Annotated in this window: 42 protein-coding genes and 2 pseudogenes (1 of these 44 running past the window's edge); 27 read left to right on the top strand and 17 right to left on the bottom strand. The window is 77.6% G+C overall.

The annotated features are described in order from the left end of the window. Window positions 1–60 precede the first annotated feature (60 nt). The 4 genes and pseudogenes from RM780_RS27880 to RM780_RS19970 form a co-directional block, all read right to left on the bottom strand. Entirely contained in the window at window positions 61–555 is a 495-nt protein-coding gene (locus tag RM780_RS27880; protein ID WP_394813026.1) for an FAD-dependent monooxygenase, read from the bottom strand. 16 nt (window positions 556–571) lie between these two features. Then, window positions 572–712 carry a hypothetical protein gene (locus RM780_RS27885; protein ID WP_394813027.1) on the bottom strand — a complete coding sequence of 47 codons (141 nt, stop codon included), beginning with the start codon at window positions 710–712 and terminating at the stop codon, window positions 572–574. A gap of 309 nt (window positions 713–1021) precedes the next feature. Beyond that, window positions 1022–1243, bottom strand: a pseudogene (locus RM780_RS19965) (maleylpyruvate isomerase N-terminal domain-containing protein); the annotation flags it as partial. A gap of 122 nt (window positions 1244–1365) precedes the next feature. Next, window positions 1366–2178, bottom strand: a complete 813-nt coding sequence (locus RM780_RS19970; protein ID WP_311632177.1) for an SDR family NAD(P)-dependent oxidoreductase — start codon at window positions 2176–2178, stop codon at window positions 1366–1368. Window positions 2179–2266: 88 nt separating this feature from the next. On the opposite strand from RM780_RS19970, the gene RM780_RS19975 reads away from it, so the two are divergent. Beyond that, window positions 2267–3118, top strand: a complete 852-nt coding sequence (locus RM780_RS19975; protein ID WP_311632178.1) for a helix-turn-helix transcriptional regulator — start codon at window positions 2267–2269, stop codon at window positions 3116–3118. A gap of 135 nt (window positions 3119–3253) precedes the next feature. Then, window positions 3254–4054: an SGNH/GDSL hydrolase family protein gene (locus RM780_RS19980; protein WP_311632179.1), complete on the top strand. Its 801-nt coding sequence runs from the start codon at window positions 3254–3256 to the stop codon at window positions 4052–4054. Here the strand turns inward: RM780_RS19980 and RM780_RS19985 are convergent. Beyond that, window positions 4042–4683 carry a MerR family transcriptional regulator gene (locus RM780_RS19985; RefSeq protein ID WP_311632215.1) on the bottom strand — a complete coding sequence of 214 codons (642 nt, stop codon included), beginning with the start codon at window positions 4681–4683 and terminating at the stop codon, window positions 4042–4044. The two genes, RM780_RS19980 and RM780_RS19985, sit on opposite strands and share 13 nt — an antisense overlap. A 91-nt stretch (window positions 4684–4774) precedes the next feature. Between RM780_RS19985 and RM780_RS19990 the strand changes: the two genes are divergently transcribed. Then, on the top strand, window positions 4775–5353 hold the full coding sequence (locus RM780_RS19990; RefSeq protein ID WP_311632180.1) for a DUF4188 domain-containing protein: 579 nt from the start codon (window positions 4775–4777) through the stop codon (window positions 5351–5353). A 416-nt stretch (window positions 5354–5769) separates the two neighbouring features. On the opposite strand, the gene RM780_RS19995 is transcribed toward RM780_RS19990, so the two are convergent. From RM780_RS19995 to RM780_RS20005, 3 genes are all read right to left on the bottom strand, one after another. Beyond that, window positions 5770–6414 carry a hypothetical protein gene (locus RM780_RS19995; protein ID WP_311632181.1) on the bottom strand — a complete coding sequence of 215 codons (645 nt, stop codon included), beginning with the start codon at window positions 6412–6414 and terminating at the stop codon, window positions 5770–5772. Window positions 6415–6662: 248 nt separating this feature from the next. Then, window positions 6663–7097: a response regulator gene (locus RM780_RS20000; protein WP_394813029.1), complete on the bottom strand. Its 435-nt coding sequence runs from the start codon at window positions 7095–7097 to the stop codon at window positions 6663–6665. Beyond that, on the bottom strand, window positions 7094–7495 hold the full coding sequence (locus tag RM780_RS20005; RefSeq protein WP_311632183.1) for a hypothetical protein: 402 nt from the start codon (window positions 7493–7495) through the stop codon (window positions 7094–7096). Before RM780_RS20005 ends, RM780_RS20000 begins: the two co-directional genes overlap by 4 nt. A 168-nt stretch (window positions 7496–7663) precedes the next feature. Between RM780_RS20005 and RM780_RS20010 the strand changes: the two genes are divergently transcribed. The 9 genes from RM780_RS20010 to RM780_RS20050 all read left to right on the top strand — a co-directional run bounded on the left by RM780_RS20010 (window position 7664) and on the right by RM780_RS20050 (window position 19671). Beyond that, the gene (locus RM780_RS20010; RefSeq protein ID WP_311632184.1) at window positions 7664–9454 is read left to right on the top strand and encodes a sensor histidine kinase; all 1791 of its coding nucleotides are present in this window, start codon (window positions 7664–7666) and stop codon (window positions 9452–9454) included. Beyond that, window positions 9451–10698, top strand: a complete 1248-nt coding sequence (locus tag RM780_RS20015) for a PP2C family protein-serine/threonine phosphatase (protein WP_311632185.1) — start codon at window positions 9451–9453, stop codon at window positions 10696–10698. Before RM780_RS20010 ends, RM780_RS20015 begins: the two co-directional genes overlap by 4 nt. 176 nt (window positions 10699–10874) lie before the next feature. Beyond that, a complete protein-coding gene (locus RM780_RS20020) occupies window positions 10875–11888 on the top strand; it encodes a LacI family DNA-binding transcriptional regulator (protein ID WP_311632186.1) in 1014 nt (337 codons plus the stop codon). A gap of 104 nt (window positions 11889–11992) precedes the next feature. Continuing rightward, window positions 11993–13387 (top strand): glycoside hydrolase family 172 protein, encoded by a 1395-nt coding sequence (locus tag RM780_RS20025; RefSeq protein ID WP_311632187.1) that lies wholly within the window; start codon window positions 11993–11995, stop codon window positions 13385–13387. A 47-nt stretch (window positions 13388–13434) separates the two neighbouring features. Further along, the gene (locus tag RM780_RS20030; protein WP_311632188.1) at window positions 13435–15015 is read left to right on the top strand and encodes a glycoside hydrolase family 32 protein; all 1581 of its coding nucleotides are present in this window, start codon (window positions 13435–13437) and stop codon (window positions 15013–15015) included. Next, on the top strand, window positions 15012–16421 hold the full coding sequence (locus tag RM780_RS20035) for an ABC transporter substrate-binding protein (protein WP_311632189.1): 1410 nt from the start codon (window positions 15012–15014) through the stop codon (window positions 16419–16421). Before RM780_RS20030 ends, RM780_RS20035 begins: the two co-directional genes overlap by 4 nt. Continuing rightward, on the top strand, window positions 16418–17341 hold the full coding sequence (locus tag RM780_RS20040; RefSeq protein WP_311632190.1) for a carbohydrate ABC transporter permease: 924 nt from the start codon (window positions 16418–16420) through the stop codon (window positions 17339–17341). The genes RM780_RS20035 and RM780_RS20040 overlap by 4 nt, the downstream gene beginning before the upstream one ends. Beyond that, window positions 17325–18233: a carbohydrate ABC transporter permease gene (locus tag RM780_RS20045; RefSeq protein WP_311632191.1), complete on the top strand. Its 909-nt coding sequence runs from the start codon at window positions 17325–17327 to the stop codon at window positions 18231–18233. The genes RM780_RS20040 and RM780_RS20045 overlap by 17 nt, the downstream gene beginning before the upstream one ends. Before the next feature lie 4 nt (window positions 18234–18237). Continuing rightward, window positions 18238–19671: a glycoside hydrolase family 172 protein gene (locus RM780_RS20050; protein WP_311632192.1), complete on the top strand. Its 1434-nt coding sequence runs from the start codon at window positions 18238–18240 to the stop codon at window positions 19669–19671. Between the two features lie 68 nt (window positions 19672–19739). On the opposite strand, the gene RM780_RS20055 is transcribed toward RM780_RS20050, so the two are convergent. Next, window positions 19740–20645, bottom strand: a complete 906-nt coding sequence (locus tag RM780_RS20055) for a DUF72 domain-containing protein (RefSeq protein ID WP_311632193.1) — start codon at window positions 20643–20645, stop codon at window positions 19740–19742. A 62-nt stretch (window positions 20646–20707) separates the two neighbouring features. Between RM780_RS20055 and RM780_RS20060 the strand changes: the two genes are divergently transcribed. Together RM780_RS20060 and RM780_RS20065 are read left to right on the top strand one after the other, a co-directional pair. Then, window positions 20708–21448 (top strand): hypothetical protein, encoded by a 741-nt coding sequence (locus RM780_RS20060; protein WP_311632194.1) that lies wholly within the window; start codon window positions 20708–20710, stop codon window positions 21446–21448. A 100-nt stretch (window positions 21449–21548) separates the two neighbouring features. Next, a complete protein-coding gene (locus RM780_RS20065; RefSeq protein WP_311632195.1) occupies window positions 21549–22859 on the top strand; it encodes a cation diffusion facilitator family transporter in 1311 nt (436 codons plus the stop codon). A 21-nt stretch (window positions 22860–22880) separates the two neighbouring features. Here RM780_RS20065 and RM780_RS20070 read toward each other — a convergent pair whose 3' ends face one another. From RM780_RS20070 to crtI, 3 genes are all read right to left on the bottom strand, one after another. Then, window positions 22881–23885: a DUF5914 domain-containing protein gene (locus tag RM780_RS20070; protein ID WP_311632196.1), complete on the bottom strand. Its 1005-nt coding sequence runs from the start codon at window positions 23883–23885 to the stop codon at window positions 22881–22883. An 82-nt stretch (window positions 23886–23967) separates the two neighbouring features. Beyond that, window positions 23968–24966, bottom strand: a complete 999-nt coding sequence (locus tag RM780_RS20075; protein ID WP_311632197.1) for a phytoene/squalene synthase family protein — start codon at window positions 24964–24966, stop codon at window positions 23968–23970. Further along, complete coding sequence (gene crtI, locus RM780_RS20080; protein WP_311632198.1) at window positions 24963–26528, bottom strand: phytoene desaturase family protein; 1566 nt, start codon at window positions 26526–26528, stop codon at window positions 24963–24965. Before crtI ends, RM780_RS20075 begins: the two co-directional genes overlap by 4 nt. A 678-nt stretch (window positions 26529–27206) precedes the next feature. Here crtI and RM780_RS20085 point away from each other — a divergent pair. From RM780_RS20085 to RM780_RS20105, 5 genes and pseudogenes are all read left to right on the top strand, one after another. Continuing rightward, complete coding sequence (locus tag RM780_RS20085) at window positions 27207–28583, top strand: cryptochrome/photolyase family protein (RefSeq protein ID WP_311632199.1); 1377 nt, start codon at window positions 27207–27209, stop codon at window positions 28581–28583. Then, window positions 28580–29923, top strand: coding sequence for a lycopene cyclase family protein (locus RM780_RS20090; RefSeq protein WP_311632200.1), 1344 nt, complete (start codon window positions 28580–28582; stop codon window positions 29921–29923). Before RM780_RS20085 ends, RM780_RS20090 begins: the two co-directional genes overlap by 4 nt. Before the next feature lie 3 nt (window positions 29924–29926). Then, the gene (locus RM780_RS20095) at window positions 29927–30739 is read left to right on the top strand and encodes a class I SAM-dependent methyltransferase (RefSeq protein ID WP_311632201.1); all 813 of its coding nucleotides are present in this window, start codon (window positions 29927–29929) and stop codon (window positions 30737–30739) included. Beyond that, window positions 30736–32237 (top strand): annotated as a pseudogene (locus tag RM780_RS20100) (FAD-dependent oxidoreductase); the annotation flags it as partial. The gene RM780_RS20095 and the pseudogene RM780_RS20100, both read left to right, overlap by 4 nt. A 92-nt stretch (window positions 32238–32329) precedes the next feature. After that, entirely contained in the window at window positions 32330–32716 is a 387-nt protein-coding gene (locus RM780_RS20105) for a DUF3140 domain-containing protein (RefSeq protein ID WP_311632202.1), read from the top strand. 44 nt (window positions 32717–32760) lie between these two features. Here the strand turns inward: RM780_RS20105 and RM780_RS20110 are convergent, their stop codons facing one another. Beyond that, on the bottom strand, window positions 32761–33360 hold the full coding sequence (locus tag RM780_RS20110; protein ID WP_311632203.1) for a DUF1707 SHOCT-like domain-containing protein: 600 nt from the start codon (window positions 33358–33360) through the stop codon (window positions 32761–32763). Window positions 33361–33424: 64 nt separating this feature from the next. Beyond that, window positions 33425–33688 carry a methyltransferase gene (locus RM780_RS20115; RefSeq protein WP_311632216.1) on the bottom strand — a complete coding sequence of 88 codons (264 nt, stop codon included), beginning with the start codon at window positions 33686–33688 and terminating at the stop codon, window positions 33425–33427. A gap of 250 nt (window positions 33689–33938) precedes the next feature. On the opposite strand from RM780_RS20115, the gene RM780_RS20120 reads away from it, so the two are divergent. Genes RM780_RS20120 through RM780_RS20130 form a run of 3 tightly spaced genes read left to right on the top strand, consistent with a single transcriptional unit; the run spans window position 33939 to window position 39466 of the window. Further along, window positions 33939–34589 (top strand): hypothetical protein, encoded by a 651-nt coding sequence (locus RM780_RS20120; protein ID WP_311632204.1) that lies wholly within the window; start codon window positions 33939–33941, stop codon window positions 34587–34589. Window positions 34590–34596: 7 nt separating this feature from the next. Beyond that, a complete protein-coding gene (locus RM780_RS20125; protein WP_311632205.1) occupies window positions 34597–35256 on the top strand; it encodes an RES family NAD+ phosphorylase in 660 nt (219 codons plus the stop codon). A 40-nt stretch (window positions 35257–35296) separates the two neighbouring features. Continuing rightward, window positions 35297–39466: a CHAT domain-containing protein gene (locus tag RM780_RS20130; protein ID WP_311632206.1), complete on the top strand. Its 4170-nt coding sequence runs from the start codon at window positions 35297–35299 to the stop codon at window positions 39464–39466. Between the two features lie 26 nt (window positions 39467–39492). On the opposite strand, the gene RM780_RS20135 is transcribed toward RM780_RS20130, so the two are convergent. Then, window positions 39493–41496, bottom strand: coding sequence for a caspase family protein (locus tag RM780_RS20135; protein WP_311632207.1), 2004 nt, complete (start codon window positions 41494–41496; stop codon window positions 39493–39495). Between the two features lie 192 nt (window positions 41497–41688). On the opposite strand from RM780_RS20135, the gene RM780_RS20140 reads away from it, so the two are divergent. From RM780_RS20140 to RM780_RS20160, 5 genes are all read left to right on the top strand, one after another. After that, window positions 41689–42180 (top strand): hypothetical protein, encoded by a 492-nt coding sequence (locus RM780_RS20140; RefSeq protein ID WP_311632208.1) that lies wholly within the window; start codon window positions 41689–41691, stop codon window positions 42178–42180. A 67-nt stretch (window positions 42181–42247) separates the two neighbouring features. Continuing rightward, window positions 42248–44032: a hypothetical protein gene (locus RM780_RS20145; RefSeq protein ID WP_311632209.1), complete on the top strand. Its 1785-nt coding sequence runs from the start codon at window positions 42248–42250 to the stop codon at window positions 44030–44032. Between the two features lie 61 nt (window positions 44033–44093). Beyond that, window positions 44094–44333, top strand: coding sequence for a hypothetical protein (locus RM780_RS20150; protein WP_311632210.1), 240 nt, complete (start codon window positions 44094–44096; stop codon window positions 44331–44333). Beyond that, the gene (locus RM780_RS20155) at window positions 44330–44902 is read left to right on the top strand and encodes a hypothetical protein (RefSeq protein WP_311632211.1); all 573 of its coding nucleotides are present in this window, start codon (window positions 44330–44332) and stop codon (window positions 44900–44902) included. Before RM780_RS20150 ends, RM780_RS20155 begins: the two co-directional genes overlap by 4 nt. 138 nt (window positions 44903–45040) lie before the next feature. Further along, window positions 45041–46609 (top strand): AAA family ATPase, encoded by a 1569-nt coding sequence (locus RM780_RS20160; RefSeq protein ID WP_311632212.1) that lies wholly within the window; start codon window positions 45041–45043, stop codon window positions 46607–46609. Here the strand turns inward: RM780_RS20160 and RM780_RS20165 are convergent. Then, complete coding sequence (locus tag RM780_RS20165; RefSeq protein ID WP_311632213.1) at window positions 46596–53006, bottom strand: type I polyketide synthase; 6411 nt, start codon at window positions 53004–53006, stop codon at window positions 46596–46598. The genes RM780_RS20160 and RM780_RS20165 overlap by 14 nt on opposite strands. A 42-nt stretch (window positions 53007–53048) precedes the next feature. Then, window positions 53049–57671 carry the 3' portion of a type I polyketide synthase gene (locus RM780_RS20170; RefSeq protein ID WP_311632214.1) on the bottom strand. 2559 nt of this gene lie beyond the right edge of the window, so only the last 4623 of its 7182 coding nucleotides appear in the window; its start codon lies off the right edge, out of view; the stop codon is at window positions 53049–53051.

The following is a 57671-nucleotide window of genomic DNA, read 5'->3' on the forward strand; positions in this document are numbered from 1 at the left end:
CCCACCCCACCCCCCACCACCCCCCGCCGAAGGCTCCGGCACACAGCGTGACCACGATCGTTACCGTTGGCGAACGCCCATGTGCCTTCCGTCGAGACCCCGGCGCCCCTCAGCCCGCCGCTCGCGGCAGGTCCGGGGCCTGCCAGCCCGCGATGCGCTCCCCAGCAGGCCGGCGAGGGAGAAGAGGCCGGTGCGCAGGGCCACGGCCGGGCGCGAGGTCCAGGCGGAGAGGCGCCCGAGCTGCCAGGAGCGGCGCGCGATGGCGGTGGCGCGCGGGACGCGCATGCCGGAGTACGCCGCCAGCGCGGCGGGAACGTCCGCGCCCGGGGCCGTGAGGTGGGCCAGCACGACCGCGTCCTCGATGGCCTGGCAGCCGCCCTGGCCGAGGTTCGGCGTCATCGCGTGCGCCGCGTCCCCCAGCAGCGCCACGCGCCCCTGATGGAAGACGGGCAGGGGCGTGGCCAGCGCCCGGATGTCGTGCCGCAGCACCGCGCCGGGCGACGTGCCCGCCAGGAGCGCGGGCACCGGGTGGTGCCAGGAGCCGAAGCGGCGCACCTCGGCGTGTTCCCCGTCACGGGGCCTTCCCGCCCGGCGGCGCGACCGCCGTGGCGTAGCAGTAGACCCGGCCGTCGGCCAGCGGCACCGTGCCCCACAGCGCGCCCCGGCCCCAGGTCTCGTGCGGCCGGTAGGGCTCGGACGGCGGGGCGGTCACGAAGCGCCAGCTGGTGACCCCGGCGTAGCGGGGGCCGGGGTGCCCGGGAAAGAGGAGGGGGCGAACGGCCGAGCCGACGCCGTCGGCGGCGACCAGCAGGTCGGCGGTCAGCTCGCCCTCGGGCGTGCTCGCCCGCGCCGGGGCGCCGTCCCGGCTCGACGGCCGTCACGGGCGTTCCCAGGCGCACCGCGCCCTCCTGCAGGGCCCCGGCCAGCAGGCCGACCAGCGTGGCGCGGTGCGCGACGACGACGGGCCCGCCCAGGCGTTCGGCCACGGCCTCGCCGGTCGTCCGCGTCAGCCGGCGGCCCAGAGCCGGCCGTAGCAGTCGCCGAGGAGGTGGGCGGCGAGGTCGCGCACGGTCCAGCCGGGAACGGCCTCCCTGCGCCAGTCGGCGGGCGACAGGCCGCGCAGCGTGGCCATCAGCGCGGCGTGCTCGGGGGCGAAGAGGGGGCGAGCGTCGATCGGGTCGCCGAGCCAGGAGTGGCCGAGCCAGGAGTGGCGGCCCGGGACGTCGGTGGGCTGCGGCGTCATGGGCGCAGCCTGCCGAGACGGGGCGGCGGTCGCCACCGGGTATCCGGGGCGGGGCCCCGCGGCCGGTCCGGACCGGCCGCGGGGGGACCGGGTCCCGGCGGGGCCCCCGTCCCGCTTCCGGGTCAGGCCAGGAGGCCGCCGTCCACCCGCAGGACCGTGCCGGTCACGTAGGAGGCCCGGTCGCTGGCGAGCCAGGCGGCGGCCTCCGCGATCTCCTCTGGGGCGGCCGGGCGGCGCAGCGGGGCGCGCTCCGCGAGGCTGTCGATGACGCCGGGCGACTGCTCCTCCCAGGCGCTGACCATCTCGGTCAGCGTCAGGCCCGGGGCGATGGCGTTGACCCGGATGCCCTCCGGGCCGTACGTGAGGGCGGCCGACTCGGTGAGGCTGTTGACCGCCCGCTTCATCGCGCCGTAGGCGGGCAGTTCTGCGTTGCCGCCCAGGCTGCCGACGGAGGAGTTGTTGACGATGGAGCCCGACCCGGCCGTGGCCCGGATCGCGGCCACCTCGGCGGCCATCGACACCCAGACGCCCTTGAGGTTCACCGCGTAGAGGTGGTCGAACTCGGCCTCCGGCAGCTCGTCCATCGGGCCGGGCCGCTGCACCGTGGCGCCGTTGTTGAACGCCACGTCCAGGCGGCCGTACAGCTCCACGGCGCGGTCCACGGCGGCGCGCACGGCGGCCGGGTCGGCCAGGTCGCACACCGCGTAGGCGGCGGTGCCCCCCGCCGCCCGGATCTCCTCGGTCACGGCCTTCAGCTGGGACTCGGTGCGGGCGGCCAGGAGCACGCGGGCGCCCTCGCGGGCGAAGAGCCGGGCCGCGGCGGCGCCGATGCCGCGGCCGGCGCCGCTGATGAAGGCGACCTTGCCGGCCAGCAGGCCCGGGGCCGGGGTCGGGGTCGCGGGAACGGACGCGTTCGGGGTGGGTGCGTTGTCCATGGCATCGAGCCTGCGCCCTGGCGGCGGGAGCCAGCCAGGCACTGGCGGTACCTGGCTGGGGTGCCCGTTCCCCGGTCACACTGGGGTAGTGGACAGACGAGAACTCGCGGACTTCCTCCGCAGCAGGCGCGAGCGGATCGCCCCCGGCGACGTGGGGCTGCCGGCCGGGCCGCGCCGCCGCACCCCGGGCCTGCGCCGCGAGGAGGTGGCGCAGCTCGCCTTCATCTCCACCGAGTACTACGCGCGGCTGGAGCAGGCCCGCGCGCCGCGCCCCTCGCGCGAGGTGCTGGCCGGGGTGGCGCGGGCCCTGCGCCTGTCGGACGCCGAGCGCGACCACCTCCACCACCTCGCCGGAGCCCCGCCCGGCCCGCCCCCCGGGCCCCCGCGCGAGGTGCGGCAGAGCATCCTCGACCTCCTCGGCAGGCTGCCGCAGGCCGCCGCGATCGTCACCTCCGCGACCCTGGAGGTGCTGGCCTGGAACGACCTCGCGGCGGCGCTGATGGAGGACTTCTCCGCCCTGCCGCCCCGCGACCGCAACCTCGTGCGCCGGGCCTTCCTCGGCCCGCACGCCAGCGGGCGGCGGCTCTACGGGGTCTCGGACGCCGAGGAGTTCGCCCGCGTGGCGGCGCAGCGCCTGCGCGCGGCCTCGGCCCGCTACCCCGACGATCCGGGCGTGACCGGGCTGGTGGACGAACTCCTCGCCGGGAGCGAGGAGTTCAGGCGCCTGTGGGCCTCCCACGACGTGGTCGCGGAGCCCACGCTGCGCAAGACCTTCCGGCACCCGGTGGTCGGGCCGGTCACCGTCAACTGCGACGGCCTTCACATCGCCGACCGCGACCAGCAGGTGGTGATCTACACGGCCACCCCGGGCTCGCCCTCGGACGAGGCGCTGCGGCTGCTCGCGGTCATCGGGACCCAGCGCATGGAGGCGCCGCACTGAGCCGCGCGGCGCGGCGGGCCGCCGGGGCGGTCTGCCGCCCGGCCCCGGGCGTTGCATAGGCTCGCTCACCGGCTCGGGCGGTCCGCGCCGGGCGGGGTCCTCGCCGGGCGGCGCGGCGGACGGAAGGGGCGTGCGATGGGCGGGTTCGAGGCCGGGGAGCGGTACGTGGCGCTGGGCAGCTCGTTCGCCGCCGGGCCCGGCATCCGGCCCCGGCGCGCGGGCAGTCCGCGCCGGGCCGGGCGTTCCGCCGCCAACTACGCGAGCCTGGTGGCGCGTTCGCTGGGTCTGGACCTCACGGACGTCAGCTTCTCCGGGGCCACGGCCGAGGAGGTCCTGAACGGCCCGCGCCGCGGCGGCCCGGCCCAGCTCGCCGCGATCACGCCTCGGACCCGCCTGGTCACCGTCACCTGCGGCGGGAACGACGTCGGCTACGTGCCCCGGCTGACGCTGGCGAGCCTGCCCGGGCCGTTGCGCGCCCTGCCCCCGGTGCGGCGGCGCGTGGAGGAGCTGGGCGAGGGGGCCGATGAGCGGTTCGCCACCCTCGCGGAGACCTTCGACCGCCTGCTGGCGGCCGTGGCCCGCCGCGCCCCCGCCGCGACGGTGCTCCTGGTGGACTACCTGCCGCTGCTGCCGCCCGAGGAGGAGGCCGGGGCCGGGCCGCTCTCGCCCGGGCTGGCGCGCTGGGGCCGGGAGACCGCGCGGCGCCTGGTGGACGAGACGCGGGCGGCGGCCGAACGCGGCGGCTGCGGCTACGTGGCCGCCTCGGCGGCCGGGCGCGCCCATCACGCCTGGTCGGACGAGCCGTGGACCACCCGCTTCCGCCTCGGCCCCGGCTCGCCCGCGCCCTACCACCCCAACGCGGCCGGCATGCGGGCCGTCGCCGGCCTCGTGCTGGACGCCCTTGCGGCCGGATCCCGGGAACCTCAGAGGCCGTAGCGCCGGGCGGACTCCTCCTCCTGCGCCAGCCGGTGCAGCGCCTTGAGCACCGGCTCGAACAGCAGCGCCGCGGCCACCACCGTCTCCGCCTTCGCCGACTCCGAGGGCACCGTCTCCAGAAAGTCCAGGTCCCGGGAGGCGACCTGGCGCATCAGCCGCGCGTAGTGCGCCAAGTGGTCGGCGTCCCACGGGAATTCGAGCCGCACCAGCGTGGCCACCGCGGCGATCAGGGAGCGGTAGGAGGGCGAGAGCGGGCGTAGCTGCCGCGCCGCCGACCAGCCCTCGGCCTCCAGCAGCTTGTCCACCTCCCGCCGGGCCACCGCCACGGCCTCGTCCTCCGGGTCCGGCTCGGGCTCCTGCGCCAGCGCCCACAGTCCGGCCCCCAGGCGGATCGTGCGGCCCAGTGAGTCGTCGTCCATGTGCCGCAGCACCTCGCGGACGGTGGCCACCGGCACCTTGCCGACCTGGATCAACGCCCGGATCAGCCGCAGCCGGCGGACGTGGCCCTCGTCGTAGTCGGAGGTCGTGGTGCCCACGCGGCGGCCCGGGGGCAGCAGGCCCTCGCGCAGATAGTGCTTGATGGACGCGGCGGAGACCCCGCTGCGTTCGCTCAACTCCGCCAGCCGCACGCTCTTGTGTCCCTTCCCGATGAGTGCCACCATCTCATCACCGAAACTTGGATAACGCCATTATCCGACTGGACTGACGAGGGAGGAACCCATGCCCAAGCCGATACGCGGGCGCACGACCGCGGGCGCAGAGGGGGACGTGGTCGTGCTGCTCATCGGGGCGCGCATCAACCACTTCTGGGCCGTGCACCAGTGGCTGCCGGTCATGCGCGCGATGATGCGGATGCTGCGCGAGCTGGACAGGCACCCCGGCCGCGGCCTGCTGGGGCGCGTGCTGCTGACCGCCTCGCCGCGGACGTACTACGTGGTCCAGTACTGGGAGTCCAAGGAGAAGCTGTACGCCTACGCGCGCGACCCCGAGCTCTTCCACCACAGCATGTGGGGCCGCCTCAACCGCCTCGAACGCGCGGGGAAAACCCGCGGGCACGTCGGCCTGTGGCACGAGACGTACATCGCGGCGCCCGGCTCCTACGAGTCGATCTACTTCGACATGCCGCCCTTCGGCCTCGCCGCCGCCACCGAGCCCCTCCCCATCGACCGCCGCGGTCGCACCGGCGCCGACCGCCTCGCCCACGGCGCCCGCACCGCCGCCCGGCAGCCCCCCAAGGCCCACGACCTCCCGCCCCACGACGTCCCCCGCCAGGAGCCCGCGAACGCACCCCAGGGCTGACGCGCACAAGAACGGGGGCGCGCCGCCGTGGGGGCGGCGCGCCCCTGTCGCCGGGCCCGCTTCCAGAAGCCGTACGGGCCGTAGAAGGTTCCCGTGACGTCCCCGCGCTCGCTGATGGCGAGGGCATCCGGGGACGCGTTCTCCGGCGTCGGGAGGATGCGCACCCTCCCCGAGGACCACACGGCGGGCATCTGCGGCTGCGCCGGGCCCCCGCCGGGCCCCCGCCGGGGTGGGTCCTGCCGACGACCTGGCCCCGGTTGTTGAGTGCCTGACGGCCCCCGGCCGGCAGGAACGGGCCCTCGGCCGTGGTGCCCAACTCGGTCAGCTCGCCGTCCCGCCACAGCCACGCGCCCGACGTGCTGTGCAGCAGTACCACTCCTCGGTCGTTGAACGCGGACGCCCCTGTGCGCTCGCGGTCACTTCGCGCCGGGAGCACGGTGCGGAGCAGAGGCAGATGTCTCGTCCGGTCTCCCCGTTCGCCCCCTGCGTTGTGAAGAGAACCTGTCCGCGGTTGTTGAACCCGAGGGGGACCGTGCCCCCCCGCCAGCCGGTGTCGTTCCCCGGCACCGGCAGCAACGTGGCCCGGCCCGAGCGGAACAGGCCCACGCGCGACCGCTCCTGGTCCCGGACCTGACCGCCGTGCTGAACGCCACGTCGCCCTGGTTGTTGAGGTAGTGGCCGGTGACGCGCTCATGGGGGATGCCGAGAATCCGCCGCACCCCGCGCTTCCAGATCGCCGCGGCGGAGCCCGCCCCGGTGCGCAGGGTGCCCAGGACCTGGTTGCGGTCGCTGAGGTCCCGCACCTCGTCGTACCACCCCAGCTCGCCCTTGGAGTCGAGCGGGCGGAGGGGCTCGCCGGGGCGCCACAGGCCGTAGCGCAGGTCCGAGGCGTCGAGGTCACGGGCGAGGCTCACCAGCGCCACGCCCCGGCGGTTCGTGTCCAGGATCTCCGTCTCGTACGGGGATCCCCGCGGATCGTCGAGCTGGGTGCTGATCACCCGGTAGCCGGAAACGGCGGGCCCGGGCGCCGCCCGGGCGGCAGGGGCCGCCAGGGTGCTCATCCCCGGCCAGGCCGCCGCGACACCCACCCCCAGGGACAGTGCGTCTGCCGACTGTGCCGTCGTGTCCCATTGCCACTCCTCGTCTCGATGACGATGCCGGTGGCAGCGTGGCAAGCGAGGGGCGCGCGACGCACCGGCCCGGCGCCAAATGACACAGGACGCGCGCAGGTTGCTCGTACGCCTTGTCTCGGAGGAGATGACGCGGAGCGCCGTTGTGGACTCTCCGCGCGGGCGCGGCGGGCGGCCGGTCAGTCGCGGGGGACCGTGACCGCCGTGTCGAGGTAGAAGGCGTCGATGTCGTGGACGGCGCGGGTGAAGTCGTCCAGGTTGACCGGCTTGGTGACGTACGCGTTCGCGTGGCGCCGGTAGGCGGCCTCGACGTCGTCGGGAGCGGAGGAGGTGGTGAGGACCACCACCGGGATGACCTTCAGCTCGTCCTCCTGCTTGAGGACGGCCAGCAGCTCCCGGCCGTTCATCCGCGGCATGTTGAGGTCGAGCACGATCAGATCGGGGCGCGGCTTGAGCGGGTCCCGCAGGTAGTCGAGGGCGGCCACGCCGTCCTCGACCTGCACCAGGGAACGCTCGCCGCCGCGCTGCCGCAGGGCTTCCTCGATGAGCATGGCGTCCGCCGGGTCGTCCTCGACCAGGAGGATGTCGTAGGGACGCGTGGGGGTCATCATCAGGAGGAGCTCCGGTCGCTCGGGGGGCGGGACGGCGCCGGGGGGACGAGGCCGGGCCAGCGGCGCCTGGCACCCTGACGGGTGATGTTGCAGACCTTGCCCAGGTCGGGGTAGCCCGCGCCGGCCCGCGCCGCGTGCCGGGCCGCCTCGTCGGCCCGGCGCTGCACCGCGCTCTGGAGGTAGACCAGCGCGTGGAGGTAGGCCAGCGCGTCGGTCGACGAGGACTCGTGAGCCGTCTCACCGCCGAACGCGCTCCCGGGGGACGCGCCCTCCGGCGCGTCGTCGTGCAGCGGCGCGAAGGCGTGGTCCGCCAGCCGGCGCGCCAGGGCGTCGACCGCCGCGTCCGCCAGCGCCGCGATCTGCCGTTCGTCGATCCGGAGGGCGAAGTGAGTCCCGGGCATGCCCGTCACCCTAGGGGGTGGCGCCCCCGCCTGACAACTGGCGTTGTCGCCGGACCTGTATGGTGTGGCCCGCACACACGAGGGGTGGCGGCGGCGTGCGCCGGCCGTGCACGTGGTGCCCTCGTCAACGGGCGCCGCGCGCGCGGGTGCGTGGATCCAGGAGGCGTCATGACGGCCGTAACAGCCGCGCGGAAGCGGCAGTTGACCACCAGACGCTGGCTCTCCGCCGGGGCCTGCGCGTGGCTGGCGGCCCTGGCCCTGCTCGTCGCCCTCGGCGGCTGGGCCCAGGCGCGCACGGACGACGCCACGAACGACCTCGTCGCCGTCGGCTCCCCGGCGCTGATCTCCGCGATCCGCCTGGAGCGGGCGCTGATCGACCAGGAGACCGGCATCCGCGGCTACGCCCTCTCCGGCGACCCCGGCTCCCTGGCCCCCTACACCCAGGGGCTCGCCCAGGAGCGCGCCGAATCCGCCCGCCTGGCGGAGCTGATCGCCGGGGACGGCCAGGCCGAGGAGGACCTGCGGCGGGTGCTCGCCGAGGCCGAGACCTGGCGCGAGCGCGTGGCCGAGCCGGTCGCCTCCGCCGACCCGGACGCGCTCGCCGAGGACGGGCGCGCGGAGGGGCGCGCGGAGTTCGACGCGGTGCGGGAGGCCACCGCCGGCCAGCAGGCGCACATCGAGGAGACCCGCACCGAGGCCCGCGAGGAGCTGGACGCTGCCGAGCGGGTGCGCACGGGCGTCTTCGCGGTCGCCGCGGCCCTGGTCGTGGCGCTGATCCTGCTGGCGTTCACCGGTCTGCGGCGCGGCATCACCCTCCCGCTGGAGCGGCTGCGCGACGACGCCCGCACGGTGGCCGACGGCGCCTTCGGCCACCCCATCGAGGGCACGGGACCGGCCGACCTGCGCCAACTGGCCGAGGACGTCGAGCAGATGCGCCGCCGCCTCGCGGACGAGCTGGCGTTCACCCAGGAGGCCCGAGGACGGCTGGACGAGCAGGCCGAGGAGCTGCGGCGCTCCAACGAGGAGCTGGAGCAGTTCGCCTACGTCGCCTCGCACGACCTCCAGGAGCCGCTGCGCAAGGTCGCCAGCTTCTGCCAGCTCCTCCAGCGGCGCTACGGCGGGCAGCTCGACGACCGCGCCGACCAGTACATCGCCTTCGCGGTGGACGGGGCCAACCGCATGCAGACGCTGATCAACGACCTGCTGCAGTACTCGCGCGTCGGCCGCCTCAACGGCCAGGAGACCGTGGTCGACCTCCAGGAGACCCTCACGCGCACCCTGGACGCGCTCAGCGTCACCGTCGAGGAGTCGGGCGCCGAGGTCACCTCCGACCCGCTGCCGCCGGTGCGCGGGGACGCGACGCAGATGGGCATGCTGATGCAGAACCTCATCTCCAACGCCATCAAGTTCCGCGTGCCCGACCGGCCTCCGCGCATCCACGTGTCCGCCCGACGGGACGCCGACACCTGGCACTTCGCCGTCGCCGACAACGGCATCGGCATCGACGCGGAGTACGCCGAGAGGGTCTTCGTCATCTTCCAGCGCCTGCACACCAAGGACCTCTATCCCGGCAACGGCATCGGCCTGGCCATGTGCAAGAAGATCGTCGAATCCCGCGGCGGCACGATCGGCATCGACCCGGCGCACCACCCCGGCACGCGCATCGTCTTCACGCTGCCGGCGGAACCCGACGAGGCCGGGGGCGAGGGCGAGGCGCCGCTCGACGACCCGGCCGGCGCGGGTGCGGCCGAGGGCGGCACGGCCCGCTCCGCGGATGAGGCGGACGACCGGAACGGCGGGAACGAAGGGGCCGAGGCACCCGCGGCCGAGCCGCGGGCGGCCGACCCGCCGCGGGGCGCGGGCGGCGCCGGCTCGGCGTGCCCCGGGCCCCGCGAGACGGACGGCGGCGCGGACAGCGCGCGGAGTAGTGGTCACGGCGCAAAGGGCGGGCGGGCATGAGCGGCGTGGTGCCGGAGGAGAGATCCGCGGCGGGCGTCCTGCCGGGCGGGGCGCCCGCGCTGCGGGTGCTGCTGGTCGAGGACGACGCGGGCGACGCCCTGCTCGTGGAGGAGATGCTGATCGACACCGGCATGGACTACACGCTGCGCTGGCGCCAGTCCCTCGCCGACGCGCTGAGCGAGCTGCGGACCGAGCGGGCCGACTGCGTGCTGCTGGACCTGCGCCTGCCCGACGTCTCCGGCATAGCCGGGGTGACGGCCGTGCTGGAGGCGGCCCCGGAGGCGGCCGTCCTGGTGCTGACCGGCCTGGCCGAGTCCGACTCCGGCGTGGCCGCCGTCGCCGCCGGAGCCCAGGACTACCTGGTCAAGGGCAAGGTCGGCCCCGAGCTTCTGCAGCGCGCCCTGCGCTACGCCGTGCACCGCAAGCAAGCCGAGCGCGCCGCCGCCGAGCTGCGCGCCAACCGCGTCCTGGCCGAGGAGAACGCCCGCCTCGAACGCGGCCTCCTCCCGCGCCCCCTGCTGCACACCCCCGCCGCCCGGGTCCTCACCCGCTACGTACCCGGCCGCGAACGCGCCCTGCTCAGCGGCGACTTCCTGGACGTCGTGCAGACCGAGGACGGCATCGTGCACGCCGTCATCGGGGACGTCAGCGGCCACGGCCCCGACCAGGCCGCGCTCGGGGTCTGCCTGCGCATCACCTGGCGCGCCCTCACCCTGGCCGGCCACGTCGGCGGCCGGCTGCTGACCCTGCTGGAGCAGATCCTGGTCGCCGAGCGCACCGGCTCCGACCTCTTCGCCACCTGCTCGCTGCTCAGCCTGGACCTCGAGGGCGGCACGGCCACGGTCGTCCTGGCGGGCCACCACGGGCCGCTGATCACCGCCGACGGCAAGACCACCGAGGCCGACGCCGCCCACGGGATCGCCCTGGGCATCGCCCCGGGCCTGGGCCACTGGTACCCCACGACCCTGACGCTGCCCCCCAGCGGGGCCCTCACCCTCTACACCGACGGCCTGATCGAGGGCCACGCGGGGGAGGGGGACGAGCGCCTGGGCGCCACGCGCCTGGTGGAGCTGATGGGCCGCATCACCGACCCCGACCCGGACGTGCGCCTCGACCGGCTCCTGGAGTCCGTGCGCGCGCTGGACGGCGGGCGGCACACCGACGACCTCGCCATCCTCCAGCTCCTGTGGGGAACGCCCGCGGAGGGCACCGTCCCCGAGCAGCGGCCCGCCCCCGCGGGCTGAGCCCGCCCCCCTGTCCCGGCGGGACCCGTCGAGCGCCCGGTTTGCCCGGCTCGCGCCGCCGCTGTCGTTTCCCTTGACAGCCCGGGGACGCGCCCCAAGAATGACGCAAACGTTCGCGCAATCGTTTCGCGAAAACGTTTCGCAACGTCCGGAGCGCACGAGGAGGTGTCGGGCGGGTGGCGACGATAGTCGACGTGGCCGACCGGGCCGGGGTGTCCATCTCCACCGTCTCGCACGTGGTCAACGGCACCCGGCGGGTCGCGGAGAAGACCCGGCAGCGGGTGCTGCGGGCCATCGAGGAGACCGGCTACCGGCAGGACACCCTCGCCCGCTCGCTGCGCCGCTCCCGCACCGACTCCGTGGGCCTGGTCGTCTCCGACTCCGGCCAGCCGGCGTTCGCCGAGATGGTCCGCGGCGTGGAGCGCGAGGCGGCGCGGGCCGGCTGCATCCTCCTGCTGGCCAACTCGGGGGAGAGCGCCGTGCAGGAGACGCGGGTGCTGCGGGCCCTGACCGCCCGCCGCGTGGACGGCCTCATCGTCGCCCCCGTGGCCGGCTCCACCGGCGAGGAGATCGACGCCATCCGCCGCGACGGAACGCCCGTGGTCCTGCTGGACCGGATCGGCAGCGGCGCCGGAGGCGACCAGGTCGGGGTGGAGAACGCCGCGCTGATGCGCGAGCTGGTCTCCCACCTGATCGGTCACGGCCACCGCCGCGTCGCCCTGGCCGCGGGCGACGCCCGGGTCTCCACGATCGCCGAGCGCCGCGAGGGCTACGAGCAGGCGCTGTGCGCCCACGGCATCGAGCCCGACCCGGACCTCGTGCTCACCGGCCCCGGCCTGGCCGAGGACACCCGGCGGGCCACCCTCGGCCTGCTCGCCGGGCCCGGCCGCCCCCCGGCCGTGGTGTGCGCGAGCACGGAGACCGCGACCGGCGTCCTGGAGGCGGCCCGCGAGCTGGGCCTGTCCATCCCGGGCGACCTGAAGGTGGCCGTCTTCGACGAGTTCCCGCACGCCGACCTGTTCGAGCCGCGGCTGACCGCCGTGCGGCAGCCGGCCGTCGACCTCGGCGCCGCCGCGATGCGGCTGCTGTGGCGGCGGATCGAGGGGGAGGCCCCCGACCCGCCCGGGGGCGAGGAGATCCGCCTCACCCCGACCATCGTCTACCGCACCTCCTGCGGCTGCGAGCCGTAGCGACCCGAACGCCGCTCCGGGCGGCGACGCGCAGAGGGCGACGGGGGAGGTCCAGTCCCCCGTCGCCCGGGATCAGTGACAGCAATCACCGAAGGGCTCATCCTATGTCCTCCCTCGACCACCTCACCTCGCCGCGGGCGGCCCGCACCGCCCGGGTCTCCAGCTGGGACCAGCGCGGCCGGAACCAGGACTACTGGACCACGCCGGCGCACTCCTCCCGCGTCCTGGCCGACATCGAGGGGCCGGGCCGCATCACCCACATCTGGATGACCCAGTTCTGCCGACGGGCCTTCGGCCCCGGGCTGATCGACCCCCTGGAGGCCGACACCGTCGCGCCGGTGATGGAGATCCACAACGCCCTGGGCGTCAACTGGGAGGAGCCCGACCCCGACTACTACCGCAAGGTCCTTGTACGCATCACCTGGGACGACGAGGAGGAGCCGGCCGTCCTCGTCCCGCTGGGGGACTTCTTCGGCGTCGGGCACTCCATGCCGGCCAGCTACCAGTCCGCGCTGTTCACCGTCTCCGCCAAGCCCGAGGAGTCCCTGATCTTCGGCGGCAGCGCGGCCCTCAACTGCTGGGCGCCGATGCCGTTCGACCGCCGCGCGCGGATCGAGATCGTCAACGAGAACGACCTGCCGCTCCAGCAGTACTTCTACATCGACTACGAGCTCTACCCCGAGGACCTGCCCGAGGACACCCTCTACTTCCACGCCCGCTGGCACCGCAGCAACCCCTGCGGCGGCTGGGCCCCCGACCTCCAGACCAACAGCCCCGAGGTCAACATCGCCGACCTCACCGGCGAGGACAACTACGTCATCCTCGACGTCGAGGGCCGCGGCCACTACGTGGGCTGCAACCTCTCCGTCCACCACCGGCAGGGGAGCTGGTGGGGCGAGGGCAACGACATGATCTGGATCGACGACGACTTCCTGGAGGACGGCACCACGCTCTGGCCGCCGTCCCTGCACGGAACCGGCACCGAGGACTACTTCAACCACGCCTGGGGCATGCAGCGCAACGCCTACCTCTACCACGGCGCGATCGTGCACGAGGGCGACGTCCCCGGCTACGCCGTCAACTACCGCCAGCACGTGGTCGACCCGGTCCGCTTCGAGCGGCGCATCCGCGTCAGCGTCGAGCACGGCCACGGCAACCACCTCGCCGACGACTGGGCCTCCACCGCCTACTGGTACCAGACGCTGCCCTCGCCCAAGGCCGTCCTGCCGCCCGTGGCCGACCGCCTCCCCGTGCGACCCGCCACCCCGCCCCGGCCCGAGCCCGCGCCCCGGCGCGGCGCGGTCGCCGAGGAGATCGCCGAGATGCGCGCCCTGCACGCCGAGCGGTGGCGGCGGTACCAGGAGCGGCTGGCCGAACGCACCCGGCGGCGCGGCGAGCGCTCCCTGGCCGAGTCCGAGGGCAACGTCCGCCACTCCGCCGACGTGCGCCGCCGCTACGACGCCCGCACCGGCCGTTCCGGCCCCTCCGCCGGGGCCTGACCCGCCCCGCGCCCCCGAGTCAGCACCTCACAGAAACGCACGACGACGTGTCGAAGCACTCCAGCGGCCCGCACCGTGATCAACACCGCGACCCGCACTTCCCCGCCGTCCACCTGCGCCCGCCCCGCCACTGGGTCAACGACCCCAACGGGCTGGCCTTCCACGACGGCCACTACCACGTCTACTTCCAGTACAACCCGCACAGCGCCCGCCACGACGCCATGCACTGGGGCCACTTCCGCAGCCGCGACCTGCTGCGCTGGGAGCTGCTGCCCCCGGCCCTGGCCCCCACCCCCGGCGGCGAGGACGCCGAGGGCGTGTGGTCGGGCAACGCCGTCTCCCACGGCGGACGGCTGACCGCGTTCTACTCGGCCAAGCGGCCCGACCGCTGGTACCAGCCGGTGGCCGCCGCCACCTCCGAGGACGGAGGGCGGACGTTCACCAAGCGCCCCGGGCTGCTGATCCCCGAGCCGCCCGAGGGCCTGACCCTCTTCCGCGACCCCTACGTGTGGCGGGAGGAGGACCGCTGGCGGATGCTCGTCGGCGCCGGCCTGGCCGACGGGCGCGGCGCCGCCGTGCACTACGCCTCCGCCGGGCCCGAGGACCTGGAGCACTGGGAGTACCGCGGCGTCTTCCTCGCCCGCGCCCCGCAGAGCCTGCCCGGCGGCGGGGACACCGAGGAGGGCTGGGAGTGCGCCCAGTACGCCCCGGCCGGCGACGGGCGCGGCACCCTGGTGATCTCCGCCTGGGACCCCGAGGAGGGCGCGCGCTGCGCCGTGGCCTGGCCGGGGCGCGAGGAGGGCGGCGCCTTCGCCGCCGGCGAGCCCCAGCGCCTGGACCACGGCCCCGACTTCTACGCCCCCGCCCTGCTGCCCGCGCCGGACGGCCGGACCCTGCTGTGGGCGTGGATCTGGGAGGCCAGGGACGAGGAGCGCGTCGGCGCCCCCAGCGCCTGGACCGACGAGGCCGGCTGGGCCGGGATGCTCAGCCTGCCCCGCGAGCTGAGCCTCGGCGCGGACGGCCGGGTGCGCCAGCGGCCCGCCCGCGAGCTGACGGCCCTGCGCGGCCCGCGCCGGATCTCCGCCGCCGGGCAGGGCCCCGCCGCGCTGGGCCGGATCGCCCCGGCCGCCGACCTGGAGGTCACCCTGAGCGGCGACGCCGGTATGCGGCTGGCCGGTTCGGCGGACGGCCGCGAGTACCTGGAGCTGCGCCGGGACCCGGACAGCGGCGAGGTCGTCGCCGACCGGGACCGCGCCTCGCTCGACCCCCGCGCCAAGGGCGGCGCCTGGCGCCTCCCCGCCGGGGACGGCGACGGAGCGACGGCCCGCCTGCGCATCCTGCTCGACCACTCCGTGGCCGAGATCTTCACCGAGGACGGCCGGGCCCTGACCCTGCGCTGCTACCCCGTCGGCGGCGCGGCCTGGTCCGCGCACGCCACCGGCGGGGCGGCCTGGGCCGTCGACGCCTGGGACCTGGACCCGCCGCCCGTGGCGGACCTGCGCCCCTCCCCGGAGATCCCCGCGCCCCGCGCGGACACCCATCGGCCCCGCCCGGCAACCGGCCGGGCGGGGGAACCGCACTCGGCCGCCGCCCCGGGACGGGCGCCGGCCGCGGGAGAACAGCCATGAGACAACCGCACCCCTCCCCGCCCCCGCGGCGCGCCCCCGCCCGCCGCTCCGTCCTCAAGGCCGGCGTCCTGACCGCCGGCGCCGCCGCCCTCGCCCCCGCCCTCTCCGCCTGCGCCCCCGGCCGGGGCGACGGCCTCGACTTCTGGCAGTGGTACGCCCCCCAGTCCGGCGGCGGCTACGCCGTGGACCTGCAGAACACCTGGTTCGCGGATCTGGCCCGCGGCTGGAGCGAGCAGGGCGGCAGCGAGGTCGGCCTGACCTACATCCCCGTCTCGCAGTACGTCGAGGGCACCCAGATCCAGGCGGCGTTCTCCGCCGGCCAGGCCCCCGACCTGTTCATCATCAGCCCCGGCGACTTCCTGCGGTACTACAACGGCGGGGTCCTGTACGACCTCACCGACGCCCTGGGCTCCCACGCCGGGGACTTCTACGGCTCCGCCCTCGCCAGCCGCGCCGTGGACGGCCGGATCTACGGCCTGCCCATGGAGAACGAGCCGCAGGTCATGTTCTACGGCGTCGACGCCTTCGAGCGGGCCGGGCTCTCCGAGGCCGACCTCCCGGCCACCTGGGACGAGCTGCTGTCCGTGGCCGAACGCCTGCGCGCCGGGCGGCGGTACGGCCTGGTCCTGGAGACCAACCCGACCGTCTACCAGGCGTTCTGCTGGTATCCCTTCCTGTGGCAGGCCGGCGGCGACGTGGTCAGCGGCACCCGCTCCACCATCGGCTCCGAGGCGTCCATCCGCGCCCTGCGGCTGTGGCACGACCTGGTCCGGCACGACCTGGCCCCGCGCACCACGCAGGGCGGCGGGGGCGGCGACCTGGTCGCCAACCTCGCCTCCGGGTACGGCGCGATGCAGCAGATGACGGTGCCCGGCAGCGCGTTCCTCGACCAGGGCGCCCCGGACTTCGCGTACGGCATGTTCCCCCTGCCCGCCGCCGAGCGCGGCGGGAACCGCCTGACCTGCATGGGCGGCTGGGCGATCTGCGTCAACAAGGACAGCCCCCGCGCCCGGGAGGCCGCCGAGTTCGCCGTGTGGGCCGTGGCCGGGCCCGAGAGCCGCGAGCGGATGGTCCAGTGGGCCTTCGACGCCAAGAAGACGCTTCCCGCCCGCCGTTCGGTGATGGAGGCGGCCGTGGAACGAGGGCGGCTGAGCGAGGACCGCGTCATGAGCTTCGCGGCCTTCGACGTCCTGGGCCTGCCGGCCGACGACCCCGGCAGCCCCACCACCCCCCTCGGCGTGGGCGAGCCCCGCTTCCCGCCCGAGGTGGTCCGCGCGGTCATGGACGCCCTCCAGGCCGTGATGCTCGCCGGCACCGACCCCGAGCGGGCCGCCGCGCGCGCCCAGGACCAGATCGCCGCCGCGCTCACCGGCTACGACGGCGCACCGATGGGAGCCCTGAGATGACCGCCACCCACCCGCCCGTCCGCCGCGGCGCGCGGGCCCGCCGCGAGGAGCGCGCCGGCCTGCTGTTCGTCACCCCCGCCACCCTGGGCATCGGCCTGTTCGTGCTGCTGCCGATGGCCCTGGCCGTCTTCTACGGCTTCACGGACGCCGACGGCTTCGGCAACGCCGGCTTCAGCGGCCTGGAGAACTACCGCCGCGCCCTGTCCGACCCGATGTTCTGGACCAGCGTGCGCACCACCGCGCTGTACGTGGCCGTGTTCGTGCCCGGCGTCTACCTGCTCGCGCTGGCCATGGCCCTGCTGGTCAACGGCGACCTGCCCGGGCGGGCGTTCTTCCGCACCGCCTTCTTCGCCCCCTACGCCGTCAGCCTCGTCGTCGTCGGCCTGGTGTGGAAGTACATCCTGGCCGACTCCACCGGCTTCCTCACCCAGGCCCTGGAGTCCCTGGGCTGGGACAACCCGCCCTCCTTCCTCGGCGACCCCGACTGGGCGCTGTGGTGGGTGGCGTTCATCAGCATCTGGTTCTTCGTCGGCTTCTACATGATCATCCTGCTCGGCGGGCTCCAGGACATCCCCGCCGAGGTCGTGGAGGCCGCCCGCATCGACGGCTCCGGGCCCTGGCGCACCCTGTGGAACGTCGTCCTGCCGATGCTGCGCCCCACCAGCTTCTTCGTCCTGGTCCTGGCCTCCATCGCCGGGCTCGCCGGGCTCCAGGCCTTCGACCTCATCTACGTCATGACCCAGGGCGGCCCGGCCAACTCCACCAGCATGGGCGTCTTCTACATCTACCAGCAGGCGTTCACGTTCAACAACGTCGGCTACGCCTCGGCCATGGCGACGCTCTACGCCTTCGCGCTGCTCGCCATGACGGCCGTCGCCTTCCGCATCACCCGAGGAGGCCGCTTTGACCACGCCGACTGACTTCGCCGTCCCCTCGCCCGGCCGCGCCGCACGCCCCGCGCCCCGGCGCGCCGCCCGGCCCTTCCGCCCCGCCGGCCGCCGCCCGGCGGCCGGGCGCGCCCTGCGCCTGCTGGCCGCCTCGGCCCTGGCCGCCGTGCAGCTCTTCCCGCTGCTGTGGATGCTCTCCGGCGCCCTGAAGTCCTCCGAGGACACCGGCGGCACGTCGCTCCTGCCCAGCGACCCGACCCTGAGCAACCTCACCGAGGTCTTCGACGCCATCCCCTACGGCCGCTACCTGTGGAACTCCCTGCTCACCTCGGTGGCCGTCACCGTCCTGCTGGTCTTCTTCGGCTCCATGGCCGCCTACGCCCTGGCCCGGCTGCGCTTCCGGGGCCGGGAGGCCCTGTTCGCCGTCATCTTCTCCACGCTGATGGTCGCGATGCCGGTCATCCTGGTGCCGCTGTTCATGGTCGCCGCGCGGACCAACCTGGTGAACAGCTACGCCGGGCTCATCCTGCCCGTCGCCTTCACCGCCTTCCCCATCTTCCTGATGCGGCAGTTCTACCTCCAGTTCCCGCGCGAGCTGGAGGAGGCCGCCGACCTCGACGGCTGCGGCTACCTGCGGCGCTTCCTCGTCGTGGTGCTGCCGCTGAGCAAGCCGATGCTCGCCGCCCTGGCCGTCACCACCTTCCTGTCCACCTGGAACAGCTTCCTGTGGCCGCTGACCGTCGCCAAGGACTCCGACCTGTGGGTGGTGCAGGTCGGCATGTCGCAGTTCCAGAACCAGTACGGCGGCGACTGGAGCCTCATCATGGCCGCGTCCCTCGTCGCCGCCGTCCCCACCCTCCTCCTCTTCCTGATCCTCCAGCGCCACATCATCACCTCCGTCAAGGCATCCGGCCTCAAGGGCTGAGCACGTGGAAAGGCACCCCCGCACCATGCACACCCCGCCCCCGCCCGCGTCGTTCTCCCTGGACGGCGACCTGCTCGGCCGGGCCGCGCGCCGCCGCCGCGCCCGCTCCGCCCGGGTCGCCAGCTGGGACCACACCGGCCGCAACGAGGACGCGTTCGTCGTCATGCCCGGCGAGACGGCCGTCCTGGCCGACCTGGAGGGACCCGGCGCTCTGACCCACCTGTGGTTCGTCCAGGGCTGCCGGATCGTCCTGGGCCCCGGCCTGTTCGACGCCCGTCAGGCCGGCACCGCGATGGTCGAGTTCAACAACGCCCTGGGCTACAACTGGGAGGTCAACGACCCCGACTACTACCGCACGGTCGTCCTGCGCATGTACTGGGACGACCAGGAGCACCCGGCCGTCGAGGCCCCGCTGGGCGACTTCTTCGGGGTGGGCAACTCCCTGCCCGCCTCCTTCCAGTCGCTGCCCTTCACCGTCTCCGTCAAGGAGGACTCCGAACGCCGCTACGGCGGGCCGGCCGCGTTCAACTGCTTCCTGCCCATGCCGTTCAACCGCCGCGCCCGCGTGGAGGTCGAGAACCAGGGCGAGCACCCCTACATGCAGTACTTCTACATCGACTACGAGCTGTTCGCCGAGGAACTGCCCCAGGACACCCTCTACTTCCACGCCCAGTGGCGGCGCAGCGACCCCTGCCCCGGCTGGGGCCCCGACCTCCAGGTCAACAGCCTGGAGACGCAGGTCCCCAACCTCGACGGGCGCGACAACTACGTGATCCTGGAGACCGAGGGCGCGGGCAACTACATCGGCTGCGTCCACACCGTCAACCACTTCACCGCCACCTGGTGGGGCGAGGGCGACGACATGATCTGGATCGACGAGGACTTCGCCGAGGACGGCTCCACGACCTGGCCGCCGTCCCTCCACGGCACCGGCGGCGAGGACTACTTCAGCCACGGCTGGGGCATGCAGAAGATCAACTACCCCTTCCAGGGCACCATCGTGCACGAGGAGGACGTGCCAGGACTCCAGGTGCACTACCGCTTCCACCTGGCCGACCCAGTCCGCTTCAACGAGCGGATCAAGGTCACCATGGAGCACGGCCACGCCAACCACCTGGCCGACGACTGGTCCACCACCGCCTACTGGTACCAGACCCTGCCCGGCCCGCGTCTCGCGTTGCCCCCGGTGGAACGCCGCCTGCCGCGCCGGGCCGAGGGCCCCTCGATGGCGGACCTGCCCGTGGTGGACCGGTCCGCGCTCGACCCGCTGCGGCGGGAGATGTACGAGCGGCGCGACGCGCGGATGGCCGGGTTCACCGCCCAGCGCGAGGAGTGGTTCCGGCGGCGCGCGGCCGAGTCGCGGGAGCGGGCGGCGCGCAACGCGGAGCTGGCGGCCGAGGTGCGCCGCAAGTTCCTGCGGAGCGTGGGCGGGAGGTAGCGGACCGCCGGGCCGGGGGCGTTCCGGCGGGGCGGTCCACGGTCCCCCGGTGCGCGGTCCGGCCGGGCTCATCCGGCGGGCCGCGCCGGGGCCGGAACGGCCTCGGGCAGCAGGTCCGCCATCAGGCCCGCCGCCCGGACGGCCGCGTCCGCGCAGCAGGTGTTGACCAGCACGTGCACCCGCGCGGCCCGCTCTGCCAGGCGGCGGGCGCGCGCGGCCCAGGGCGCCAGTTCGGCCGGGGAGTAGCGGTGGCGGAAGCGGTCCTCCTTGCTGCCGCTGCCCCAGGCCGGGCTGCGCCCGTGCAGCCGCACGACCGCCAGCTCCCCGCAGGTCGCCTCTGCCACCGGGGGCACGGACGTGGGCATGCCCTGCGCGGTGTCCACCGCGACCAGCGCCATGCCCAGCTCCCGCAGCAGCCCCGTCGTCCGGCCCAGCTCACCGCCCGTCAGCCACCCGGCGTTCCGGAACTCCACGGCCAGCGGCGCCCCTCCGGCCAGCTCCCGGCAGCGCGCCAGCCGTGCAGCGCCGCCCCCGCCCGGCCCGAACCACGGCGGGAACTGGAGCAGCACGGCCCCCAGCTTCCCCGCCTCCCGCAGCGGCCCGACCCCGCCGAGGAACGCCCGCCACACCGCCGCCTCGCCCCCCGGGCCCAGGTCCCGCAGCGCGACCCGCCGCTCCCCGCCCCCGGCGGGCCTCAGCCCCCCGGGCAGCCCCCGGGCCGCGGCGGGGTGACCCGTCATCAGCGCGTGCGCCTTGACGTCGAAGGCGAAGCCGGGCGGGGTCCGCTCCGCCCACTGCCGGCTGCGCTCCGCCCCAGGCAGCGCGTAGTACGTCGTGTCCGCCTCCACCAGCGGGAAGCGCGAGGCGTAGTGCCGCAGCCGCCCCTCCGCCGTCCGCGCCCCGGGCGGGTACCAGCCGCTGCTCACCAGCGAGGGATCGGTCCAGGAACAGGTTCCGACGAGAATCTCACCCATCCGGGCCGGGTGCCCGGCGCGCGGCGCGGCACGCCCGCGCGTTCCCCGCGCAGGCTGGGGGCATGGAGCACTGGTGGGACCGCGAGATCCTCGGGCCGGGAAAGCTGCCGCTGCTGCTGGGGCTCGCGGCGTTCGTCCTGACCTTCCTCGGCGTGCGCTGCGTCACCGGCCTGATCCGGGCCGGGCGCGGCCCGTTCCACGACGTCTCGGCCGGGGGGCACCACCTGCACCACGCGGTGCCCGGCCTCGTGCTGATGGTGGCCGGCGGCTTCGGCGGCATGGCGGCGGCGGGCAGCACCTGGGCGGCGCCCGTGGCGGCCGTGGTCTTCGGGCTCGGGGCGGGGCTGGTGCTCGACGAGTTCGCGCTGATCCTCTACCTGCGGGACGTGTACTGGTCGCCGCAGGGGCGGGCGAGCGTGGAGGCCGTCGTCGTCACCACCGCCCTCGTCGTCATGCTGCTCACCGGCTTCGCGCCGGTGGGCGTGGAGGGCCTGGGCCCGGGGGAGGCCCTGGGGCGGGCCGGGCTGGTGGCCACCGTGCTGCTCAACCACGCGCTCGTCCTGGTCACGCTGCTGAAGGGCAAGCTTCAACTGGCCGTGCCCGCCACGCTGTTCCCGCCCCTGGCGCTCCTCGGCGCGGTCCGCCTGGCGCGGCCGGGCTCGCCGTGGGCCCGGCGCGCGTACCGCGACCGCGCGCGGGCGCGCGCCCGCGCGGAGGAGCGCGCCCACCGCCACGCCGCCCGCTGGGCGGCCACCCGCCACCGCCTCACGACCCTCCTGCGCCGCGCGTCCCGCCGCACCTGAACCCTGCCCGAACCGGGCGCAGCTGCACACGTATCGCACCTGGTCAGCGCCGGTACGACGGCGATGGCTGCAATCGGCTTCCCGTGCGAAGGTGACCCGTATGGCAGACACGCACGCCTCCGGCGGCCCGGCCACGGGCGGCGAGCCGCACGCCCACTCCGCGCACGGCGGTGCCGCCGGGCGCGACCCCGGCCGCGCTCACGGGCGCGCGCCGGGCCGCGACCACGGCCCGGTGCCCGGCCCTGGCCACGGGCAGGACCGCGGCGCCGACCGCGACACGGCCGATCACCCCCACGGGCACGGCCCTGCCCACCGGCACGGCGACGAGGACGGCCACGATCACGGCTCCGGTCGGGCACCGGCCGATCACGGCCCGGGCCACGCGCACGGTCCGGCCGGGGGCCGGTGGGCGCGGGTGCGGCATCGGGTCGGGCATGTGGTGACGCCGCACGCGCACGAGAGCGCCGCCAAGGTGGATCCGGCCATGGAGGCGTCCCGGGAGGGGATGCGCACGCTGTGGATCTCCCTGGTCGTGCTCGGGGTCACCACCCTCGTCCAGGCCGTCATCGTCGGCCTGTCCGGGTCGGTCGCGCTGCTGGGCGACACCGTCCACAACGCCACCGACGCGCTCACCGCCGTGCCGCTGGGCATCGCGTTCCTCCTCGGGCGGCGCGCGGCCAACCGCCGCTACACCTACGGCTACGGCCGCGCCGAGGACCTGGCCGGGATCTTCATCGTCGTGGCCATCGCGGCCTCCGCCGCCCTGGCCGCCTGGGCGGCCGTGGACCGGCTGCTCGACCCGCGCGAGGTCACCCACCTGTGGGCCGTGGCCGCCGCCGCGGCGGCGGGGTTCGCGGGCAACGAGTGGGTGGCGCGCTACCGCATCCGCACCGGCCGCCGCATCGGCTCCGCCGCCCTCGTCGCCGACGGGCTCCACGCCCGCACCGACGGGTTCACCTCGCTCGCCGTCCTCCTGGGCGCGGGCGGCGCCGCGCTCGGCCTGCGCTGGGCCGACCCGGTCGTCGGCCTGGCGATCACCGCCGCCATCCTCCTCGTGCTCAGGGACGCGGCCCGCGAGATCTTCCGCCGCCTGATGGACAGCGTCGACCCCGCCCTGGTCCAGGCCGCCGAGCGGGCCCTGGGCGAGGTGCCCGGCGTCCTGGGCGTGGGCCCGGTGCGGATGCGGTGGATCGGCCACGCCCTGCGCGCCGAGGCCGAGCTGGTCGTCGCCCCCCACCTGACCGTGGTCGCCGCCCACGAGGTGGCCGTCGCCGCCGAACACGCCCTCATCCACACCGTTCCGCGCCTGACCGCCGCCACCGTCCACATCGACCACACCGCCACCGGCCCCGACCCGCACGCCGCCCTGGCCCACCACGCGCACCGCGACCGCCACGCCCGCGCCGCCTGACGGCCCGGCGGACGGGACGGGTCAGCCGGGGAAGCGCCCGGCCCGCCGCAGCGACCAGCGGCGCTCGGCGTACGCCAGGTCGTCCCGCCACAGCCGCCCCGCCGCCGCCCGCATCAGCGGGCGCAGCAGCGGCGCGGCGGCCCGCGCGGCGGCGAAGCCCGGACGTGCGGAGGTGGCCACCACCGCCTCGGTCACGGCCGTCACCTGCCGCCGTTCGCCCCCCCGCGCCAGGGGCGTGGCGTGCGTCTCCACCACCGAGCCCGCGCCCTCGCCCCCGGTGATCTCCATGACCACCGTGCGCGGCCCGGGGGCCGTGAACTCCGCCCGCACCGGCACCACCGCCCGGCCCGCGAGCCGGAAGGACACGTCCACCACGAACCGGTCGTCCTCCCCGCCCTCCGGCGCGCGCACCACCGTCAGGTCCGCAAACGAGTACGGGTGGAACCAGGCCCCGTGCCACGGGTCGAGCCGGTTGGCCACCACGTCCGCCGGCTCGCAGCGGCCGGTCCCGGACCAGACGGCGGCCACGGAACGGCCCAAGTCCGGCCGGGCCGGCACGTGCGGGCGTTCGGCCGGCTCCTCGCCCCCGGCCGCGTCCAGGCGCACCCACAGCAGCACCCCGTCGTCGTGCGCCGGGAACGGCTCCCAGCCCGCGAACGGCCCGCCGGTCAGGGTTAGTCCGTGCCAGCGGCAGACCAGCGTTCCGCACGCGACCCGGCCCTCGCGCAGCGGCGCGCCCAGGTGCGGGCAGGCCCCGGGCCCGGCGTGCGGGCCGCCCGCCGCGTCCCGCCACAGCACCACCTCGGTGCCCGCGACCGTGCGGCCCAGCGGGCGATCGCGCGGCAGGTCCCGGGAGGCGCCCACGACGAACCAGTTCCCGGAGTGCCGGGCCTGAGCCCGCTTCAGGGCCCCGGCGATCAGCGCGGGGGAGGCCGCGCGCCACGTCGGCCGCTGGCGTTCCCAGGGCACGGGGCGTCGGCGCAGCCGCAGCGGGGAGCGGCCCGGCGGGCGCGCGGGGGCGCTCACCGCGCCTCCCCGTTCTCCCCGCCCGCGCTGCACAGTGCCCCCATCGCCCCCGTCTGCGGCACGGCAGCCGCGCGTGCGCCCCTCACCCGGCCTCCCCGGGCCGGGCCGGGCCCGCCACGGCACCGGGGAGCGGGCCGCGGCCGGGGCGCCGGGCCCGCAGCCGGGCCGCCGCCACGCCCGCCAGGCCCCCGGCCGCGACGGCGGCCCGCCGGGCGTTCGGCACCACCGCGCGCCGGTGCAGAGTGGCGTAGCCCTCGGCGGCGATCTCGGTGAGGATCGCGCGGTAGAGAGTGAACGCGGTGCGGATGCACGGCCGCGACAGCGGGTCCAGCAGCGCGATCCCGGGCTCGGCCTCCCGGTAGACGCCCAGGGTCAGCGCGGCGGCGGCGCGCAGGGCGGCGGTGATGCGCGGGTCGCGCGCCCCGGTCCGGCGGCTGCGCAGCAGCAGCTCGCGGTCCACGCCGTGCGCGGCGAGCAGGTCCGCCGGGAGGTAGACCCGGCCCCGGTCGAGGTCCTCGCCCACGTCCCGCAGGAAGTTCGTGAGCTGGAACGCCACGCCGAGCGCCGCCGCGTGCGGGGCCGCCTCCTCACGGGGACCTGCCGTGCCGAGCACAGGCAGCATCTGGAGCCCGATGACGGCGGCGGAGCCGTGCATGTAGCGGAGCAGATCCTCGTAGGTGGCGTAGCCGGCGACGTCCAGGTCCATCCGCATCGAGGCCAGGAAGTCCGTGAAATGGCGGCGGTCGATGCGGTAGGCGCGGGCGGTGTCGGCCAGGGCCCGGACGACGGGCTCGGCGCCGGGGCCTCCGTCCAGCGCGGCGTTCAGCCGGTGCTCGAGCGTGTCGAGGGCGGCGGCACGCCCGGCGGTCCCGGCGGCCCAGCCCGGCTCGTCCACGATCTCGTCCGCGCGCCGCGCGAACCCGTACAGGGCGTGCACGGCCGGGCGGCGGGCCGGGGGCAGCAGCCGCGTGGCCAGGAAGTACGTCTTGCCGTGCCGTGCGCTGAGGCGGCGGCAGCAGGCGTAGTCGGCGCGCAGGGCGGGGGAGGTGATCCCGGCGGCGTCCAGCTCGCGGGCGTTCACGCGGGGCTCCCCTCGGGGCGGCGCCGCCGCAGCGCGTCCGCCCCCGTGGCGGGGGCGCGCCGCGCGGTCGGGCGGGGGCGCGGCGGGGGACCGGTGACGCGGGCGGCGGCGAGCTTGCCCGAGAGCAGCACGGGCGGAACGCCCACGCCGGGCGTCGTCCCGGCGCCGGCCAGCACCGCGTTCTCGGTGCCTCGCACCAGGTTGCGCGGGCGGAAGGGGCCGGTCTGGGCGAGGGTGTGGGCGGCGGAGAACGGCGTTCCCGCCGCGTGCCCCCGGGCCGCCCAGTCCGCCGGGGTGACCAGGCACTCCTCCTCCACGGCCGACCCGAAGCCCTCCAGGCCTCGCCGCTCCAGCTCCGCCACCAGCGCGTCCCGGTAGCGCGGGCCCAGCTCCCGCCAGCGGAGCGGGCCGGGGCCGACGGCCGTGTTGGGGCAGGGCGCCAGGACGTAGTGCAGGTGGCGGCCGGGCGGGGCCAGACCGGGGTCGGTGGCGGTGGGGCGGGTGATCAGCAGCGAGGGGTCGGACATCGGCTCCCCGGTGCGGACCAGGCCCCGGAAGACGGACTCCCAGGCCGCCCCGAACGACAGCGTGTGGTGGCCGAGTCCGGGCCAGGTGCGGTCGGTGCCCGCGTGCAGGACCACGGCCGAGGGCGCGTGGCGCAGGGGCAGCGGGCGGCGCGGGCGCCGGCCCAGCAGCCCGTAGGCGGCGGGGAGCCCGCAGGCCAGGACGACCGCGTCGCAGGGGAGACGCTCCTCCCCGGCGCGCACGGCCGTGATCCGCCCGCCCGAGCGTTCCAGAGCGGTGACGGCCCGCCCGCAGCGCAGCTCCGCCCCGGCCTTGGCCGCCACCCGCGCCATGGCCTCGGGCAGCGCGTGCACCCCGCCACGCGGGAACCACACCCCGGCGACCGTGTCCATGTAGGCGATGACGGCGTAGGCGGCCAGCGCCCGCGAGGGCGCGACCCCCGCGTACAGCGCCTGGAAGGAGAAGACCCGGCGCAGCCGGGGGTCGCGCAGGTGGCGGCCGACCGCCGCGTCCAGCCGCCCGAAGCCGCCGAGCCCGGCCAGCCGCGCCAGGTCGGGGGTGAGCAGCTGCCAGGGGGAGTCGAAGTTGGCGTCGATGAAGGCACGCATCTGGACCGTGTACAGCCGCTCCAGCCAGGCCCGCAGGCGCCGGTAGCCCACCGCCTCGCGCGCCCCCGCGAAGCGCTCGACCTCTGCCGCCATCGCCTCCGCGCCGGTGTGAACGTCCAGCCGGCTGCCGTCCGCGAATCGGGCCCGGTAGGCGGGGTGCAGCGGGATCAGCTCGACGTGGTCGGCCAGGCGTTCGCCCACCGCCGCGAACGCCTCCTCGGCCAGGTGCGGCATCGTCAGCACGGTCGGCCCGGTGTCCATCCGCCAGCCGCCGCGCTCCAGGCGCCCGGCCAGGCCGCCGGGGGAGGGCTCGCGTTCCAGCAGGGTCACCCGGCGGCCCGCGCCCAGAAGGTGAAGGGCGGCGGACAGGCCCGCGAGGCCGGCGCCGACGACGACCACGTGATCGGTGGGCCCGGGCAGCGTGCGCACGGCCCGCCGGGGGCGGTGGCGCGGCGTTCCCGCGGGGCCCCGGCGGCCTCCCCCGGATCCGGCGGCGGGCGCGGGCCCGCGCGGCGGGCGCGGCGCGGGGCTCATCGGCGGCCTGCCCGGGGCCCGGCGGCGGATGCGGAGGGCCAGGGGGTCTGCGCGGTGGGGGGCATCGCGGGTCCTTTCGCCGTCGCGGGGCGGCTGCGTACTCCCGGCCGGGGGCGCCGCCCGGAGGCGGCGGGCGCGGGCCGCTCCCGCAGGAGTGGACCACGCCCGCCCGGCCCCGCCCCGGGACGGCTCGCGGCCGGGGCCCGCCGCATCCACCCCTGCGGGGGACGCGGACTGCGCCGTCGGCTGCCGAGCCGCTCGTCGCGTCGCGGCCCGGCCTGACCCCGGAGGGCGGACCACCACGGGCGGCGCTCCCCCGCGGGGACGGCTCGCGGCGTGGCCCGGCGAGGCCGGGTGCGGGGTCCCGCGCGGCTGAGCCGTGCGCGGCCTGGCCCCGTCGGTCGGCCGCCTGTGCTCCATGCCCCGGGAAAACGGCGTGGCGCGGCCCGTCCACGCCGTCCCGGGGCCCGCCGTGCGGTAGTACTCGGCAGCAGCGGCGCCGGGCGGCGCGGTGCGCGGGGCGGCGCCCCGGCCGGGGCCGCGAACCTCCCCGCCGCGCACCGGAGCCAGACCATGAGCGTGTCCGTCGTCCTGTTCACCTGTGACCTGCGGCTGCACGACCACCCGCCGCTGCACGCCGCGCTGGAGGGCTCGGAGGAGGTCGTGCCGCTGTTCGTGCGGGACCGGGACATCGAGGCCGCCGGGTTCGGCGTGCCCAACCGGGCCGCGTTCCTCGCCGACTGCCTCGCCGCGCTGGACGCCGGGCTGCGCGAGCGCGGCGGGCGGCTGGTGGTGCGTTCGGGCGACGTCGTCGCGCAGACCTGCGCGGTCGCCGCCGAGGCCGGGGCCGACCGCGTCCACCTGGCCGCCGGCTCCAGCGGCTACGCCTGCCGCCGGGAGCGGCGGCTGCGCCGGGCCCTGGAGGCGCAGGGGCGGCGGCTGGTCGTGCACGACGGCGTGTTCACGGCCGTTCCGCCCGGGGCCGTGACGCCCGGCTCCAAGGACCACTTCGCCGTCTTCGGCCCCTACTTCCGCCGCTGGTCCCAGGAGCGCGCCCGCGAGGTGCTGGCCGCGCCGCGCGCCGTACGGGTCCCCGAGGGAGTGGGCTCCGAGCCGCTGCCCTCCCGGTCCGGGCTCGCCGGGGTCTCGCGGGGGCTGGCCCGGGGCGGCGAGACGGAGGGCCGCAAGCGGCTCGCCGCCTGGCTGCGCGACGGCCTGGACGCGTACGCCGACCGCGGGGACGAACTCGGCGCGGACGGCACCTCCCGCCTCTCCGCGCACCTGCACTTCGGCACCCTCTCGCCCGTGGAGGTGATCCACGGCGCCCGCCGCCGGGGCGGGCCCGGCGCCGAGGCGTTCGTCCGCCAGCTCGCCTGGCGCGACTTCCACCAGCAGGTCCTGGCCGCCCGGCCCGACGCCTCCGCCGCCGACTACCGCACCCAGCGCGACCGCTGGCGCGGCGGGGCCGCCGCCGAGGAGGATGTCGCCGCCTGGAAGGAGGGCCGCACCGGATACCCCCTGGTGGACGCCGCGATGCGGCAGCTGCTGCACGAGGGCTGGATGCACAACCGCAGCCGCCTGGTGACCGCCTCCTTCCTCACCAAGACGCTGTACGTCGACTGGCGCGTCGGCGCGCGCCACTTCCTGGACCGGCTGGTGGACGGCGACCTCGCCAACAACCAGATGAACTGGCAGTGGATGGCCGGCACCGGCACCGACGCCCGCCGCAACCGGGTCCTCAACCCGCTCTCCCAGGCCCGGCGTTACGACCCGCAGGGAACGTACGTCCGCCGCTGGGTGCCCGAGCTGGCCGGGGTCGCGGGCCGGGCCGTCCACCAGCCGTGGAAGCTCCCGGACAAGGAGCGCGCCGGCCTGGGCTACCCCGACCCGGTGGCCGGCCTCGCCGAGGGGCAGGCCCGCTTCCGCCGGGCCCGCGGCCTGGACCGATGACCGGCGCCACGGGCGGAAGCACGCGCGTGGTCGAGGCGGACGTGGCCATCGTCGGCGCCGGGGCGGCCGGGCTGTCCCTCGCCCACCGCCTGAGCGACCCGGCGCCCGGCGGCGCACGGCCCTCCGTGGTGCTGCTGGAGGCGCCGCCCGGCCCGCTGCAGCCGCCGCCGCGCACCTGGTGCTCCTGGCAGGCCGGCCCCGGCCGCTGGGAGGAGGCCGTGGCCGCGTCCTGGCGGAGGCTGCGCGTGCGCGACCGGAACGGCTCCGCCACCGCCCTGGCCACCGGCCCCCTGCGGTACACGATGATCCGCTCCCGCGACTTCGAGGCCCTGGCCGGCCGCGACCTCGCCCGGCGCGGCGGGGTCCTGCGGCTGGAGGCGACCGTCGGGCAGGTGTGCGACGCGCCCGGCGGCGCCGAGGCGCGGGCCGTGACCCGCGACGGCGCGCCCCTGGCGGTGCGCGCCCGCTGGCTCTTCGACACCCGCCCGCCCCCGGCCCCGCCGCCCGCCCGCACCACCCTGCTCCAGCACTTCCACGGCTGGTTCCTCACCACCCGCGAGCCCGCCTTCGACCCGGCGACCGTCGAGCTGATGGACTTCCGCACCCCGCAGCCGCCGCGCGGCCTGTCCTTCGGCTACGTGCTGCCGACCGGGCCGCGCACCGCGCTCGTGGAGTACACCGAGTTCTCCGCCCGCCCGCTGGAGCCGCAGGCGTACGAGGCCGCGCTGCGCCACTACGCGGAGAACGTCCTGGGCCTGGGCGAGCGGCACATCACCGGCACCGAGACCGGCGCCATCCCCATGACCGACGGCCGCCTCGCCCCGCGCGCCGGGCGCTCCGTCTTCCGCCTCGGCACCGCGGGCGGCGCCACCCGGCCCGCTACCGGCTACACCTTCGCTGCCGTCCAGCGGCAGGCCGGGGCCGTCGCCGCCGCCCTGCGGGCCGGGCGCCGCCCGGTGCCGCCGCCCGCCTACCCGGCGCGCGCCCGCGCCATGGACGCCGTGCTGCTGCGCGCCCTGGCCACCGGCCGGGTGGAGGGCGCGGCGTTCTTCCCCCGGCTCTTCCGCGAGGTGCCCGCCGGGCGCCTGCTGCGCTTCCTCGACGGCCGCACCCGCCCCCACGAGGACCTGGCCGTCGGCCTGCGCACGCCCGTCGGCCCGATGCTGCGGACGGCGGCCGAACTGCCCCTGCTGCGGCGCCGGCCCGCCGCCGGCCCCTGGCCCCGCGCCTCCCGTCCCGCGCCGCCGCCCGCGCGGCCTCCCGCCGCGCCGGCCACTGCCCCGGCCGACCAGGCCGACCACGCCGCCACCGTCCCCACCGCCCCGTCCGACGAGGAGTGACCCATGACCGCCCTGCTGCGCGACGCCGACCTCGCCGCCGCCTTCGACCGCGGTGCCCGCGCCTACGACCGGCTGGTCGCCGTCAACCCCGGCTACCACGCCCACCTGCGCCGCTCCGCCCGCCGCCTGCGCCTGCCGCACGGCGGCGCCGGCCGCCACGTCCTCGACCTGGGCTGCGGCACGGGCGCCTCCACCGCCGCCCTGGCCTGGGCCCTGCCCGGCGCGCGGATCACCGCCGTGGACGCCTCGGCCGGCATGCTGCGCCGGGCCGAGGCCAAACGCTGGCCCGCGCGCGTGTCGTTCGTCCACGCCCCCGCCGAGGACCTGGCCCGGGCGGGGGTGCACGGGCCGTTCGACGCCGTGTTCGCCGCCTACCTCCTGCGGAACGTCACCGACCCGGACGGGGTGCTGCGCGCCGCGCGCGCGGCGCTGGCCCCGGGCGGCCGGCTCGCCGTGCACGACTACGCGCTCAGCGGCCACCCGCTGCACCGGGCCGTGTGGGCGGCCGTGTGCAAGGGCCTGGTGCTGCCGCTGGGCACGGCCCTCGGCGACGGGCCGCTGTACCGCCATCTGTGGCGCAGCGTCGAGGAGTTCGACTCCGCCCCGGTGCTCGCCCAACGCCTGCGGCGGGCCGGGTTCGCCCACGTGCGGGTGCTCCCGCTGCCGGGCTGGCAGACCGGCATCGCGCACACCGTCCTCGCCGCGCGGCCGGGGCGCGAGGCGGAGGAGGCCGCGGCCCCGCCGCAGGCCGCCGCGGCGGACCCGGCCGTGCCCGCCGCCGCGGCCCCCGGCCACCCCGTCGGCGGGTCCGCGTGAGGGCCGCGCCGGGCCGGGACCGGCTCGCCCGGACGCTCCCGGCCCGGCCCGGGCGGCGGAGGGCGGGCGAGGACCCGCCCTCCGCATCGCCGGCCTCGCCGCCGCCACCGTCCTCGCCGAGCGCGGCGTCCGCGTCACCCTCCACGAGCGCGAGCCCGCCCTCGGCGGGCGCCTGGCCGGATGGCCCGTCACCCTCGCCGACGGCAGCCGCGCCACCCTGACCCGCGGCTTCCACGCGTTCTTCCGCCAGTACTACAACCTGCGCGGCCTGCTGCGCCGGGCCGACCCCGCCCTGGACGCGCTCACCCCGCTGCCCGACTACCCCCTGCGGCACAGCGGCGGCCCGCGCGACAGCTTCCGCCACGTGCCCAGGACCCCGCCCTGGAGCGCCCTCGGCTTCGCCGCTCTCAGCCCCACCTTCACCGCCCGCGACCTGCTGCGGATGAACCCCGTCGCCGCGCTGCCGCTGCTCGACGTGCGCGTGCCCGAGGTGTACGAGCGCCTGGACGGGGTCAGCGCCCGGGACTTCCTCGCCGCCATCCGCTTCCCGCCCGCCGCGCACCACCTGGCGTTCGAGGTCTTCTCGCGCAGCTTCTTCGCGGACCCGGCGCGGCTGTCGGCCGCCGAGATGGTGCTGATGTTCCACATCTACTTCCTCGGCTCCAGCGAGGGGCTGCTCTTCGACGTCCCCAACGAGCCGTTCCCCGCCGCCCTGTGGGACCCGCTGGCCCGCACCCTCGCCGCGCACGGCGCCGAGGTGCGCGCCCCCTCGGCCGTTGAACGCGTGGAGCCGCTGCCCGGCGGCGGGTTCGCGGTCGAGGCGGCCGGCGGCGGCGGGCGTTACGACGCGGTGGTCCTGGCACTCGACACGGACGGGCTGCGGGCCCTGGTCGCCGCCTCGCCCGGCCTGGGCGGCCCCGCCTGGCGCGCGGCCGTCGCCGGGCTGCGCACCGCCCCGCCCTTCCTGGTCTCCCGGCTGTGGCTGGACCGGCCCCTCGCGCCCGGCCGCCCCGGCTTCCTGGGCACCAGCGGCTACGGCGGCCTCGACAACGTCAGCCTCCCGGCCCGCTGGGAGGGCGAGGCCTCCCGGTGGGCCGCGCGCACCGGCGGCGAGGTGGTCGAGCTCCACGCCTACGCCGTGCCCGAGGACGCCGACCGCCCCGCCGTCGAGCGGGGCCTGGCCGCGCAGCTCCACCGCCTCTACCCCGAGACCCGCGCCGCCCGCGTCGTGGACGCCCACCACCTGTGGCGCGCGGACTGCCCCCTGTTCGCGGTCGGCGGCCACTCCGCCCGGCCCGGGGTGCGCACCCCGCACCCCGGGCTGGTGCTCGCCGGGGATTTGGTGCGCACCGGCCTGCCCGTGGCGCTGATGGAGCGGGCGGCCACCTCCGGGTTCCTGGCGGCGAACGTCCTGCTGGAGCGGTGGGGCGTGCGCGGGCAGACGCTGTGGACGGTGCCCGGCCGAGGCCGCTCCGCCCCGCTGCGTGCCCTGGCGCGGCGTTTCGGCGGCCCCGGACGGGGCACCCGCGGCGTGTCCGCCTCGTCCGGAGACATCCGGTCGCGGCGGCCGGGCCGGAAGGAGGGCACACCATGGCCGGCAGGGCAGACCCCGAGCTGGACGAACTGTGGAACGAGTTCCACGCGGTCGTGAACATGACCTCGCGCGAGCTGAACGACTGGCTCCTGACGGACGCCGCCACCGACACCGCCGAGGAGGTCCCGGACCGGGCCGGGGCGCCCGACGGGCGCCGCGTGCTGGAGATCCTGGGCAAGCGCCGCACGGATCTCACCGACGGCGACCTCAGCGTGATGCGCGAGGTCGTCAGCACCGTGACCGCCGAGCGCGGCGAGGGCCTCGACGACCCGGAGGCCGGCACCGACCCCTGGCGTCACCGCCTGATGAACCTGGGGCACGACCCGCTGCGTCCGCTGGCCTCGGACGAGGGCGTCTCCCGCGTCCGCCAGCGCCACCACTGAGCCGCCCCAGGGCCGTCCCAGGCCGCCGCCGGGCCGCGCGCGGATCAGTGCGGCGGGTTCCTGCGCAGCTTGCGCCGCTCCCAGCGGCCGGGGTGGCGGACCACCACGCCCGCCATCCCGGCCGCGCCGACCACCCGCACCAGCGGCGCGCCCGGCGCGCGCTCCGGCGTGGTCCGGTCCCGCACGCCCCCCAGCCCCGGGTCGATGCCCGTGGTGTCGGCGGCCCAGCCGTCCGGCAGGACCAGCACGACCCCGGCCATCTCCCCGTAGGCCTCCACGACGATCTCCGTCGGCCGGGCCTCCACCCGCGTGAAGTCGAGCTTCACGCCGCCCATCCCGCCGTGCGCCGTGATGTGCGGCGGCACCGTCCAGCGGCCCTCCCGCGAGGCCCCGTGCAGGCCGCCCTTGAGCACCAGCGGTGGGGCCAACTCCGCAGGGGGCGGGGGCAGATCGGCGGTGAGCGAGTCCAGGTCGGCCCGGGTGGTCGCCGTCAGCGCCCGCTCCACGCGCTGCGTCAGCTCCTCCACCTCCAGCCGCCCCTCGGCGGCGGCGTCGCGCAGCCGCTCCACCACCGCCTCGCGCTCGGCGTGCGAGGCGCGGACGGAGGGCGGGGAGGCAGGCTCGGGAACTTCCGCTGCGGTCATGCGTCGATGCTAGGCCGCGCGCGGCGCGCCCGGGGAGGGGTCCTCCGCCTCCCGCCCGCGCTCCTCAGCCGGCGGGCGCGGGCTCGACCAGCGCGAACACCTGCGGCGGGGGCAGCGGCGTGAACACCGGCGCTGCGAGGCCGGCCGCCCGGCACAGCTCCTCGAAGTCCGCGCGGGTGCGCTCCCGGCCGCCGACGTTGAGGAGCATGTTCAGGCCGCTCCGGTGGGGCAGGCCGCCGTGGACCGGCCCCGCGCGCTCCGGCAGCAGCGGCTCGACGATCAGGACCCGGCCGTGCGGGGGCAGGTGCTCGGCGCAGCGGCGCAGCAGGCCGGCTCATTGATAAGGCGAGGCTGGCCTAACTTCTTTCGCTGCCGGGGTCGTTCGCCCGGCCGTTCCGCGCGCGGGACCGGCGACCGCCCGCGTTTCGGCCGGGAAACGCCCAGCGGCGTGCCCCCGCACGCGCCCCGGTGCGGGAGGATCTGCGGGAGACCGATCAACTTTTCGGAAGGGCGGGCGAGTTGCGCAACGCTGGACCGCGGCGGGCCCCGGCCCCGCCCCCGGCTCCCGGGGAGCCGGCGTGAACCCCTTCGAGGCCCTGGCCACGGCCGCGGCTGCCTGGGAGGAAATCCGCGCCCGCCTCGCGCCGGACGCCGAACTCCGCGCGCACCTGCGGGCGTTGCGGGAGGCCGAGGCGGGCAGCGAGGCCCGTGCCCACGCGGCGGCCCGGGCCGCGGGGGCGCTGGCGCGGCTGCTGCCCGAGCGGTTCGCCGCCCCGTCCGAGCCCCGCGGGGCCGCCACGGCCGAGGAGGTGCGCGTGGACGGCTTCGACGCGGCCGACCTCGCCGTGCTCCTCCTCGACGGCCACCGGATGGCCGGGCCCGTGCTCGGCGTGGTCCGCGAACGCCTGCTGGCCGTCCCGGCGTTGGGCGAGGAGGCCGTCCGCCGCCGCGGCGGCGACCCGGGCGCCCCCGGCCTGATCCGCCTGCCGGGACCCGGAGGTCTGGCCCGGCTGCCCGCCTTCCAGTTCGCGCCCGACGGCCTCCCCTGGTCCGTGGTCGTGGAGGTCAACGGCCTCCTGGGCGCCGAGGAGGACCCCTGGGGCAGCGCCGACTGGTGGCTGTCCGCCAATGCCTGGCTGGAGGGCGGCGGCGTGCCCGCTCGCCTCGTCGGCGCCGGCGCGGACGGGCTGCTGATCGCCGCCGCCGGCCAGCTCGGCGCGGGGGAGTGAGGCGCCCGTGCCCAAGTCCCGTCCTCCGCAGGCCCTTCCCCGGCGGCCCCGGCGCCAGGTGCTGACCGCCGGCACCCTGCTGTTCCGCATTCACGCCGCCGCCCGGGAGGCGACCGCCTTCAACCCCGTCCCCGCCGACTGCCTCTACGGCGGGGGCCGCTTCGACGCCACCCGCTGCGACCCCTACGGCTACCTGTACGCGGGCCTGAGTGTGGAGGCGGCCGTGTGCGAAACCCTCCTGCGCTCCGTCCCGTTCGAGCCTTCCGCCGCCCCGCGGCTGCTGCCCCGGCGGACCGTGCGCGGGCGGCGGCTGTCCGTGCTGCGGCTTGCCCGCGACGTCGAGGTCGTGCCGCTGGTCTCCGGCCGCGACCTGGCCGCCGTCGCCCAGGACGCCTGGCTGGTCCAGGCCGAAGCAGCCGACTACCCCTACACCCGCGACTGGGGGCACTGGATCCGTGCCAGGACCGGCCCTGCCGCGCAGGGCTTCCTGTGGCCCTCCAAGCGGGAGCCCGCCGACCGGGCGCTGGTGCTCTTCTCCGACCGCTGCCCCGCCGACGCGCTCCGGGACGCCGGGGTCCCGCCCCTCGACCTCGACACCCCCGAGGGCGAGAGCTGGCTCAACACCATCCTGGAGGGCTACCACGCCGCCGTCGCCCCCGCGCCCTAGAAGCCGCCCCGCAACCACCGACCACACGAGGGATTTTGACGTGAACGACCCCGCGGACGCCGACGGCCCCCCGGCCCCCGCCGCGGACGGCGGCCCCGCCGCCGAGGAGCCCGACGCCGGCGCGATCCGAGCCGAGCGCGACGGGCTGCTGGCGGCCCTTCGCCGCCCCGAGGCCCGCCCCGGGCGCGGGGCCGCCGCCGACTGGTGCGCCGTGGGCAAACTCAGCCTCGCCCTGTTCGAACACGAGGAGAACGAGGCCGATCTGCGGCGGGCCGAGCACGCCCTGGTCCGCGCCGCCGAACGCTCCCGCGACCCCGTCACGCGCGGCGAGGCGCTGGTGCTCCTGGGCCGGGTCCACGCCCTGCGCCACGACCGCGAGGAGGCCCCCGCCCTCGCGGACCTGGCCGAGCGGGAGCTGACCGACGGCCTCGCCGCGCTGGAGGGCCTGCCCGGCGGCGAGGAGCAGCGCCGCTACGGCCGCCTCCAGTTGGCGTTCGTCGCCGCCGCCCGCCACGAGAACGCCACCGACCCGGGCGAACGCGAGGCGCTGGCCGCCGAGGCCACGCGGCGCCTGACGGACGCGCTCGCCGACCGCGCCGACGAGCCCCTGGCCGCCGACCTGCGCCTGGCCCTCGCCGACCTCGCCCACGAACGCGGCTGCCGCACCGACGACCCCGAGGACTTCCGCGCCGCCGCCGCACACGTCCGCGCGGCCCTGGCCGAAGTGCCCCCGGGGCCCGACCGTGCGGCGCTGCGCTTCGGGCTGGCCAAGGCCCTGATGGGCCAGGGCGTCGCCGCCGCCGACGCCGGGCTCTTCGCCGAGGCCCGCGACGGCTTCGACCGGGCGCTGGAGGAGGCCCCGGCCGAAGGCGCCTGGTGGGTCCACGAGGCGCGGATGCGGCGGGCGTTCGTCCGCGGCGTGCTGGGCCAGGAGCGCCGCGACGGCCGCCAGGTCGCGCTCGCCGCCGCCGAGGCCACTCAACTCCTGGACGAGCCCGGCGCGTTGGAGGGCATCCCGCCCGTCTTCCTGCACCGGTTCGCCGAGTTCCTCTACGAACGCGCCTCCGCCCGCGAGGACGACCCGGGGCGCGAGCGCGCCCTGGCCATGATGCGCCACGCCGTGGCCGCCTGGGACCCCGCCCGGGACGGACCGGCTGCCTGGCGGGCCTCCCTGATGCTGGCCGCGCTCCAGCAGCGCCGCTACCTCGGCGACCGCGCCCCGGCCCGCCTGCGGGACGTCATCGACGGGTCGGCCCGCGTCCTGGCCGAGGAGGACGCCGGGGCGGACTTCCGCGACATCGCCCGCATGCTCCTGGCCTGGGCTCGCCACGAGGAGGGCGACGCGGCGCCGGAGGGGGAGCCCGCTCCCTCCCGGGAGGAGGTCCTGGACTCACTGCGTCGGCTGATGCAAGGGGTCGTCCAGGGGCGGGACTTCATCGACTTCGGCCCCGGGGAGGACGCCGGCGCCCTGATCGGGGAGCTGGCGCACGACTCCCTGCGCACCCCCGAGTCCCTCCTGGCCCACTACCGGGAATGGGAGGAGCGCGGCCCCGACGCCGAGGACCGCGCCGCCTCGGCCAGGAGCATCCTGACGTTCCTGCCGGTGCTCGACCCGCACGGCACGCACGTCACCCGCGAGCAGAAGCGGGCGCTGATCGACGCCGCCGTCGGCGACCCGGGCGCCGACCCCGCGACGCGGGCCCGCGCCCACGTCGTGGCCGCCCTCGTCCTGCTCAACGACGGCCTCGACGCCTCGGGCCGCACCCTGGATGAGCTGCGCCACCACGTGGAACAGGCCCGCGAACTCGGCGCCTCCGACCCCGTGTTCGCGCAGGTCGAGGCCCAGGTCACCGCCCTGCTCGGGCAGGTGCGCGGCGGCCGGGACGAGCGGGAGGCCGGGCAGCGGCTCGTGGACCGGCTGGCCGGCGAGGAGACGTTCACCTCCTACCAGCGCCTCCTCGCCCAGGCCGACAGCGCCACCGCGGCGGCCATAGCGGCGGCGCAGGCCAGGGACGTGGCCGGGCTCGACCGCGCCCTGGCCCGGCTGGCCGACGTGGCGGAACGGCTGTCCCCGGAGGACCCCGTCCGCGCCCAGGTGTGGGTCCGCCTGGACGGCCTGGCGCTGTTCCGCGACGACCTGGCCCGCACCGGCGGCCTCCCGCCCGCGCCCCCGCCCCGGCGGCGCCCCACCGACGCGGAGCTGCGCCGCACGGCCGCACGGCTGCCCCGCCGCGAACGGGGCCACCTCGTCGGCACCCTCGCCCACCTCCGCTGCACCGAGGCCCTGCGCGCCCAGGACCCGCGGGCCCTGGCCGCCGCCTGCGGCCTGCTGCGGGAGGCGATGGACCTCCAGGAGCCCGAATCCGCCGACTGGCACAGCAGCGCCTCCACCCTGGGGATGTCCCTGTGCGCGCTCGCCGAGGTGGAGCCCCGGCCCTCGCGCCGCGCCGAGCTGGTGGCCGAGAGCGTCGAACGGCTGGAGGTCTGCCGACGGCTCGCCGGCGGGCCCGCGCACCAGATGTGGGCCGACCTCAGCGTCTCCCTCGGCCGCGCCTACCGGCTGCGCGACGCTTCAGGCGACCGGGCCGCGGCGCGCCGCGCCGGCCTGGAGGGGCTGCGCGGCCACGCCTGGTCCACGCTTCTGCAGGCCGGGACCGCGCACGCCGCCGAAGCCGCGCGGGAGGCGACCTCCGGGGCCCTGGAGGTCGCCGCCTGGTGCCTGGCCGACGGCGCCTTCGACGAGGCCGTCCGCGCGCTCGACGCCTGCCGCGGCCTGGTGCTGCACGCCACGGTCACCGCCGCCGGCGTGCCCCGGTCCCTGGAGGCCGTCGGCCGCCCCGACCTGGCCCGCGCCTGGCGGGAGGCGGGCGGGGAGGAGACGGCCTCCCACGTGCCCGGAACGGCCCCCGCACGGGGGCCGGGCAGCGACCTGCGGCGCCGCGTGTTCGAGGCCCTCACCGCCTCGGACGCCGGGCGGCGGCGCGGCGCGGCCCTCCTGGACCCGCCCGAGCCCGCCGAGATCGCCGCCGCCCTGCGCGCCACGGGCGCCGACGCCCTCGCCTACCTGGTGCCCGCCCACGGCGGCGCCGGCGGCGCGGCCGTCATCGTCACCGCGGGCGGCCGGGTGGGCACCCTGCCCCTGCCCCGGCTCGCCGAGGACGCCGCCCCGCTGCGCGCCTACGCCCCGGCCGGGCGCGAGGCCCGCGACATGGGCCCGGCCTCGGCCGGGCCCGCCGGCGCGGCCCCGCCGCCCGCCCCGCGGCAGCAGCTGGACCGCCTGTGCGCGTGGGCCTGGTACGCCGCCATGGAGCCGCTGATCTCCGCCCTCGGCCCGGAGGATGACGACGCGGAACCCGGAAACGGCCCCGCGCCGCTGAAGCTGGTCCTGGTGCCGATGGGCGCGTTCGCGGTGGTCCCCTGGCACGCCGCCTGGGGACCGGCCGGCGGGGGCGCCCGGCTGCACGCGGTGGAGCGGGCCGAGATCTCCTACGCCGCCTCCGCCCGGCTGCTGTGCGAGGCCGCAGCCCGCGGCCCCGCCGCGCCCGGCGACGCCGCCCTGATCGTCGGCGACCCCACCGGCGACCTGCGGCACGCGGGGGAGGAGGCCGACGCGGTGCAGCGCGTCCTCTACCCGCGGGGCCGCTTCCTGGGCCGCCGCGCCACCGCCGCGGCCGACGGCGAGGGCACCCCGGCCGAAGTCCTGAGCTGGCTGCGCTCGTTGCCCGACGGCACGGGAACGCTGCACCTGGCCTGCCACGGAACGGTGGCCGAGCACGGCCTGCGGACCGCCCGGCTGTGGCTGGCCGGCGGCGACCTGGCGGCCGAGGAGCTGACGGAGGCCCACGGCGAGGGCGCCGCCGGTCCGGGCCTCGTGGTGCTGGCCGCCTGCCGCAGCCACGTCTCGGGACGGGGCTTCAACGAGGCGTACAGCCTCTCCACGGCCTTCCTCGTCGCCGGAGCCCGCTCCGTCATCGGCTCGCTGTGGCCGGTGCCGGACGACGCCACCTCGGTGCTGATGTTCATGACGCACTGGTTCCTGCGCCGCGAGAAGGCCGCCCCGGGCGAGGCGCTGCGCCGGGCGCAGCTGTGGATGCTCGACCCCGGCCGCGCCGCCCCCGAGGGCATGCCCGCCGCCCTCGCCGAGCGCGCCGCGCGGGTGGCCCCCCACGACCTCGCCGCCTGGGCGGGGTTCACCCATCTCGGCCGCTGAGGCCAGGGCCGGAGGGCCGCCGGCGCTCAGGACGGCACGACGGTGCGCAGCGCGAGGGTGTACGTCGTCCACTGGCCGGGGGAGGCGGGCCGCCCGGCGGCGGGGCCCGCGTCGCGGTCGGCCCGCGCCGGGGGTGCCAGGCGCAGCACGCCGTCCCCGGCCGCCGCGGCGGCCCCCCGGTGGCCCGGGGCGGCCGGGTCCCACGCGTCGAGGTGGAAGGGCAGCGTGTTCACCTCGCCCTCGGCCACCAGGAGCGTGAGCCAGTCGCGGACCTCGGCGCCGGGGCGCGGCTCCCGGGAGGCGGGCAGGGACAGCTCCACGGGGTCGCCGCCGAGGGCGTAGCCGGAACGGCCCGGCCCGATCCAGTCGCCGGGGAAGAGCAGGGAGTGGCTGCGGTAGCTGTCGGTGAGGTTGAGCAGGACGCACCACAGCCTGCGCGAGGACCGGTTGTGCAGCCGTACGGTGACCAGCGGCGGCAGCCAGCCCTCCGCGCCGCGGGCGTAGGCGCACACCAGCTCGCGGGAGCCGTCGCCCGGCAGCAGGCGGTCCTCGTGCCCGGCCACCGGGGTCACCTCCACCCGCACCGGGGAGCCGAGCGTTGCGGCCGGGTTCTCCAGGTCGCGGATCTGGTGCCAGCGCGCCAGGTGGACCAGGGCCTCCGCGACACGCCGGGCGTCCCCGGGCCCGCTCAGCGGCAGCGGCGCCAGGAACGGGGTGCCGTCGCGGCGCAGCACGTGGGCGCGTCCCCCGCGGGGGAGGACGCGCAGCAGCAGAAGCCCCTCCGGCTCGTGCCTCCCGCCGTCCCCGCAGAGCAGCGGGGAGGGCCCGCCACCGGGCCCCGCGGAGCGGACCGCCCCGCGCAGCCACTCCGCGGCCGGGTCCCCGGGCGCGGGCGGCTCGACGGACACGGCGGCCGGCGGCAGGGGCAGCGCCGACAGCGCCACGGGGTAGGTGCGTTCGGGATCGGGCGCCCAGCCACCGCCGGGCCGGACCAGGGCGCGCTCCGCCCGCACCTCGGTGACGCGCACGGAGCGGACCTCCCCGCCGCCGGGCCCCGCCCTGCCCTCCGGCCGCGCGGTCACGGTGAACTCCACACCTTCCGCGCGGGGTTGGGCGCCGCCGTCGCGCAGCCCGTGGGCGCCGCCGCAGTCCACCTCCCAGCCGTCGGGTCCGAACCGCAGCAGGTGCGGCGAGGGCCGGCGCACGCCCGCGGCCCCCAGGAAGGGCAGGTCCGCCGGGCCGCCCGGGTGGTCCGGGTGGAGCACCGGGTGCTGGCCCGCCGTGGCCCGCCGCACCCGGGCGTGGGCGGCGGCCAGCACCTCCCGGTAGGTGGCGCCCTCGTAGGCGCCGCTGCCCAGCACGCCCAGCAGGGCGTAGGTGAACAGCCCGTGCCGCCGCTCCCCGAAGGTGTCCTCCCACGCCTTCTCGTACAGGCGGCTGGCCGCCAGCAGCAGGTGCCGCGGCGCGGCCCTGCCGTCCCCGTCCGGCCCGGCGGCGTCCCGCGCTCCCGCCCCCGGCGCCTCCGGCAGCGCGCCGGCGAGCGCTCCCCAGGCCGGTGCGGGCGGCATGGACCGGGCCGTCAGCCGCTCCTCGCGGGTCCCGCCGCCCGCGAAGCAGCAGTCCAGCACGGCCACCACGTGCCCGCCGCGCGCCGCCGCCCCGTCCAGCAGGGCCCCCAGCTCCCGGTCCACCAGCGGCAGGTCGGCGCAGGCCAGCGCCTGGTAACGGCCGGTCGCCTCCCGGCGCTCGTCCCCCGCCTCCCGCACCTCGGACTCCGTGCCGTGCCCCGAGTACCACAGCAGCGCCGTGTCCCCGGCCCCCGCGGCGCCCAGGTGTTCGCGTATCCCCTCGGCGACCGCCGCCCTCGTGGCCTCGCCCTCCCGCAGCACACGCAGCCGCAGCCGCCCGCCGGCCCTGCGCCGCAACCAGCCCTCCACCGCGGCGATGTCGTTCAGGCAGCCGCCCAACCGCGGGCGGTCCAGGGCGGAATAGTCGTCGATGCCCACCAGCAGGGCGTGAACCGTGGCCATGCGCGCCAGTCTCGCAGCCGCTCCTCCGCCCGCGCGGGCCTCCGTCCGGGCGGAACACGGCCGATTTCCGGGCGTGATCCGGGCGCCGGGCCTCCGGGCCGCCCGAAGGGGCTCACTATCCGACGGATCGTCACTATGCTGCCGGACACAGGGCGTTGAGGCGCCTCCGGGGGCAAGGCTGGGAGCAGCAGCATGAGTCACAGCGACGGGCCGCGCCGCGTCGTGCGGCCCGAGGGGCCCGCCCGCGGCGCCGCGTTCGGCGCCCGGCCCGCGACCGGCGAGCGCCGGGCGGCGCGCCTCGCCCCGGCCGGGCGCGAGCAGGCCCGCCCGCCCGAGGTGCTGCGCGCGGTGCGCAGCCTCGACGCCGGGCTCGACGCGCCCGCCCGCGCCCAGCTCGCCGCCTGGCTGCGCGAGCACTACGAGAGCCGGAACGAGCCCCTGCCCCTGGGCTTCGTGGCCGCCTGCCACCTCGGTCCGCCCTACGTGGACCACCGGCTCAGCCTGATCGGCGCCATCCTGGAGCACTACGCGCCCGACGAGGCGATGCCCGAGCCGTTCTCCGGCGCCCGCATGCTCGTGCGCGCCGGCGCCTACGCCTACGTCGAGGTGTACGACAACGGCCTGCTGCTGCCCGTCCACGACGACGGCCGCATCGTCCGCACCCGCGGCGGCGCCCCGCAGTGACGCCGCCCGCTCCCCCCGCCCCGCACCGCACGGCCCCCCGCGACCGGACGCAGAACGGAGAGAACGCATGACCGAGGTGGACCACGTCCTCCGGGAGCAGGTCCGGCAGGTGAACGCCCTCGTGGTGCGGCTCGGCGAGCGCGTCAACGTGGTCTCCGGCCAGGTCTCCGCCGTCGACGCCCGCCAGGCCCAGACGCAGGACGACCTCAAGCAACTGCGCGACGACTTCCTGACCTTCGTCAACGAGGCCAGGCGCACCGCCCACGTCCAGCGCGCCGAGACCCGCGTCGGCGTCATCAGGGACGAGCTGGACCACGAGTTCGGGCACAACAAGGTCGTGCGCCGCACCGCCGTCGGCATGCTCCAGGCCTTCGACGTCGGCCTGGTCTCGGAGCAGACCGTGCGCTCCGTCAGCGAGGAGCTGATGCTCCAGACCCCGCGCTACTGGCTGGCCCCCGTGCTGGTCGCGCTGGCGGCCTGGTCCTCCGACGAGAGGGCCCTGTGCGAGCGCGCCGTCGAGGAGGGCTTCCGCCGCTCGCCCGGCCGCACCTCCCTGTTCTTCGCCCTCGTTCTGCGCCGCCAGGGCCGCCGGGAGGAGGCCACACGCTGGCTGCGGCACTTCCTCAACGCCCAGGACCCCTACCGCCTCGGCCGGGAGTTCGCCGTCATCCTGGAGTGCGTCTCCCAGGGCGCCTTCGGCGGCCCCGGGCGCGAGCTGCTGCGCGAGCGGATGGCGGACTGGCGCGAGAAGCTGCTGGCCGACGAGGCCGCCGCGGTGGCCCAGGTCGAGCGGTGGCGCGCCGAGATCGAGTCCCTGCGCGGCCCCACGGCCGCCGCCGGCTTCCCCCGCCTGGCCGCCCTCTCCCCGCAGTGGCAGCAGCTGGACGCGGTGCTGGGCGCCGCCGCCGCGCAGCGGCGTCTGCTGGACACTTACCGGGCCGTCGTGGAACGGGAGTTCACCCCCACCGGCAAGCTGGAGGACGCGGTCGACGACATCCTCGACCGGCTGGTGTCGGAGTACGACACCGAGGAGCTGCCGCTGCGCCGCGACCTGGCGTTCAACCAGGCCGTCATCGACTGCGACGGCGACCTGGACGCGGCGGCCCAGCGGGCCGACGCGCACGCCGCCGCCCTGGAGGAGACCCTCGACTACCTGACCGTGCAGACCGCCTCCGCGCTGGACCCGGAGTCCATCGGCGTCTCCCCGGCCACGCAGCGCCTGGCCGTGGTCGCCTGCCACCCGTGGCTCTCCCAGGCCCACGAGGAGTTCTCCCTGGCCTACCGCGCCGCCCTGCCGCCCGACGTGCAGGTCACGCTCTCCGCCACGCACAACACCGGGGCGCGGAACTTCTCGCTGCCGCCGTGGACGGGCTCCTTCACCCAGCCCCTGGAGGCCCTTCAGAACTCCCTGGCCCAGCACTGGGACCAGCACGGGCGCTGGTTCGTGGACTCGCTGGCCTACCCGTGGAAGGCGCGCGTGATCGCGCTGGCCGCCACGGCGCTCGCCGTCCTGGGGGTCGTGGGGTCCTTCGACACCGCCGTCGGCCTCGGCGCCGCGGCGGTCGTCTCCGCCGTCTGGGGCTTCGTGATCCACCGGCAGGTCGCCAAGGCCGCGGCGATGCAGGACCACGTCCGCCAGCTGCTCGCCAGGTCCCGCGAGGAATCGCTGCGACAGCTGAGCGAGGCCCGCGCCGAACTCACCGACTGGCAGAGCCGGTTCCAGGCCGCGGACGCCGTCTCGGCAGAGGTGCGGGCGTTCCTCGACGACCTGCCCACCGCCGGGAACGCCCGCACGCCCTTCGAGCAGCGGACCGTGCCCCCGGCCGGGGCTGCCGGACCCGCCGGGGCCTGAGAGCCGCGCCCGCGCAGACCGTGAACCAGCGCACCGCGAACCGCGTACCGAGGAGCAGCCCGTGAGCCAGCCGGTCCAGCCGCCGCCCCGACCCGCCGGGCCGCCGCCCGCCGCGGCGCCCGTCACCCCCCGGCGCCCCGGCGCCTCCGGCCGGTGGGCCTCGGCCCCCGCCACGGCCGGGGAGGCGCCCCCCGACCCCCTCACCGGGCGGCTGCGCCGCGTCGTCGAGGACCTGCCGGAGTGGTCCCCGCTTCCCCCGGGCGAACTGCTCGTCCGCCGTCCCGGCGCGGACGGCCCGTGACGCGGCTGTGGGGCGGGGGTGGCGCCTACGAGGCGTGGGCCGACCACCTGGAGCGGTGGGGCCGCGGCGAACGCCTCGACGCCTCCCGGCTGCCGCCCCTGGCGCCCGGCGACTTCTCCACCGGCACCTGGGAGCGTTTCTCCGCCCGGCTGACCGAGGCGTTCGACCGCAGGCTCCAGGCGTGGGCCGACACCCTCACCGCCGCGCTGCGGGCCGAGGGCGGCGACGAGTTCGCCTTCGGCCGGGCGCTCGCCCAGGCACGCGAGGGCCTGCGCTCCGCGCGGGAGCTGACGCGGCTCCCCGCCCTCCCGCCGGGTCTGGGCTCCCGGCTCGACGCGCTGCTGGCCGAGCAGGTCACCCGCGTCCAGCGCGAGCTGGAGGAGGACGCCCGCCGGGATGCCGAGACGGCCGGGGCCCCGGCCTCCGCCGAGGCGCGGCTGCGACCCCTGCGCGACAACCCGCTCACCGCCGCCCTCGCCGGGGACGGCGGCCCAGGGGAGCGGGCCGACGGCCCCGGCTGGTCCTACGATCCGGCCTCGCCCTCCCGCCGCCGCGTCATCGGCCCCTGACCCGGGGGCGCCGGGCCCCCGCCCCGGCCGTCCGGCCGCAGGCCCCGGAGCCACCGAACACCGCCGAACACCGCCGAGCACCGCCGATTCCACGACCCCGACGACCCCGACGACCCACCGAGGCGAACGAAGGCCGCCATGACGAACTACGCCGAGAGCCGCCGCGACCTGGACAGCTATCTCAACGCCCGCGTCCCGGTCATCGGCCTGCGCACCATCGAGCAGCAGCGCGCCATGCGGCTGGTCCGCGAGGTCGCCGCGCAGCCCCGCCGCAGCGCGATGCCCTTCTGGATCTACACCCGGGCCACAGGGCTGCGCGACCTGCGCACCAACGCCACGATGCAGGACGACCGTTCGCTCACCGGCGCCATGGAGTTCGCCGCCGCCCAGTTCACCAGCCGCCCGCAGGCCACGCTCGTGCTGGTGGACCCCGACGACCTCGACCTGGACACGCAGTTCACCCGCCACGTCGCCGAACTCGCCCGCCTGGCCGACGCCGGGGGCGGCAGCGTCGTCCTGATTACCGACAAGCCGATCTGGAGCGGCCTGCAGCGCCTGGGCATGAGCATCCGGCTCGACCTGCCCGACGTGGACGAGATGCACGCCACGGTCGCGTCCTTCCTCGACGACCACGAGGGCGTCGTCCCCATCAAGTGGGACGAGCAGGACCGGCGCCGCGCCGCCGAGTTCCTGCACGGCGTCAGCGAGGCCGAGGCGATCAACCTCATCGCCACCATCGTCTCCAAGGGCTCCGTCGAGAAGGAGGACGTCCTCACCGTCGCCCGGCAGAAGGACCGCATCTTCAACGACCTCGCCGGCCTGGAGCGCGTCACCCTCTCCGAGGAGGACTACCGGGTCGGCGGCCTGGCCAACCTCCGCGCCTGGCTGGCCCGCAAGCACGAGATGATGCACGCCGACCTGCGCGGCACCGGCCTGCGCCCGCCCCGCGGCGTGCTGCTCGTGGGCGTCCCGGGCTGCGGGAAGTCCCTCTCCGCCAAGGCCGTTGCCAGCGAGTGGGGTCTGCCCCTCTACCGACTGGACATGGCCAGCATCCACGGCAAGTACCTCGGCGAGTCCGAGGGCCGGATGCGGGAGGCGCTGGAGACCGCCGACCGGGTCGCGCCCTGCGTGCTGTGGATCGACGAGATCGAGAAGGGCCTCGCGGGCCGCGACGACATCAACGGCGTCGGGCAGCGCATCATCGGGCAATTCCTGTTCTGGCTCCAGGAGTCGCGCTCCCGGGCGTTCGTGGTCGCCACCGCCAACGAGGTCGCCAGCCTGCCGCCCGAGCTGCTGCGCAAGGGCCGCTTCGACGAGCTGTTCTTCGTGGACCTGCCCGACGAGGAGGACCGCAAGGAGATCATCGAGCTGTACTACCGGCGTTACGTCAAGAACGAGCCGGACCCCGAGCAGGTCGCGCGGCTGGTCGATCTCTCCGAGGGCTTCGCGGGCGCGGACATCGAGGCGGCCCTGCACGAGGTGGGCGCGGAGGTGCTGCTGAGCGGCGGCGCGGAGAGCCTGCGTCCCTCGTTCGTGGAGGACACCTTCGCCAACACCTCCCCGCTGAGCCGCACCAACCCCGAGCGCATCGAGGAGATCCGCTCCTGGGGCCGCGAGCGCGCCGTCCCCGCCGGGCGCGCCCCGGGCCGGCCCGGCACGGGCGGCGCGGCGCCGCGGACCCGGCGGGTGGTGTTCATGGGGGACTGACGGGCGTTGCCGGTGCGGTGAGGCCGGGGAGCCAGGCGAGGACGGCCGCGGCCGTGGTGGCCGCGTGTTCGTGGTGCATGGTGAAGTGGTTGCCCGGGACCTCCACCACGGCCGGTGCGCCGGGCCAGGCCGGCTCGGGGGCGGGCTCGCCCGGGGGCCGGGGAACCAGCGGCTCGGCGGCGCGGACGTGGAGCGTGGGCGTGGTCAGCGGCTTCGGGCGCCAGCCGTCGTAGAGGACCGCGTACCAGCCCATGGCCGTCAGGCGCGTGTCGTCCAGGGGCGCCGAGACGCTCTCCCTGGTCAGCATGCCGCCCAGCAGCGTCTGGGTCAGGCCCACCGTGCCGGCCAGGTCGGAGTCCATCAGCGTGTCCAGCAGTACGAGGCCGCGCGCCGGGGCGCCCGCGCGCTCCAGCTCGGCGGCCACGTCGTGGGCCAGGATGCCGCCGGAGGAGGCGCCGAGCAGCACCACGGGGGCGTCGTCCCCCGTCCAGGCGCGGACCGCCGCCGCGTACAGGGCCAGGAGCGCGCCCTTGGTGGCGGGCAGCGGCTCGCCGTCGCCGAAGCCCGGGACGGTGAGGGCCGCCACCTCGTGCCGGCCGCGGAACGGGACGGCCAGGCGCAGGTACTGGTGGACGCCGCCGATGGCCGCGAAGGAGGTGAACCACACCAGGCGCGGCTCCGCCTCCCCGGCGGCCAGCCGCAGCGGCACGGGCGGCCGGCCCCAGCCGGCCGGCCCCTCGAAGGTGGGCCGCAGGCTCGCGGCGAGCCGGGCCATCTCGATCCCGACCCCGAACTGCCGGGCGTCGGCGGCCCGCAGGAACAGCGCCCGCACGGGGTCGCCCTCGGCCGGTGTGCCGCCGTGGCGGGCGGCCGGGCCGGGGCGGGCCGGGGCCGGGCCGCCCTCGGGAGGGCGGGCGCCGTTCGAGGCGCCGTTCCCGCCGGGGCGGGCGAGTGCGGCCGGGGCCCGGGCCGCCTCCGGGGACCGGTGCGGCGCGGAGGCGGAGCCGGCAGCGGCAGATTCGTCGGCCGGCGGCCTGCCGGGTGGGAGGTCGCCGAGGTGGCCGGCCAGATGGGCGGCCAGGGCCAGGGGGGTCGGGTGGGCGAAGACGGTGGCCGGGGGGAGGCGCAGGCCCGTGGCGGTGGTGAGGGCGTTGCGCAGTTCCAGGGCCATCAGCGAGTCGAAGCCCAGCTCGGGAAAGCCCGCGTCCGGGGCGACGTCCTCGGTGTCCGCGTGCCCCATCACCCGCGCCGTCAGGTCCCGCACCAGCTCCGTCAGGACAGCGGCGCGCTCCGCGGGGTCGCGCCCCGCGAGGCGCGCGCGCAGGGTTCGCGCACGCCCCGGCGCGGCACGGCGCGCCGGGGGCGGCGCGATCAGCCCGCTCAGCACCGGCGGCGCCTCGGCCGCCGGGCCGAGGCGCATCGGCAGCAGCACGGGGTCGCCGGCCGCCAGCGCGGCGTCGAAGAGCGCCAGCCCCTCGGCCGTGGTCAGCCCTCCGCCGCCCGCCCTGGCCAGCCGGCGCCGGTCCGCCTCGGTCATCCCCGCCGTCATCGCGCTCGCCTCCGCCCACAGCCCCCAGGCCAGGGACACCGCCGGCAGCCCGGCCGCGCGCCGCCGCTCGGCCAGCGCGTCGAGGAAGGCGTTCGCCGCGGCGTACGCGCCCTGGCCGGCCGTCCCGAACGTCCCCGCCGCCGAGGAGAACAGCACCAGCCGCGCGGGCGAGGGCCCGGAGGTCAGCGCGTCCAGGTGCGCCGCCGCGTCCACCTTCGGCCGCAGGACCCGCGCCGCCCGCTCCGGCGTCAGCGAGGCGAGCAGGGCGTCGTCCAGCACGCCCGCCGCGTGGATCACCGCGGCCGGCGGGCGGGCGAGGGAGGCCAGCAGCCCGGCCAGCGCCTCCCGGTCCGCCGCGTCGCAGGCCGCGAGGGTGATCTCCGCGCCCAGGGCGGCGAGTTCGTCGCGCAGGGCGGCGGCCCCGGCCGCCGCGGGGCCGCGCCGCGAGAGCAGCACCAGCTCCCGCACCCCGTGCGCGGTCACCAGGTGCCGGGCCACCGCCGCCCCCAGCAGGCCGGTGCCGCCGGTGATCAGCACCGGCCCGGACAGCCCCGCGCCCGCGCGCAAGGGGGCGGCGCCCGCCCGGCGCGCGAGCCGGGGCACGTACGCCCGCGCGCCCCGCACCGCCACCTGCTCCTCGCCCGTGCGGGCCACGGCCCGCGCGACCGCCCAGGTGGTGGTGTCCTGGTCCGCGTCGGCCAGCACGAAACGCCCCGGGTGCTCCGTCTGCGCCGACCTCACCAGGCCCCAGACGGCGGCCTGCGCGGGGACCAGCCGCGCGGCCTCGCCGGGCCGGACCGCGACGCCGCCGCGGGTGACGACCACCAGGCGGCTGTCCGCGCACCGCTCCTCCGCCAGCCACTCCCGCAGCAGGGCCAGGGTGTCCGCGACGAGCGCGTGGGCCCCGGCCGCGCCCCCGCCCGCCTCGCCCCCGGCAGCCTCGCGGGGGGCCAGCAGCAGGGCGGGCGGCGCGGCGCCCCCGCGCAGCGCGGCGCGGAACGCCCCGAGGCTCCGGTGGGTCTCCGGCGGGATGTCGGGGAACGCCCCTTCCCCGCCGGGGCGTTGGACAACGGCCCACCGCGCCGCCGCCCCAGGGCCCCCGTCGTCCGGTCCCGCCGGCACCCACCCGAGGGCGAACAGGTTCCCGGGACCCGCCGAGGAGAGGGCGGCGAGGGGGCGGACCGTCAGCGCCCCCACGCGGATCACGGGCCGCCCGTCCGCGTCCTCGGCGGTCACCCGCACGGCGCCCGCGCCCTCCGGCGCCACCCGCACACGCAGCGTTCGCGCTCCGGTGGCGTGCAGCGCCACCTCGCTGAACGCGTAGGGAACGGAAGCGAGTCGGTCCGCCGTCCCGCCGTCCCCGTCCGGGACCGCGCCCAGCGCGGCCGGGTGCAGGGCCGCGTCGAGCAGGGCCGGGTGGATGCCGTACGCCTCGGCCTCCGCCGCGGCCGTTGCGGGCAGGGCGACTTCGGCGAAGACCTCCGCGCCCCGCCGCCAGGCCGCCGTCATCCCGCCGAAGGGCGGGCCGTAGCGCAGCCCGGCCGCGGCCAGGCCCTCGTACGCGGCCCCCGCGTCCACCGGCTCGGCCCCCTCCGGCGGCCAGGCCCCGGCCGTTCCCTCCCCCGGCCCGGCGTCCGGCGCGAGGGTGCCGCTCGCGTGGCAGCGCCAGCCGGCCTCCTCCGGGGGCCGGGCGTCCGGGAGTCCGCCGGGCGGCCCGGCGTGCACGGCCACCTCCCGGAGGCCCTCGGCGTCCGCCGCGCCCACGCTCATCCGCAGCAGCACCTCTTCCTCGGGCGGGAGCACCACGGCGGCGTGCAGGACGAGTTCGCGCACCGCCGGACAGCCGGTGACGCGGCCGGCGTGCAGGGCGAGTTCGAGGAGCGCGGCGCCCGGAAGCACCACCGCGCCCGCCACCGTGTGCCCGGCCAGCCAGGGCTGGGCGCGGCGGCTCAAGCGGCCGGTGAACACCGTGGCGCCCGCCCGGCCGGCCGCCGGTACCAGCGCGCCCAGCAGCGGGTGCCCGGCCGGGCGGAGCCCGGCGGCGGCCAGGTCCCCCGCGCCCGCCGCCGCGTCCTCCAGCCAGTACCGCCGCCGCCGGAACGGGTACGTCGGCAGCTCCACGCGCCGCGCCCCGGCGAACACCCGCTCCCAGTCCACCGGGAGGCCCGCCGCGTGCGCCCCGGCCAGCGAGGCCAGCAGCCGGCCGGGCCCTCCCTCACCGCGCCGCAGCGTCTCCAGCACCACGTGCTTGCCGGAGCCCGCCCGCCCCGCCTCCTCCAGCGTCTCGCGCAGCGGCAGGCCGAGCACCGGATGCGGGCCCACCTCCACGAACGCGGTGTGCCCCTCCGCCGCCAGGGCCCGCACCGCGTCCCGCAGGCGCACCGGCTCGCGCAGGTTGCGGAACCAGTACCGGCCGTCCAGCGCGGCCGGGTCGCGCGTGTCCACCGCCTCCCCGGTGACGGTGGAGCGCATCGGCACGCCCCCGGGCCGCGCCGCCACCCCCGCCAGCGCCTCCTTGACCGGCTCCCGCAGCGCCTGGACCTGCGGGCAGTGGGACGCGAAGTCCATCGCGACGCGCCGGGCCCCGATCCCCTCCGCGGCGCAGGCGGTCAGCAGCGCCTCGCACGCCTGGGCGTCCCCCGAAACCGCGACGGACCAGGGGCTGTTGACCGCCGCCACCGACAGCCGCCCCCGCCACGGGGCGCAGCGCCGCTCCGCCTCCTCCGCGGAGAGGGGCAGGGCCACCGTGCCGCCCCGCCCGGACAGCAGCCGCCGCACCAGGGCACTGCGCACGGCCACCACCCGCGCCGCGTCCTCCAGGCTCAGCGCCCCGGCCACGCAGGCGGCGGCCACCTCGCCCTGGGAGTGCCCGAGCACCGCGTCCGGGCGCACCCCGTGTGCCCTCCACTCCTCGGCGAGCCCGACCATCACCGCGAACAGCACCGGCTGGAGCACGTCGGTCCGCTCCGGATCGGGGGCGCCGGGCGCGCCGTTGAGCACGTCCGTGAGCGACCAGCCCACGTGCGGGGCGAGCGCGGCCTCGCAGTCCGCGACGGCGGAGCGGAACGCAGCCGCCGCCGGGGATTCCAGCAGCGCGCGGGCCATCCCGGGCCACTGCCCGCCCTGGCCGGGGAAGACGAACACCACGCGCGGCGGCGCGGCCGGGGCCGTTCCGCGCACCAGGCCGGGCGCGGCCCGCCCGGCGGCCAGGGCGTCGAGCCCGCCCAGCAGGCCGGCCCGGTCCGCCCCGACGACCACCGCCCGGTGCCGGAAGGCGGTGCGGCCGGCCAGGGTGCGGCCCACGTCCGCCGGGGCGGGCCGGCGGCCGGCCAGGTGCTCACGCAGGCGGGCCGCCTGCGCCCGCAGCGCCTCCTCGTCCCGCGCGGACAGCGGCCAGGCCACGGGCCGCGCCTCGCCCCCGGCGGCCCCCTCGTCGCCGCCGGGAGGAGGAGCCGAGGCCATCGACTCCTCGGGGAGTTCGAGAACGACGTGCGCGTTCGTGCCGCCGTAGCCGAAGGAGGAGACCCCGGCCCGCCGGGGCGCGCCCGTCCCCGGCCACGGCACGGGCGCGGTCACCACCCGGAGCGTGCCCGCGGACCAGTCCACGTGCGGAGACAGCGGCTCGGCGCGCAGGGTCGGCGGCAGCAGTCCGTGCCGCATCGCCAGCACCGTCTTGACGACGCCGCCGACGCCGGCCGCCGCCTGCGCGTGCCCGATGTTCGACTTGAGCGAGCCGAGGAACAACGGCCGCCCGCCCGGCCGTTCGCCCCCGAACACCGCCTCCAGCGCGCCCGCCTCGATCGGGTCGCCGAGCGCCGTGCCCGTGCCGTGCGCCTCCACGGCGTCCACCTCGGCCGGGCCGAGCCCCGCGTCGGCCAGCGCCGCGCGCAGGACCCGCTGCTGGGCCGGGCCGCTCGGTGCCGTCAGCCGGCTGCTCGCCCCGTCCTGGTTCACCGCCGAGCCGCGCACCACGGCCAGCACCGGGTGCCCCGCGCGGCGGGCGTCCGAGAGCCGTGCCAGCAGCAACAGGCCCACGCCCTCGGCCCAGTTGGTGCCGTCGGCCGCCGCCGAGAACGGCTTGCAGCGCCCGTCGGCGGCCAGCCCGCGCTGGCGGCCGAAGTCGGTGAACGGCGTGGGCCGGGCCATCACGCACGCCCCGCCCGCCAGGGCCAGCGCGCACTCCCCGCGCCGCAGCGCCTGCACGGCCAGGTGCAGGGCGACCAGCGAGGAGGAACAGGCCGTGTCCACCGTCACCGCGGGCCCCTGGAGGCCGAGGGTGTAGGCGAGGCGGCCCGAGGCGATGCTGCCGGCGTTCCCCGTGCCCAGGTAGCCCTCCGCGTCGTCCGGCGCCGCGCGCAGCCGGGAGCCGTAGTCCTGGTAGGAGATCCCGGCGAACACGCCCGTGTCCCCGCCGCGCAGGCCCGCCGGGTCGAGCCCGGCCCGCTCCACGGCCTCCCACGCGGTCTCCAGCAGCAGCCGCTGCACCGGGTCCATGGCCAGCGCCTCGCGGGGCGTGATCCCGAAGAAGCCGGGGTCGAACTCCGCGACGCCTTCGAGGAATCCGCCCTCGCGCACGTAGCAGCGCCCCGGCCGCCCCGGCTCCGGGTCGTAGAGGGCTTCCAGATCCCAGCCGCGGTCGGCGGGGAACGGCCCGACGGCGTCCGTTCCGGAGGAGACGAGCCGCCACAGGTCCTCGGGCGTCTCGACCCCGCCGGGGTAACGGCAGGCCATGCCCAGGATCGCGACCGGCTCGCGCGCCGCCTCCCGCGCCTCGCGCAGCCGCTCGCGGCCCGCGCGCACCTCGGCCAGCGCCCGCCGGAGGTAGTCGCGCAGCCTCTCCTCGCTCATCGCATCCGCTCCCTCCACGGCGCCGCGCTCCCGCGCGGGCCGTCAGCCGCCGCCCAGCTCCCGTTCGGCCAGGTCGAAGATCTCGTCGTCCTCGGCGGGCGGGCCGGCGCTCGCCGGCGCTTCCTCGCCCGAACGCCCGGCGCCCGAACGCCCGGCGTCCGCGCGCCCGGGGTCCGCGCGTGCCTCGTCCGCGCGTGCGTCGCCGGAACGGCCGTTGCCCGCGTGGACCTCGCCCGGACGCCCGGCCTCCCCGGGCCCGTCGGCCTCCCCGAGCGCCTCCCGCAGGCGGAGCGCGACGGCGCGCGGCGTCGGGTGGTCGAAGAGCAGCGTGGCGGGCAGGCGCAGGCCGGTGGCCGCCGCGAGCTGATTGCGCAGCTCCAGGGCCGCCAGCGAGTCGAACCCCAGGTCCAGGAAGCCGCGTTCGGGATCAAGCGAGCCCGGGTCGGCGCGCCCCAGGACGACCGCCGCATGCCCGCGGACGAGGTCGAGCAGCAACGCCTCGCGCGCCGCGCCGTCGCCGACCGCCAGCCGCCGCCGCAGCTCCCCGCCCGGGTCCCCTCCGGCCTCCGCGCCCGTCCTGGCCCGGGGCACGCGGCCCGGCGCGCCCGGCGAGGGCAGCAGCTCGCGCAGCAGCGGCGGCGGCTCCTCCCCGGCCGCAGCAGGCGTCAACTCCAGCCGCAGCGGCAGCACGTCGGTCGCGCCCCGGGCCAGTGCCGCGTCGAAGAGGCGCAGCGCCTCCGCGGTGGCCAGCGGCGCCAGGCCGCGCCGCGCGATCCGCCGCAGCGCGGAGGAATCCAGGCCGCCGGTCATCCCGCTGCGCTCCTCCCACAGCCCCCAGGCCAGGGACACGGCGGGCAGCCCCTCCGCGCGGCGGCGCCGGGCGAGCGCGTCCAGGTGGGCGTTGGCCGCCGCGTAGGCGGCCTGGCCCGAGCCGCCCAGCACCCCGGCGGCCGAGGAGAACAGCACGAAGGCCGACAGGCCCAGCGGGCGGGTCAGCTCGTCCAGGTGCGCGGCGGCCAGGGACTTGGCGGCCAGCACCCGGTCCAGCCGCCCGGGCGTCAGGGCGGCGACCACGCCGTCCTCCAGCACGCCCGCCGCGTGGACGACGGCCGTCAGCGGCCGGGAGGGCGGCACCGAGGCCAGAAGCCGCGCCAGCGCCACCCGGTCCCCTGCGTCGCAGGCGGCGACGGAGACCTCCGCGCCCAGGCCGTTCAGCTCCTCGCGCAGCCGCCCCGCGCCCGGCGCCCCGGGGCCGCGCCGCCCGGCCAGCAGCAGGTGCCGCACGCCGTGCGCGGCCACCAGGTGGCGCGCCAGCAGCCCGCCCAGCACGCCCGTCCCACCCGTGATCAGCACGGTGCCACCCGGCCGCCACATGGGGGCGGGCGCGGCGGCCGGGGCCGGGTCCAGGCGCGTCAGGCGGGGAACGAACGCCTCCTCGCCGCGCACGGCCACCTGCGGCTCGCCGGTGGCCAGGGCCCGCTCCACCGCCCCGGCCGCGCCGGACTCCGGCAGGTCCGGCGCGACGTCCACCAGCAGGAAGCGCCCGGGGTGCTCCTCCTGCGCGGTCCTGACCAGGCCCCAGACGGCCGCCGCGGGCGGCGAGGTCCGGGCCTCCTCGCCCGGCCGCGCGGCCACCGCGCCCCGGGTGACGAACGCCAGGGGCGCACCCGCCGGGCGGTCCCCGGCCAGCCGGCCCTGCACCAGCGTGAGCGCCCGGCGCGCCGCCTCCCGCACGGCGCCGGGACCCTCGCCCCCGCCGAACCAGGCCGTCGTCGGCCGCGGCCCGGAGGGGCCGGAGACGGCCGCCGCCGGGAGACCGCTCGACGCCCCGCCCGTTGCGGCCGATTCGCCGGACACAGGCGTCCCCGGCGCGGCGGGCACCCGCCGCCACGCCACCCGGTACAGCGCCCCGCGCGACCCGGCGGCCCGTGCCCCCGGCGCGGGCCGCAGCCGCAGCGCACCGGCCGTCACCACCGCGCGCCCCGCCGCGTCCCTCGCCTCGACCGCGACCGTCTCCGCCCCCGTGGGCGTCAGCCGGACCCGCAGCGCCGTGGCCCCGGTGCCGTGCACGGCCACCTCCGTCCAGGCGAACGGCAGGCACACGTCCTCGCGCAGGAACGCCACCGGGTGCAGCGCCGCGTCGAGCAGCGCCGGGTGCACGGCGTATCCGCCGGCCTCGCCCAGCAGCGCGGCCGGCAGCGCCACCTCCGCGAACACCTCCTCCCCGCGCCGCCACGCGGCCCGCAGCCCCCGGAACGCCGGGCCGTACGCGAAACCGCCCGCCTCGGCCAGCCGCTCGTACAGCCCCTCCACGGCCAGCGGCCCGGCGCCCCGCGGCGGCCACGGCCCGGTCTCCGGCCCCGGCGCTTCCCGCACCGGGGCGAGCGTGCCCCCGGCGTGCCGCACCCAGGGAGCGTCCGGCGCCCCCTCCGCCCGCGCGTACAGGATGAACGCCCGGCACCCCCGCGCGTCCGGCGGCCCGGCCGCCGCCCGCAGCGCGACCGCGCCCCGCCGCGGCACCGTCAGCGGCGCCTCCAGGCTCAGCTCGGCCGCGCCCGGCGCGCCGGCCAGCGCGCCCGCGCGCAGGGCGAGTTCGAGGATCGCGGTGCCCGGCAGCAGCACCTCCCCGCCCAGGGCGTGCCCGGCCAGCCACGGGTGGGTGCGCAGCGAGACCCGGCCGGTGAGGTGCAGCCCCTCCTCGCCCGGCAGGTCGACCGCGGCGGCCAGCAGCGGGTGCCCGGTGGGCCGCAGCCCGGCCTCCGTCACGTCCGCCCCGGCCGGGACCGGCAGAAGGTAGGGGCGCCGCCGGAAGGCGTAGGTGGGCAGCTCCACCCGGCGGGCGCCCCGCCCGGCGAAGACCGCCTCCCAGTCCACCTCCCGGCCGTGGGCGTGCACGGCGGCCAGGGCCGCCACAGCGGTGGCCGCCTCGGGCCGGCCGCGCCGCAGGGTGGCCACCAGGACCGGCCCGTCGGCGGCCGGGAGGCAGGCGCGGGCGGCGGCGGTCAGCGCCGCGTCCGGCCCGATCTCGACGTGCCCGGTCCCGCCCTGCTCCCGCAGCGCGCGCACCGCCGCCAGGAAGCGCACCGGCTCGCGGGCGTTGCGCGCCCAGTACTCCGGGTCGGCCGGCTCCCCGGCCCCGGCCCGGGTGCCCGTGACGGTGGAGAAGAACGGCATGCGCGGCGGGCCGAGGGCCAACTCCCGGGCCAGGGAACGCAGTCGGGGCAGCACCGCGTCCACGGCGGGGGAGTGGTAGGCGCGGGCGACCCGCAGCCGCCGGGTGCGGCGGCCCTCGGCGCACCACCGGCGCCCCAGCGCGGCCACGGCCTCCCCCTCGCCCGAAAGGACCACATCGCGCGGGCCGTTCACTGCGGCGATCACCACCCGGCCGCCGAACTCGGCCAGGTGCCCGGCAGCCTCCTCCTCGGTGGCCCGCACCGCGACCATCGCCCCGTCCTCCGGCAGCTCCCGCATCAGCCGGCCCCGGCGGGCCGCCAGCCGAAGGGCGTCGGCCAGGGAGAGGACCCCGGCCGCGTGCGCCGCCGCCACCTCGCCCACCGAGTGTCCCAGCACCGCGTCGGGCCGCACGCCCCAGCTCTCCCAAAGGCGGCACAGCGCCGTCTGGAACGCCACCAGGCCGGCCTGCGCGCAGGCCGGGTCCTCGTCGAGAAGGGCGGCCCCGGGCGTTCCCTCCGGGGCGAACAGCGCGTCCCGCAGCGGGCGTTCGAGGTGGGCGTCCGCGTGCTCGCAGGCGGCGTCCAGCGCCCGGGCGAAGGCCGGGTACGCCTCGTACAGCCCGCGGCCCAGGCCGGGCCGCAGCCCGCCCTGCCCGGCGAAGACGAAGGCGATGTGCGGAGGCCGCGCCGGGACGGTGCCGCGCACCAGGCCGGGGCCGGCCCGGCCCTCGGCCAGGGCGGTCAGGCCCGCGAGGAGGCCGTCCCGGCCCTCGGCGACCACGACGGCGCGGCGCTCGAACGCGGAGCGGGTGGTCGCCAGCGAGTAGCCGATGTCCTCGGGGCGCCAGGCGCCGGCGGAGCCCAGCCGGGTGAGCAACGCCCGGGCCTGGGCGCGCAGGGCCTCCGGCGAGCGGGCCGAGACCGGCCAGGGCAGGGGCGCGGCGGGGCGGTGCCCGGCGGGGGCCTCCGGCCTCGCCGCCGACCGGGGCCCGGGTGCCGTCGGCGGTACCAGGGCGGGGGCGGCGGCCGGGGGTTCCTCCAGGATCACGTGGGCGTTGGTGCCGCTGATGCCGAAGGAGGACACGCCCGCCCGGCGCGGGCGTTCCGCCGCCGGCCACGGCGCCTCCCGCTCCAGCAGCCGCAGCGCCCCCGAGGACCAGTCCACGTGCGGGGTGGGCCGCTCCACGTGCAGGGTGCGCGGCAGCAGGCCGTGCCGCAGCGCCAGCACCATCTTGATGACCCCGGCGACGCCCGAGGCGGCCTGGGTGTGCCCGAGGTTCGACTTCAGCGCGCCCAGCAACAGCGGGCGCCCGGCGGGCCGTTGGCGCCCGTAGGTCTCCAGCAGCGCCGCGGCCTCGATGGGGTCGCCCAGCGCGGTGCCCGTGCCGTGCGCCTCGACGGCGTCCACCTCCCCGGGCCCCAGGCCCGCGTCCGCGAGCGCGTCCCGGATGACCCGCCGCTGGGCCGGGCCGCTGGGCGCGGTCAGGCCGTT

Origin of the sequence: Streptomyces boetiae (assembly GCF_031845405.1) — a bacterium.
Lineage (GTDB): Bacteria > Actinomycetota > Actinomycetes > Streptomycetales > Streptomycetaceae > Streptomyces > Streptomyces boetiae.

What these genes read in the sequence shown, in the direction of transcription:
- RM780_RS19970 (WP_311632177.1), bottom strand. Translation starts at nt 2,178, where the DNA reads ATGGACAACGCACCCACCCCGAACGCGTCCGTTCCCGCGACCCCGACC.
- RM780_RS19980 (WP_311632179.1), top strand. Translation starts at nt 3,254, where the DNA reads ATGGGCGGGTTCGAGGCCGGGGAGCGGTACGTGGCGCTGGGCAGCTCG.
- RM780_RS19990 (WP_311632180.1), top strand. Translation starts at nt 4,775, where the DNA reads ATGCCCAAGCCGATACGCGGGCGCACGACCGCGGGCGCAGAGGGGGAC.
- RM780_RS19995 (WP_311632181.1), bottom strand. Translation starts at nt 6,414, where the DNA reads ATGAGCACCCTGGCGGCCCCTGCCGCCCGGGCGGCGCCCGGGCCCGCC.
- RM780_RS20005 (WP_311632183.1), bottom strand. Translation starts at nt 7,495, where the DNA reads ATGCCCGGGACTCACTTCGCCCTCCGGATCGACGAACGGCAGATCGCG.
- RM780_RS20010 (WP_311632184.1), top strand. Translation starts at nt 7,664, where the DNA reads ATGACGGCCGTAACAGCCGCGCGGAAGCGGCAGTTGACCACCAGACGC.
- RM780_RS20015 (WP_311632185.1), top strand. Translation starts at nt 9,451, where the DNA reads ATGAGCGGCGTGGTGCCGGAGGAGAGATCCGCGGCGGGCGTCCTGCCG.
- RM780_RS20025 (WP_311632187.1), top strand. Translation starts at nt 11,993, where the DNA reads ATGTCCTCCCTCGACCACCTCACCTCGCCGCGGGCGGCCCGCACCGCC.
- RM780_RS20035 (WP_311632189.1), top strand. Translation starts at nt 15,012, where the DNA reads ATGAGACAACCGCACCCCTCCCCGCCCCCGCGGCGCGCCCCCGCCCGC.
- RM780_RS20040 (WP_311632190.1), top strand. Translation starts at nt 16,418, where the DNA reads ATGACCGCCACCCACCCGCCCGTCCGCCGCGGCGCGCGGGCCCGCCGC.
- RM780_RS20055 (WP_311632193.1), bottom strand. Translation starts at nt 20,645, where the DNA reads ATGGGTGAGATTCTCGTCGGAACCTGTTCCTGGACCGATCCCTCGCTG.
- RM780_RS20060 (WP_311632194.1), top strand. Translation starts at nt 20,708, where the DNA reads ATGGAGCACTGGTGGGACCGCGAGATCCTCGGGCCGGGAAAGCTGCCG.
- RM780_RS20065 (WP_311632195.1), top strand. Translation starts at nt 21,549, where the DNA reads ATGGCAGACACGCACGCCTCCGGCGGCCCGGCCACGGGCGGCGAGCCG.
- RM780_RS20085 (WP_311632199.1), top strand. Translation starts at nt 27,207, where the DNA reads ATGAGCGTGTCCGTCGTCCTGTTCACCTGTGACCTGCGGCTGCACGAC.
- RM780_RS20090 (WP_311632200.1), top strand. Translation starts at nt 28,580, where the DNA reads ATGACCGGCGCCACGGGCGGAAGCACGCGCGTGGTCGAGGCGGACGTG.
- RM780_RS20095 (WP_311632201.1), top strand. Translation starts at nt 29,927, where the DNA reads ATGACCGCCCTGCTGCGCGACGCCGACCTCGCCGCCGCCTTCGACCGC.
- RM780_RS20105 (WP_311632202.1), top strand. Translation starts at nt 32,330, where the DNA reads ATGGCCGGCAGGGCAGACCCCGAGCTGGACGAACTGTGGAACGAGTTC.
- RM780_RS20110 (WP_311632203.1), bottom strand. Translation starts at nt 33,360, where the DNA reads ATGACCGCAGCGGAAGTTCCCGAGCCTGCCTCCCCGCCCTCCGTCCGC.
- RM780_RS20135 (WP_311632207.1), bottom strand. Translation starts at nt 41,496, where the DNA reads ATGGCCACGGTTCACGCCCTGCTGGTGGGCATCGACGACTATTCCGCC.
- RM780_RS20140 (WP_311632208.1), top strand. Translation starts at nt 41,689, where the DNA reads ATGAGTCACAGCGACGGGCCGCGCCGCGTCGTGCGGCCCGAGGGGCCC.
- RM780_RS20145 (WP_311632209.1), top strand. Translation starts at nt 42,248, where the DNA reads ATGACCGAGGTGGACCACGTCCTCCGGGAGCAGGTCCGGCAGGTGAAC.
- RM780_RS20160 (WP_311632212.1), top strand. Translation starts at nt 45,041, where the DNA reads ATGACGAACTACGCCGAGAGCCGCCGCGACCTGGACAGCTATCTCAAC.
- RM780_RS20165 (WP_311632213.1), bottom strand. Translation starts at nt 53,006, where the DNA reads ATGAGCGAGGAGAGGCTGCGCGACTACCTCCGGCGGGCGCTGGCCGAG.